Raw genomic sequence first — 56839 nt, forward strand, 5'->3', positions numbered from 1 at the left:
GGTCAGAACGCGCCGCGCCCCGGCGGCGGCCCCGGCGGCCAGCGGCCCGCGGCTGCTCAGGGCGGTCCGCGGCCCGGCGGTCCGCGGCCGAGCCCGGCTTCCATGCCGCCCCGTCCGACTCCCGGCGCCATGCCTCAGCGGTCGGCGCGTCCCGGTCCCGCGGCCGGCGGTCGTCCCGGCCGTCCCGGTGCAGGTGGCGGCGGTCGTCCCGGTGGCGGTGGCGGTGGCGGTTACCGCGGTGGCGGCGGCGCACCCGCCGGCACCGGTGCACCCGCCGGAGGTGGCGGTTTCCGCGGTCGTCCCGGCGGTGGTGGCCGTCCGGGTGGTCCCGGTGGTCGCGGTGGCGCGGCCGGTGCTTTCGGTCGTCCCGGTGGCGCGCCCCGGCGTGGTCGTAAGTCGAAGCGGCAGAAGCGCCAGGAATACGATTCGATGCAGGCTCCGTCGGTCGGCGGCGTGCGGCTGCCTCGCGGTAACGGTGAGGTCATCCGCCTCGCCCGCGGCGCGTCGCTGTCCGATTTCGCGGAGAAGATCGACGCCAATCCGGCCGCTTTGGTCCAGGCACTGTTCAACCTCGGTGAAATGGTCACCGCGACCCAGTCGGTGAACGACGAGACCCTGGAGCTGCTCGGCGGCGAGATGAACTACGTCGTGCACGTGGTCAGCCCCGAGGACGAGGACCGCGAGCTGCTGGAATCCTTCGATCTCACCTACGGCGAGGACGAAGGCGGCGAGGAGGACCTCGAACAGCGGCCGCCGGTGGTCACCGTTATGGGCCACGTCGATCACGGTAAGACCCGACTGCTGGATACCATCCGTAAGGCCAACGTTCGTGAGGGCGAGGCCGGCGGTATCACCCAGCACATCGGCGCCTACCAGGTGATGACTCACCTCGGCGAGGACGACCGGCTCATCACCTTCATCGATACCCCGGGTCACGAGGCGTTCACCGCCATGCGTGCCCGCGGTGCGAAGGCCACCGATATCGCGATCCTGGTGGTCGCCGCAGACGACGGTGTGATGCCGCAGACGGTGGAAGCGATCAACCACGCGCAGGCGGCGGATGTGCCGATCGTGGTGGCGGTCAACAAGATCGACAAGGAAGGCGCGAACCCGGAGAAGATCCGGCAGCAGCTGACCGAGTACAACCTGGTGGCCGAGGAATACGGCGGCGAGACCATGTTCGTCGATATCTCCGCGCGGGAGAACATCAATATCGACGCACTGCTCGAAGCCGTGCTGCTCACCGCGGACGCCGCCCTCGACCTGCGGGCCAATCCGGAGCAGGACGCCCAGGGTGTCGCCATCGAAGCGCATCTGGACCGCGGTCGCGGGCCGGTCGCCACGGTGCTCATCCAGCGCGGCACGCTGCGGGTCGGCGATTCGATCGTGGCGGGCGACGCCTACGGTCGCGTCCGGCGCATGGTCGACGAACACGGCGCCGATGTCGAGGCGGCACTGCCGTCGCGTCCGGTCCAGGTCGTCGGCTTCACTTCGGTGCCCGGCGCGGGTGACAACCTGCTCGTCGTCGATGAGGACCGGATCGCCCGGCAGATCGCCGACCGGCGCAATGCGCGTAAGCGCAACGCACTGGCCGCGCGCAGCCGTAAGCGGATCAGCCTCGAAGATCTGGATGCCGCGCTGAAGGAAACCAGCGAGCTCAACCTGATCCTCAAGGGCGACAACTCCGGTACCGTCGAAGCGCTGGAAGAGGCGCTGCTCGGGATCGAGATCGACGACGAGGTGCGCCTGCGGGTCATCGACCGCGGTGTCGGTGGTGTCACCGAAACCAACGTCAACCTGGCGTCGGCGTCGAACGCGATCATCATCGGGTTCAATGTCCGGGCCGAGGGCAAGGCCACCGAACTGGCCAACCGCGAAGGCGTGGACATCCGGTACTACTCGGTGATCTACCAGGCCATCGACGAGATCGAGAGCGCGCTCAAGGGCATGCTCAAGCCGATCTACGAAGAGGTCGAACTGGGCCGGGCGGAGATCCGGGCGATCTTCCGGTCGTCCAAGATCGGTCTCATCGCCGGTTGCATGGTCACCTCGGGCGTCGTCAAGCGCAACGCCAAGGCACGTCTGCTCCGCGACAACATGGTGGTCGCCGAATCCACGACGATCAGCTCTTTGCGCCGCGAGAAGGACGACGCCATGGAGGTCCGCGAAGGCTTCGAATGCGGTATGACGCTGACGTACTCCGATATCAAGGAGGGCGACGTCATCGAGGCCTACGAGTTGCGCGAGAAGCCGCGCGACTGACTGTGATACGGGTCCGGATGGTCGTCCGGGCCCGGTCATCGATATCGGCACGACAGAGCCCCGGGACTCGCCGCGCACCGGCGGGCCCCGGTGCCGCGTCGTAGCCATAACTGGGAGGTTGCGTGTACCTCGGTGCACTCGAATTCGACATCCTGCTGGGTGATGTGCACTCTCTGAAGGAGAAGCGTTCGGTAGTGCGGCCGATCCTGGCCGAACTCCAGCGTTTCGGGGTCAGCACCGCAGAGGCCGGGGAGCACGACCGCTACCGGCGGACATTGCTCGCCGTGGCGATGGTGTCACCCGGGATGGACCATTTGACGGCCGTGCTCGACAAATGCGAACGCCATGTCGCGGCCCGTCCGGAGATAGAGTTGCTGGCAGTACGCCGCCGCGTCTTCGGACCCGAGGACTGAAAGGGAAAGGAGCGGCCATGGTGGATCAAGCCAGGGCACGCCGGCTCGCCAAACGGATCTCCGCGATCGTGGCCACCGCGATCGAATACGAGATCAAGGATCCGCGGCTGCGTTTCATCACTGTCACCGATGCCAAGGTCACCGGCGATCTGCGTGAGGCGACCATCTACTACACCGTCATGGGTGAAACCGTCGACGCCGAACCCGACTACACCGCAGCCGCGGCCGGGCTGGAGAAGGCCAAGGGGGTGCTGCGGTCGAAAGTGGGCGCAGGAACCGGGGTGAAGTTCACCCCGACCTTGACGTTCGTTCTCGACACGGTGCCCGATGCGGCCAAGCAGATGGAGGATCTGCTGGCCCGGGCGCGGGCCAGCGACGACGCGGTCGCCCGGGTGGCGGCCGAGGCGAAGCCCGCCGGTGACGCCGATCCGTACAAAACACCACGCGACGACGACTGAGCTGCGGCCGCTATGACCACAACCGGTGCCGCGGTGGATTACGCGGCGGCCGTTCGGGTTCTCGATACCGCACGTTCGGTCACCGTCGTCTGCCATATCCAGCCCGATGCCGACACCCTCGGTAGCGGGCTGGCTCTGGCCCAGGTCCTGGACCGGCGGGGGGTACCGGTGCGGGTGTCGTTCGCCGAACCCGCCGAACTGCCGTACGCGTTGCGCACGCTGCCGGGGGGGCGGCTTCTGGTTCCGCCGGCCGAGGTACCGGCCCAGGTGGATGTGCTGGTGACCGTCGACTGCGGTGCCGTGGGGCGGTTGGGTGCGCTGGCCGATCGGCTGCCGGGCGCCCGGACCACGCTGGTGATCGATCATCACCGGTCGAATACCCGATTCGGAGCGGTCAACCTGATCGACCCCGACGCGGTATCCACCGCCAGCGTGCTCACCGCGTTACTGGATCGGTGGCAGGAACCGATCGACGCCGATATCGCCCACTGCCTGTTCGCGGGGCTGGCCACCGACAGCGGATCGTTCCGCTGGGTGACACCCGGCACCCACACTTTGGCCGAACGGTTGCTGGCCACTGGGATCGACGGTGGCGCGATCACCAGAACCCTGATGGACACCCATCCGTTCGCGTGGTTGCAGATGCTGTCGACTGTGCTCGCCTCCGCTCGGCTCGAGCCCGCGGCCCACGGTGGGATCGGTTTGGTCGCCGCGTTCGTGCAGGCCACGGATCTCGCAGCAGTCCGCCAGGAGGAGGCCGAAAGCGTCGTCGATATCGTGCGCGCGACTGCCGAGGCCGGTATCGCCGCGGTATTCAAGGAAGCCCGGCCTGTGGACGAGCGGCGGCGGTGGACAGTATCGCTGCGTTCGAAGGACAGCGGTCCCGGAACCGATGACGGCGCCGACGTCGCGGCGATCGCCACCGAACTCGGCGGTGGCGGGCACCGCTACGCGGCCGGATACACGACCTACGGGCAACCGGAGGAGATCCTCGCCCAGCTGCGGACCGTCCTTTCCTGAGGGGTTCGGCCGGCCCCGAGGATGCTTCGCCGCCCGGCAGCCCTTCCGAGCCCGGAGTGGTACACGCGGGCAGCGGTACAACGGCGGATCTATGAAACAGTGCAGTGGCCTCACGTAACGGAGCGGTGCCGATCATCGTGGGAGCAGGGGCGGCGGATGACTCGAGGCCCCTGCCCGGCCGGTCGAAGGAAACAGGGGCCTGAGGACTTGCCGGTGGCGGTGTGGTTCGGCAACAGGCGAAGCGGTCAGCGGGATGTGTGTCGGAGAGTTCCACTAGCGTGCACGACGGTTGTTCGCGCGCGGCCGGGCCGCGGGTATCCCGCGAGGTAGTGAGCATGACAGGGAGTGAGATGCAGACGGAGGTGACCGCTTCGTCCGCGGAGGTATCCGCCGGGCCCCGGCGGATACTGGGGTTGGCGTTGCCGACGCTCGGGGTTCTGGTCGCCGAACCGATCTATCTGCTGTTCGATCTCGCGGTGGTGGGCCGGCTCGGCGCGCTGGCGCTGGCCGGGCTTGCGGTCGGCGGCCTGGTTCTCACTCAGGTGAGCTCCCAGCTGACCTTCCTCGCCTACGGTACGACCGCGCGTTCAGCGCGCCGGCACGGTGCCGGTGACGAACCCGGTGCGGTCGCGGAGGGGGTGCAGGCCAGCTGGCTGGCGGGCGGGATCGGAGTGCTGATCCTGCTGGTGGTCCAGATTGCGGCGGTACCCGTTGCGGAGGTGATCGCCGGCGATACCGAGATCGCGGCGGAGGCGCTGGCCTGGATGCGGATCGCGTTGTTCGGGGTGCCGCTCATCCTGCTGTCCATGGCCGGGAACGGATGGATGCGCGGGGTCCAGCAGACCCGCCGGCCGCTCACCTACGTGGTGGCGGGGCTCGCGCTGTCCGCGGCGCTGTGCCCCCTGCTGGTGCACGGCCTCGCCGGGCTGCCGCGGCTGGGCCTGCCCGGTTCGGCAGTGGCCAACGTGATCGGTCAGCTGGTCACGGCGGTGCTGTTCGTCAGCGCACTCGTCCGGGCGCGGGTGCCGCTGGCGCCACGGTTGTCGGTGATGAAGGCCCAGCTGGTTATGGGACGTGATCTCATCGCACGCAGCCTGGCGTTCCAGGCGTGTTTCGTTTCCGCCGCGGCGGTGGCGTCGCGATTCGGGGCGCCCTCGGTAGCGGCGCATCAGCTGGTGCTGCAGCTGTGGAATTTCCTCGCGCTCACTCTCGATTCACTGGCCATCGCGGCGCAGACTCTTATCGGTTCGGCGCTCGGGGCGCGCAACGCGGTGGGTGCGCGGTCGGTGGCGCGCCGGGTGACCGCATGGTCGACGGTGTTCGCGCTGGGCTTGGCCGCGGTGTTCGCCGCGGGCGCGGCCTGGATCCCGCCGCTGTTCACCGCCGATGCCGCGGTCTTGGACCGGACGAGCGTGGTCTGGTGGTTCTTCGTGGTGATGATCCCGGTGGCCGGTGTGGTGTTCGCACTGGACGGGGTACTGCTCGGCGCCGGCGATGCGGCCTACCTGCGGACTACCACGCTGGGCGCGGCCCTGCTCGGGTTCTTGCCGGCGATCTGGCTCTCGCTGGCATTCGACTGGGGTATCGGCGGAATCTGGTGCGGACTGATCGCGTTCATGTTGTTGAGGCTGGTCGCGGTGAGTACGCGGTGGTTGTCGGGCCGCTGGGTCCGGGTCGGGGCCGAAATCCCGGCATGAGCGAGTCGGGCCCGGAGGCGGTAGCGGAGCGTTACCGCGCACCGACCTCGTCCATGCCCAGGAGCACAGTGTGATCGCCGCCCCGCGATCGGTAGGTGCACCGGCCTCCGCCGGTGGTATGCGAAGGTAGGTGTGGTGATACCCAAGTTGATGGCGGTGAGCGATATCCATGTCGGTCACCAGGGCAACAAACCGGTCGTCGAGGAGATCCGCCCCGATTCGCCCGAAGATTGGCTGATCGTCGCCGGTGACGTCGCCGAACGCAGCGACGATATCCGCTGGGCCCTGAAATTGCTGCGCGAACGCTTCGCGAAGGTGATCTGGGTACCGGGTAACCACGAACTGTGGACGACCGCCAAAGATCCGGTGCAGATGCACGGAGCCGCCCGCTACGACTATCTGGTCGCCATGTGCCGGGATCTGGATGTGCTCACTCCCGAGGATCCGTTCCCGGTGTGGACCGGTGCCGGTGCCGAGGCATACGGCGGCGCGGTGACGCTGGCTCCGCTGTTCCTGCTCTACGACTACAGCTTCCGGCCCGAAGGCGCGCGCACCAAGGCCGAGGGGCTGGCCATCGCCCGGGAACGCAATGTGGTGGCCACCGACGAATTCCTGCTCACCCCGGACCCGTATCTCACCCGAGACGCCTGGTGCGACGCCAGGGTCCGCGCAACCCGCCGGAAACTGGACATCCTGCCCGACGCCACACCGCTGGTGCTGATCAACCATTTCCCGCTGGTCCGCGAACCCACCGATATGCTCTGGTATCCCGAATTCGCCCTATGGTGCGGAACCGAGCAGACCGCAGACTGGCATACCCACTACAACGTCGTCTGCGCCGTCTACGGCCACCTGCACATTCCGCGGACCACCTACTACGACGGTGTCCGGTTCGAAGAGGTCTCGCTCGGCTATCCACGGGAATGGCAGAAGCGCGGGAAACCCGAGAAACTGCTCCGCCAGATCCTGCCCGACCCCCAGTACGGGCCCGGCGACCTGAACGAATGGGGCGGGCACTTCGAGGTGACACCGGAGATGGCCGCCGCGGCCGCCGAGATGCGGGACAAGGCCCAGCGCCGCCGCGGGCTCGCCTGAACCGGCGGCCGGTGACACCCAGTAGGCTCACCGACGATGATCGAGACAATCCTGCCCGCCGATATCGCCTCCGCCGAGTTGCTGGACTACCCGGAGGACCTGAAAGCGCACCCCGCCGAGGAACCGCTGATCGCGAAATCGGTGGAGAAGCGGCGCCGCGACTTCATCGGCGCCCGGCACTGCGCCCGCCAGGCACTCGAGCAGCTGGGGGAGCCGCCGGTGGCGATCGGCAAGGGCGAACGCGGAGCGCCGGTATGGCCGCGCGGGATCGTCGGCAGCCTCACTCACTGTGACGGTTTCCGGGGCGCGGCGCTGGCCCACAAGCTGCGGTACCGCTCGATCGGGATCGATGCCGAACCACACGAAACCCTGCCCGAGGGCGTGCTGGATTCGGTGAGCCTGCCCGCGGAACGGGAGTGGTTGCGGATCACCGACTCCGGGCTGCACCTGGACCGGCTGCTGTTCTGCGCGAAGGAGGCCACGTACAAGGCGTGGTTTCCCCTCACCACTCGCTGGCTGGGTTTCGAGGACGCGCACATCACCTTCGCGGTCGAGGAGCAGAGCGCCGGGAGCGGGGCAGGCACGTTCCGGTCGGAACTGCTGGTACCCGGGCAGACCGGTGACGGCGGCGTCCCCCTCACCTCGTTCGCCGGCCGCTGGCTGATCACCGGTGGATTCATTCTGACCGCGATCGCGCACAGCTGATGGCCGATATCCTGGGCGGTCTGCTGATCGTCGACAAACCCGCCGGCCCGACCAGTCACGATATCGTGGCCCGGGCCCGGAAACTGCTGCACACCAAGAAGGTCGGGCATGCCGGCACGCTCGACCCGATGGCAACCGGGGTGCTGGTACTGGGCGTGGAGCGCGCCACGAAACTACTCGGACTGCTCACCCTCACCACCAAGGCCTACACCGCGACGATCCGGCTGGGCTGCGCCACGACCACAGATGATGCCGAGGGTGAAGCGCTCACCACCGCGGCGGCCGGGCATATCACCGATGCCGATATCGCCGGTGAGGTCGCCGTGCTCACCGGTGATATCCAGCAGGTTCCGGCGACGGTGAGCGCCATCAAGGTCGGTGGCGAACGCGCCTACGCCCGGCACCGCGCCGGTGAAGAGGTGACGCTCGCCGCCCGGCCGGTCACGGTCTCTCGCTTCGACGTACTGGCCCGCCGCGATATCGCCGAGCCCGATGTGGTGGATCTCGATGTGGTCGTCGAATGCTCGTCGGGCACCTATATCCGTGCACTGGCCCGCGATCTGGGTGCCGCGCTGGGAGTGGGTGGTCACCTGACTGCGCTACGCCGCACCCGGGTCGGCCCGTTCACGCTCGAACATGCCCGTACCCTCGAGCAGCTGGCCGATGATCCAGTTCCGAGCCTCGATATCGACGCCGCGGTGCGGCTGTCGTTCCCGCACCGCGTGATCGACGCCGATGAGGCCGAGAAACTGCGGGACGGCCGCTGGCTCGACCCGGTCGGTAACACCGGTGTTCATGCCGCCCTCACCGAGGACGGACGGGCCATCGCGCTGCTCCAGGAGAAGGGTAAGCGTGCCGCATCCGTACTGGTAGTGCGCCCGAGAGGTCTGGTCGACTGAACAACTCGCCGTCTTCGGTACCGCCCATGGTGCAACGGCTGTTCGCTCGCCGCGATATGCCGGCACCGAAGCTCTGACACCGGCCGATGAACTCGCACGCCGGGGCGCAGGGCCGCCTGTGCGCGTCGCGGGCAGTATCCGATTGCTCGGCCTGCCGAACTTTCCCGGCGGATCCGGGCACCCGAGGAGAAGACCCGGGAGTCCTGCCGCGGGAGTGCCGGGTTGCGGCCGCGGCGGTGTTTCACGGCGGCGGCCTGTCGATGACCTCGGCCGATGTGCCGGTGTCCTCCCGACTCCTCCGATACAGCTCGGGTGCCGCCATCGTGCCATGGGCTCGCCGAGGACTGCTCGGCAAGGCGCCGGACGCACCTCCTGTGGGCGCACGGTGCGCACATGCAGGTTCAGCCGAGGATGGGTTCTTCGGCGTATTGACTGCGCAGGCGCTGGACCGCGTCGTCCATATGGTGGCGGAGCAGACGGTGGGCGCGCGCCGGTGATGCGGCGCCGATCGCCTCGCGTAGTGCCACATGCTCGTCCGCCTGTTCCCGGAGATCGGGGTAGGTGGTTTGCAGTTTGCCCAGGCACATGCGGGTTTCGATCAGGAGGGTGCGGGCGGCGCGCACGAGTCGGGTACTGTCCGCCGCCATGACCAGGGCCTCGTGGAATTGCTGGTCGGCGTCGGAGACCCCGGCTGCATCACCCGCCGCGGCCCGTTCGATCATCGCGTGCACACTCGCTGCGAGCGCCTCGTAGGCGACCTCGCGGCGGTCGTCGAGGATCAGCGCCAGCGCACCTCCTTCTATCGCAGTGCGCGACCGGTAGATATCGACGACATCGGCGAGGGTGAGTTCGATGACGAAAATGCCGCGGTTGCGGATACTGTGCAGCAGACCTTCCGAGACCAGCCGCTGCATCGCTTCCCGGACCGGGCCGCGGGAGACCCCGAACTGTGTCGCGAGATCGGCTTCACCCAGCTGCGCTCCCGGTTCCAATGCGCCGCGCATGATCGCGTCCCGGAGCCGGTCGGCGATCATTTCCGCGGTGGAGCGCTGATTGACGGGTTCGAAATCAATTACCGACATATGCGGGCCTTTCCGCGAACAGCGCGCCCAGTGACGGGACGGTCCGGGTCGCGCCGGTGAGTCGCAGCCCCTCCCAGATGGTGACCTGGTTGGCGGTGAGTACCGGTTTCCCCAGCGCCGCCTCCAGGCGGGGCAGCACCTCGAGGGTATGCATGGCGGTATCGGGGATCAGCAGAGCATGCGCGTCCGGATGATCGTTGGCCCGTGCCAGCGCCAGTACCTGCTCGGGGCCGAGGGTGCCTACTTCGGCGGCGGTTTCGATACCCGCGCTCGCGAACGCGGCGACGCCGATCCCGGCATCGGCCAGGAAATCGGCGAACAGCCCGGCCACATCCGCGGGGTAACTCGCCGCGACTGCCACCCGTCGGACGCCCAGCGCCCGCGCGGCTGCCACGAACGCAAAACTGGTGCTGGAAGCCGGGACGCCTGCGGCCGCGGACAGCTCCCGGACCTGTTGGCGGGCGCCGTCCGGGCCATAGACGAAGCTGCCCGACGTGCATGCCCAGACAACAGCGTCCGGCCGGTGCGCGGCGAGCCGGGCGGCGCCGTCGCGGAGTTTGTCCGGGCTGCCCAGATCCAGCAGTTCGGGCACGGCGTGCAGATCGGTGCCGTAGATATGGGCCACCGGCAGCCGCGCGTCCAGCAGTGCCTCCGCACGTGGGTAGTCGTCCTCGGCGGCATGGTCGGGGTAGATGAATCCGATGGTCGGTGCCGGCATGGGCCCTCCGTTTCGAGCTGGGTTCTGTTCGGGGACATCATCTTTCAGAACACTTCCAGCAGCCAACGGCCCGGACCCATCATCGGCAGTTTCATTCGCCCGAGACAGGCCCACATGGTGAGCTGGTTGGCCGTGAGAATCGGTTTGCCCAGAACCTTTTCCAGCGGTTCGATGATGTCGTAGGTGGGCAGGTTCGTGCAGCTGACGAAAATTGCCTCGGCGCGCGGATCGTCGGCGCCGAGGATTCGTTCGGCAATGGTGCGGTAGTTGACCTTCCAGATTCCGCCGCCCAGGCCGAGATGGTCGGAGCGGACCACCTCGCACCCCGCTTCGCCGAGGAAGTCACGCAGTTTGCCGGTGAGGACCTCGTCGTAGGGGGTCATGATCGACAGGCTCGTGATGCCGAGATGGCCGATCGCTTCGAGGAGCGCGCCGGAGGTCGTGACCGCGTTCGCGGCGCCGGCCCGGCAGATCGTTTCCCGCAGTGAGCGCTCGTATTCGATGCCTTTGATGAAACTACCGGAGGTACACAGATACGCCACGACTTCGGGTTCCACGTGCAGGACGTTGCGGGTCGCGGCGGTCAGGTGGGTCGCGTCGGAGACCAGTTCGGCCATGGCCAGCGATACCGGGACCGGTTCGTAGGGAGTGCGGGCCAGGTGCAGGCTCACCTCCAGCGGTGCCCAGCGCCAGAGCTCACGCTCCAGGGCGAGGTCGAACGGTGCGATGACACCGATGCCCCGTTGCGCGACCGGGCCCTCCATATCGGGAAAATCGAACTCCACTGCGGCCCCTCTCGCACTCAGCCGGGAAGACCTCCGAGAACGATCGGATTGTTGACAATCATACGATGTGACCATACTGTGTCAATATGAAATCGGGCCCCATCGTCACGATTGTGCACAGTGACCAGCAGCCCGATCCGGCGCTGATGGCGCCGGTCAGTGCGCGGGCCACGGTGCGCTACACGGATTCGGCCGGGCTGGCCGCCGCGCTGCCCGGTACCGATGTGCTGTTCGTCTACGACTTCCAGACCCGCGCGCTGCCCGATGCCTGGCCCGCGGCGGACCGGCTGAGCTGGCTGCATATCGGCGCCACGGGGGTCGATGCGGTGATGTTCGACGAACTGCGCGACAGCGATGTGGTCGTCACCAACACTCGCGGAGTCTTCGATACCGCGATCGCCGAATACGTGCTCGGCCAGATCCTCGATTTCGCCAAAGACCTGTCCGGGTCGAAGCGGCTGCAGCGGCAGGAGATCTGGCAGCATCGCGAATCCGAGCGGATCGCCGGATCCACCGCGCTCGTCGTCGGCACCGGATCGATCGGCCGCGCCGTCGCCGGGCTGCTGCGGGCCGTCGGGATGCGAGTCCGGGCGGTCGGTCGCCGCGCCCGCACCGGCGACGACGATTTCGGCACCGTCACGACCGATCTGATCGCCGAGCTCCCCACGGCAGACTATGTCGTCGCCATCGCCCCGCTGACCGGCGACACCCGGCATATGTTCGACGCCCGGGCCTTCGGTGCCATGAAACCGCATGCCCGCTTCGTCAATGTCGGGCGTGGTGAACTGGTGGTCACCGACGATCTGGTCACCGCGTTGGAGACCGGCGCGATCGGCGGGGCCGCACTGGATGTGGTGGACCCGGAACCGCTGCCACCCGGACACCCACTGTGGCAGTTGCCCAATGCGCATATCACCCCGCACAATTCCGGTGATTTCGCCGGCTGGCGCACGGAGATCGTCACCGCGTTCACCGAGAATTTCGAGCACTGGCTGGCCGGTCGGCCGCTGGATAATGTCGTCGACAAGACGCTGGGGTATGTGCCCGGCTGAAGGAGGGTCGCAGATGAACCAGCCCGAGGTGCCCCAACCGACCGATCCCGTCGAAATGACCGCGGTCGAACTGGTGTCCGCCTATGCTGCCGGAACATTGTCCCCGCTGGAGGCGACCGAGGCCGTTCTCGCCGCTATCACCGCACGGGATACCGATATCAACGCCTACTGCCTCGTCGATCCCGACCGCGCACTGGTGCAGGCCAAGGATTCCGAGGCGCGCTGGCAGTCCGGGCACGTTCGCGGGCTGCTCGACGGCGTACCGATCTCCATCAAGGACATCTTCCTCACCGAGGACTGGCCCACCCGCCGCGGCTCGTTGAGCATCGGACCGGAAGGTCCCTGGGAGGTGGACAGCCCTGTCGCCGCGCGGGTGCGCGAGGACGGGATGGTCATAGTGGGTAAAACCACCACACCCGAGATCGCCTGGAAAGGGGTGACCGACAGCCCACTGACCGGTATCACCCGCAACCCGGTCGACCCCTCCCGAACCGCCGGCGGCTCGTCCGGCGGCAGCGCCGCGGCGGTCGCGGCCGGGATGGGCCCGGTCTCGGTGGGCACCGACGGCGGCGGCAGCGTCCGGATTCCCGCCGCGTTCTGCGGCATCGTGGGTTTCAAGCCCACGCACGGCCGCATCCCGCTGTACCCGGCCAGCCCGTTCGGCCCGCTCGCGCATGCCGGTCCGTTGACCCGCACAGTCGAGGACGCGGCGCTGCTGCTGGATATTCTCGCGCTACCGGATCCGCGCGACCCCACCGCGCTGGCCCCCACCCTCACCACGTTCCGCGGCCAGATCCAGCGTGACGTTCGGGGCGTAACCGCCGCCTACTCGCCGACTCTGGGCTATGTGCGACCCGATCCGGAGGTCGAGGCGATCGTCTCCGGGGCGGTTACCGCGCTGGAAGCCGCGGGGCTCCGCGTTTCGGCCGCGGATCCCGGTTTCTCCGATCCACGCCGAGCCTTCGACGTGATGTGGGCGGCCGGAGCCGCGGCCATGCTGGCCAACTTCCCGCCGGGCGCGCGCGAGAACGCCGATCCCGGCCTGCGCCGGGTCTGGGAGGACGGCGAAACCCTCTCTGCGACAGAGTATCTCGATGCCCGCGCGGTCGCCGCCCAGGTGGCGATCACCATGGGCACCTTCCATACCGTCTACGACCTGCTCATCACGCCCACGGTGCCGATCACCGCGTTCGCGGCCGGTCACGATGTCCCACCGGGCAGCGGGATGTCGGACTGGCCGGATTGGACGCCCTACAGCTATCCGTTCAACCTCACCCAGCAGCCCGCACTGAGTATCCCGGCCGGGCGGACGAGCGACGGGTTACCGGTGGGCCTGCAGATCGTCGGTCCCCGGCATTCCGACGATCTCGTCCTGGCGGTCGGCCGGTTCGCGGAGTCGGTGCTGGCCGCGCGCTGAACGCGCGGCATCGGGCCGATTCGGTCAACCGGCGGCCGGTCGGGAGGATTGCCGAACAGCATGTCGGGTGGGGCCCGGCCGGACCGTCGTCTCTGGCCGGGCGCATCGTTTGCGCGCCGCGCGGTGAGCGGGGCCCGGACTCTCCGAGACAAACACGCCGGCTGTAGTCAAGCTCGGGCGAAGGCGAGGGTTTCGCCGGCTACGCCGTGTAACCAGAGCGTGTTGCAGGCGGCGGCCAGCTCGTCCAGGCCGCTTTCGATGGTGGCGAAGACATTGCCGGGGATCCAGCCGAGATCACCGTTGATGAGCAGGTTGTTGCGCCCGTAGAACAGTGCTAGATCGGTGGCGCCCTGGTCGTGATGGGCGGCCGAGCCCGGCTCGTAGCCGTAGGCCGGGTTGCCGATCTCCCAGGGTTCGAAATCGAAGAGGCAGACGTCACCGGGAATGGGTGTGACAGTGGGGTTCTCGCGGTGCGGGGCGCCCGGGATGCGGGGTACCAGGGTATAGACCTCGTTGCGGGCGTATTTGGCGTGGAAGGCATCGCCTTCCTGCGGGAGGGCGTCCCACACCGCGGCGCAGGTGCGCGGAGCCTGTTCGTCGAGCAGCCGGGCACGGCAGGTGATACCGGCTTTGGTGAGGGTGATCGTCAGGTAGCGCGCCATGTATTCGTCCTGATGGTCGTGCGGGAGACCGGCCGCGGGGACCGGGCTCCCTTTCGCGGGGTGGGGTCAGCGCCCGAGTTCGCCGAGTACCTCGGACCAGACGTCGAGGGCATCGGTGATCTGGGTTTCGGCGACGATGAGCGGCGGGATCATCCGCACCACATTCATATGCGCACCGCAGGTCAGCAGCAGCAGGCCCTTTGCGGCCGCTGATTGCTGGGCGGCGGTGGCCGTTTCCCGGTCCGGCGTGCCGTCGGCGGTGGTGAACTCCGCGCCGACCAGCAGCCCCAGCCCGCGGATGTCGCCGATGGCTTTGGATTCGGCCGCCCGCACCCCGTCCAGCAGTTGTTCGCCGCGGACCCGCGCGTTCTCGACCAGGTTCTCCGATTCGATCACCTCGAGGGTGGCGAGTGCCGCGGCGCAGGCCACGGCGTTACCGCCGTAGGTGCCGCCTTGCGAACCGGGCCAGGCGGCGCTCATCAGTTCGCCCGAGGCGGCGATTCCGGAGATGGGGAAGCCACTGGCCAACCCCTTGGCCATGGTGATGATATCGGGCCGGACACCGAAATGCTGGTGGCCGAAGAACTTTCCGGTCCGGCCGAAACCGGTCTGGATCTCGTCGAAGATCAGGAGGATTCCGTGCCGGTCGGCGCGTTCGCGCAGGCCCTCGAAGAACACCCGGTTCCCGGGAATGTACCCGCCCTCGCCGAGGACCGGTTCCACGACGAATGCCGCGGTTTCGGCCGGGGAGGTGAGGGTGGCGAACACATAGTCGAGTTCGCGCAGGGCGAAGGAAGTGGCTTCCTCCTCGCTCCAGCCGTAGCGGTAGGCGGTGGGGAAGGGAGCGACGTGCACACCGGACATCAGCGGGCTGAAACCGGCGGAGAACCGGGTGCCGGAGGTGGTCATGGTCGCGGCGGCCACGGTGCGGCCGTGGAATCCGCCGTGGAACACGATCACATTGGGCCGTCCGGTGGCCTGGCGGGCCAGCCGCAGTGCCGCTTCGACCGCTTCACTGCCCGAATTGGCGTAGAACACCGAATCCAACTCCGGGGGAAGCACCGTGCCGAGGCGTTCGGTGAGCTCCAGTAGCGGCCGGTGCATGACCGTCGTGTACTGGCCGTGGATCAGCTTCGCGACCTGGGCCTGGGCGGCCGCCACCACCCGTGGATGGCAGTGGCCGGTACTGGTGACCCCGATACCGGCCGTGAAATCGAGGTATCGGCGGCCGTCGGTGTCGTACAGGTAGCAGCCCTCGCCGTGGTCGACAGTGACCGGAGTGGCCTGCTTCAGGATCGGGGACAGTTCGGCCATGGTGGCGCCTCCCGGGACGGTCGGTGCGGCAGTCCGGACCGACGGGTATGCGAGATCGTGAACTCGATTGTCGGATTGTTGACAATATGAATATCACGGCGGGGGCACCCCGGGCAATGCCCCGGGGTCGCCGGCGCCCGCGGGGCGTGTCGGAACTATCCCGCGGTCAGTCCCGCAGCCAGATCGCTTCCGCGGCGATACTCCCGAGATCCGTGAGGTTTTCGTCCCGTCCGATACGTACCGCGATGGTCCCGGCGAAATCCCGCCGTTCCACCACCACGATCACGGTATCCAGCGCGATCCCGACCGAATCGAAATAGCGCAGCATATCCGGGTCGGAATCGGAGATACGGGCCACTCGCCCGGCTTCGCCCGCCTCGAAATCGATCAACCGGCGGGCCGGTGGCGTCGGCACCGCGCCGTCCACCGACGGAATCGGATCGCCGTGCGGATCCCGGTCCGGGAACCCGAGCTTCGCGTCGATGCGGGCCATCAGCAGATCCGACACCGCATGCTCGAGGATCTCCGCCTCGTCGTGGACCTCGTCCCAGCCGTAACCGAGCTCGCTCACCAGGAACGTCTCGATCAGCCGGTGCCGGCGCACCATCGCGATCGCGGCCCGGCGGCCCTCCGCTGTCAGCGTGATCGCGCCGTACCGGGCATGCTCGACCAGACCCTGATCCGACAGTTTGCGCACCGCCTCCGAAACGGTCGAGGCCGAGACACCGATCCGCTCCGCGAGCAGTTTGGTGCTCACCCGTTCCTGCGACCACTCCTGAGCCGTCCAGATGACTTTCAGATAATCCTGTGCCACCGACGACAAGCCCGGAGCGGCCGATTCCCCGGCGTCGGCGAGTTCCCGTCGGGTGGCGATATCTCGTTTTCCGGGCACAACCACGAGCTTAAGCATTCGCGGTGCGATACACATATCCCGCCACCTCCGCGAGACCCCGTGTTCGCGCCCGCGTAGCCGACGCCCGGCAGGCGTCCCCACCCGAATACGGTGCGGCCGCGTGTTTGCGTAGGCTTGGCGTCTGTGCAGAGGTGGCGAAGTCTCGACGACGTACCCGCGGACTGGGGGCGGTGCGTGCTCACGATCGGCGTGTTCGACGGTGTTCATCGCGGTCACGCGCAGTTGATCAGCCGGGCGGTGAAGTCGGCTGCCGCGCGCGGTGTCCCGGCGGTATTGATGACCTTCGATCCGCATCCGATGGAGGTGATCCGGCCCGGTTCCCATCCCGCGCAACTCACCACGCTCACCCGGCGCGCCGAACTCGCCGAGGAACTCGGTGTCGATGTCTTCTGCGTGATGCCGTTCACCCACGACTTCATGAAACTCACCCCCGCCGAATACGTGCACGATCTGCTCGTGGAGCGGCTGCATGTCTCGGAGGTCGTGGTCGGCGACAATTTCACCTTCGGCAAGAAGGCCGCGGGCACCGTCGCCACCATGCGTGAACTCGGCGACCGCTTCGGTTTCGCGGTCGACGGGGTGACCCTGCTGGGTGAGCACGCCGTCACTTTCTCCTCCACCTATATCCGCGCCTGTGTGGACGCCGGGGATATGGCCGCCGCCGCCGATGCGCTGGGCCGGCCGCACCGGGTCGAGGGGGTAGTGGTGCGCGGTGACGGACGCGGCAAGAGCCTGGGATTTCCCACCGCGAATGTCGCGCCGCCCATGCACGCCGCGATCCCTGCCGACGGTGTCTACGCGGGCTGGTTCACTGTGCTCGGCCCGGGGCCCGACATCGGCACGGTGACCCCGGGGCAGCCCGCAATGGCGGCGGTCTCGGTAGGTACCAATCCCACTTTTTCCGGTCGCGCCCGCACTGTCGAGGCCTATGTGCTCGACCGCGAAGCCGACCTCTACGGACAGCATGTGGCCGTGGACTTCGTGGATCATCTGCGCGGGATGCGTAAGTTCGAGTCGGTCGACGAACTCGTCGCCGCGATGGGCCGCGATGTCGACACCGCCCGCAAAATCCTCGGCGCCGGCAACTGACCACAGTGCAGGAGCCGCCACCCGCCCGGCCGGGGCCGGAACAGCTCCGGTAAGGTCGCTCGTTGGGTTTGCTGCGGTCCGCGGCGGCACCTACCCCGGATGCAACGACCGGAGAGCTGTTCACCCACAGGGGTGAATGATTCCCGGGCAGCCCGGGCACCTTACGCGCGGAACTGAGAAACAGGAGTGGATGCCTCATGGCGTTGACCACCGAGAAGAAGAAGGCGATTCTCGCCGAGTACGGTCTGCACGAAACGGACACCGGTTCCCCCGAGGCGCAGATCGCCATGCTGTCCAAGCGGATCTCCGAGATCACCGAGCACCTCAAGGTGCACAAGCACGACCACCACACCCGGCACGGCCTGATGGCGCTGATCGGCCGCCGCAAGCGGCTGTCGAAGTACCTGGCCGCCAAGGACATCAACCGGTACCGCAGCCTGATCGAACGCCTGGGCCTGCGGCGCTGATATTCCGTGAACACGCCCGGTTCCCTGAGCCGGGCGTCACGTCTGCCGTCGAGGCGCATACAATCGCCTCGTCGGCATTTTCGTGTGCGGGGGACCTCCCGCGTACGAAGACGACAGAACCAGCCGTCACACCCGCGCTCGTGGCGTCGGTCTTCGGTAGTGGCTTTTCGGCCCGGGGTCGATACGCCGGAGAGCTTCGATCGTTGACCGCCTCCGCGTTGCCGAATCCAAGGGGATCCGGCCGGGTGTACGCGCCGCAGTCCGCTGTACGGCGGCCGCTGACCTCGATGGTCACCGCGGTTACGCCGTCGCGCCGCGTCCAAACCTGGTACGGCTGACACAGCCGGATCGCGCCACCGGGCGCTGTATCCGGCGAGACGAGAGGTTGAGAACAGAGATATGCCAGAAACCACCGAACGCTCGACGAGCTCGGCCATCGAGGTCGAACCGGGTGTTTTCGAATCCGTCGCGCTGATCGACAACGGCGTCTTCGGCACCCGCACCATCCGTTTCGAAACCGGCCGCCTGGCCAAGCAGGCCGCCGGTTCGGTCGTCGCCTACCTGGACGACGAGACCATGCTGCTGTCGGCGACCACCGCCGGTAAGCACCCCAAGGACCAGTTCGATTTCTTCCCGCTGACAGTCGATGTCGAAGAGCGGATGTACGCGGCCGGCCGGATCCCCGGATCGTTCTTCCGCCGCGAAGGTCGCCCCTCCACCGACGCGATCCTCACCTGCCGCCTCATCGACCGGCCGCTGCGCCCCTCCTTCGTGGACGGCCTGCGCAACGAGATCCAGGTCGTGGTGACGGTGCTGAGCCTGGATCCGAAGGACCTCTACGACGTGGTCGCCATCAACGCGGCCTCGGCGTCCACCCAGATCGCGGGCCTGCCGTTCTCCGGCCCGGTCGGCGGCGTGCGGGTCGCGCTGATCAACGATGCCGCGGCCGGCACCCCGGCCGGTGGCCAGTGGGTCGCGTTCCCGACCAACGAACAGCTGGAGAAGGCTGTTTTCGATATGGTCGTGGCCGGGCGGGTCACCGAGACCGGTGATGTCGCGATCATGATGGTCGAGGCGGAAGCCACCGACAACGTGATCGAACTGGTCGAGGGCGGGGCGCAGGCGCCGACCGAAACCGTGGTCGCCGAGGGCCTGGAGGCCGCCAAACCGTTCATCGCCCGCCTCTGCCGGGCCCAGCAGGATATGGCCGAGCTGGCGGCCAAGCCCACCGAGGATTTCCCGCTGTTCCCGCCGTACGCCGACGATGCGTACGCCGCCGTCGAGGACGCCGCCAAGGCACGGCTGTCGGACGCGCTGAGCATCGCCGGTAAGCAGGAGCGCGAGGAGAAGATCGACGAGATCAAGCTCGAGGTGCTCGCCGGGCTGGGCGAAGCGTTCGAGGGCCGCGAGAAGGAACTCGGCGCCGCCTTCCGCTCGGTGACCAAGAAGCTGGTCCGCCAGCGCATCCTCACCGACGGTTTCCGCATCGACGGCCGCGGCCTGGCCGATATCCGGGAACTGTCCGCGGAGGTCGCCGTGGTGCCGCGGGCGCACGGTTCGGCGCTGTTCGAGCGCGGTGAAACCCAGATCATGGGTGTCACCACCCTCGATATGGTCAAGATGGCGCAGCAGGTCGATTCGCTCGGCCCGGAAACCTCCAAGCGCTATATGCACCACTACAACTTCCCGCCGTACTCCACCGGTGAAACCGGTCGCGTGGGCTCGCCCAAGCGGCGCGAGATCGGCCACGGCGCGCTGGCCGAGCGGGCGCTGATGCCGGTGCTGCCGAGCCAGGACGAGTTCCCGTACGCCATCCGCCAGGTATCGGAGGCACTGAGCTCCAACGGCTCCACCTCGATGGGTTCGGTGTGTGCGTCGACCCTGTCGCTGCTCAACGCCGGTGTGCCGCTGAAGGCGCCGGTCGCGGGTATCGCCATGGGCCTGGTGTCCGACACCGTTACCAACGATGCCGGTGCGCAGGAGGTCCGCTATGTGGCGCTGACCGATATCCTCGGCGCCGAGGACGCCTTCGGCGATATGGACTTCAAGGTCGCCGGAACCCGTGACTTCGTCACTGCCCTGCAGCTGGACACCAAGCTCGACGGCATCCCCTCGCAGGTGCTGGCCGGTGCGCTGGGTCAGGCGCACGATGCCCGCACCACTATCCTGGACGTGATGGCCGAGGCCATCGCCAGCCCGGACGAGATGAGCCCCTACGCGCCGCGCGTCACCGCGATCAAGATCCCGGTCGACAAGATCGGCGAGGTGATCGGCCCCAAGGGCAAGATGATCAACCAGATCACCGACGACACGGGCGCCAATATCTCCATCGAGGACGACGGCACCGTATTCGTCGGCGCCACCGACGGTCCGTCCGCGCAGGCGGCAATCGACGCCATCAACGCGATCGCGAATCCGCAGCTGCCCAAGGTCGGCGAGCGGTTCCTCGGCACGGTCGTCAAGACCACCGCCTTCGGCGCGTTCGTCTCGCTGCTGCCCGGCCGCGACGGCCTGGTGCACATCTCCAAACTCGGCAACGGTAAGCGCGTGGCCAAGGTGGAGGACGTGGTCAACGTCGGCGACAAACTGCGCGTGGAGATCGCCGATATCGACAACCGCGGCAAGATCTCGCTCGTCCCCGTCGACGAGAACGCCGACGAGGCGCCTGCCGAGGTGCCCGCCGATGCGGATACCGCGGCGACCGAGTAGTACTGGTCGTGTGACGGAGCAGAAAACAGCGGCCCCCCTGCGCCCGAGTGGGCAGGGGGGTTCGTCATCGACGTGGCGGATCGGCGAAACCGTCGAAATCGACAACGGAGTGCGGCGTACCGTCCTGCCGGGTGGTTTGCGGGTGGTGACCGAGCACGTCCCCGGGGTCCGCTCGGCATCCGTGGGGGTCTGGGTGGGTGTCGGCTCGCGCGACGAGGGCCCCACCGTTGCCGGTGCCGCACATTTCCTGGAACACCTGCTGTTCAAGGCCACCCCGACCCGTTCGGCCCTCGATATCGCCGAGGCCATGGACGCGGTCGGTGGTGAGCTCAACGCGTTCACCGCCAAGGAGCAGACCTGCTACTACGCCCATGTCGTGGACGAGGATCTGCCGCTGGCGGTGGATCTGGTCAGCGATGTGGTGCTCAACGGGCTGTGCCGGGCCGTGGACGTGGATGTGGAACGACAGGTCGTGCTGGAGGAAATCGCCATGCGCGACGACGATCCGGAGGATCTGGTCGGCGACGCGTTCCTCACCGCGCTGTTCGGTGATCACCCGATCGGACGGCCGGTCATCGGATCCATCGAATCGATCGAGGGAATGCGGGCGAGCCAGCTGCGGTCATTCCACCAACGCCGGTACACGCCGGACCGGATGGTGGTGGCGGTGGCCGGCAATATCGACCACGAGCACACGGTGGAACTGGTGCACCGGGCGGTCGCCGGCCGGCTGGAGCCGGCGGCGGCTCCAGCGCCGCGGCGCGAGGGACATTTCCGGACTCGTTCGGCACCGGGGCTGAGCTGGAGTCACCGCGACAGCGAACAGGCGCACCTGGTATTCGGTGTCCGGGCCTACGGCCGGCACGAGGGACCGCGGCGGTGGCCGCTGTCGGTGCTGAACACCGTGATCGGCGGCGGTCTGAGTTCCCGCCTGTTCCAGCGGATCCGTGAGGAACGCGGCCTCGCGTACTCGGTGTACTCCAGCGTGGACACCTTCGCCGATACCGGTGCTTTCTCGGTGTACCTCGGCTGCCAGCCGGAGAACCTGAACGAGGTGGCGGCCTTGGCGCGCGGTGTACTCGAGGAGGTCGCGGTGGACGGCATCACCGATGCCGAATGCGCGCGGGCGAAGGGTTCGCTGCGCGGTGGGCTGGTACTCGGCCTGGAGGATTCGGCGTCGCGGATGAACCGGATCGGGCGCAGCGAACTGAGCTACGGCAATCACCGCACCGTCTCGGAGACCCTGGCCCGCATCGATGCCGTGACAACCGAGGAAGTCGGCGATATCGCCCGATCGCTACTCGCCCGGCCGTTCGCCGCCGCGGTGGCCGGGCCGTACCGGCGCAAGCGCGATCTGCCCACTGCCGTTACGCGGCTGGTCGGCTGAAGTATCGGCCGATCTCGATGCCGGGCGGAGTAGCGCGTCGGCTGAGCGGAATCGTGTCCTGCGGCGGCGAGTTGTCTATCGCGCCGCCTGCCGCGACTACCGCGGCATGGAAGCCGGCCGGCCGCGCTCCGGCTTCACTTCTACGTGGAACGCCGATGCGCCAGGTTCGTGCACTCCCGGATATGGTGTCGCGCCGGCGGTTGACAGGTGGGCCGACGACGCGGGTAAGGCCGATGGCTCGGGATCAACGGTGACACGGCCCCGCTGGAGTGGGGTGGGCAGCGGCGCGGTTGGCCGCGTCGATAATCGACGCCAGGAGGCCGGGTAGTGCCTCATCGACGGCTTCGCGCCGCAGGCGCTGGCAGGTATGACCCGCTATGACGAGTCGTTCGGTGACACCGGCCTCGCGCAGGATCTTGAAATGGTGGGTGGCGGTCGACTTGTTGATCAGGTCGTAGAGGGATGCGCAGCGCTGTGCGGTGCCCGCGTTACTCAGTCTGCGGACCATCTCCAGGCGGACCGGATCCTGGAGCGCGCCGAGTACGGCGGGCAGCGGGGCCACGGGGGTTGCCGCGGTGCTGGTGTCGGTCAATGACCCGCCTCGGTGAGTTTGATGATCGTCGTACTGTACGTTACCGTCGATCAAGTTCGATAATGTTCAAACTTACCTGATCGGGGTTTCGATGGCGGCGACAATCGCGGCGCCGGCAGTGGAGCGAGCGGTGCAACCCTGGGCCTATGCGCTGGTGCTGGGGGCCACCGGTGTCGCGCTCGGCGTATCCGGTGTGCCCGCCCCGCTGTACAGCATCTACGAGCAGGAATGGCATCTCTCACCATTGGTCACCACCATCGTGTTCGCGGCGTATGCGGTCGCCGCGCTGGCGGCGGTGCTGGTGTCCGGGCGTATCTCCGATGTAGTCGGGCGCAAACCGGTGCTGCTCGGTGCTTTCGTGACCATGCTCGCGGGCCTCGTGGTTTTCGTTCTCGCCGACACCGTGGCGATGCTTGTGCTTGCCCGGGCACTGCACGGATTGGCGGTCGGCGCGACGGTCGTGGCCGGAGCCGCGGCACTGCTCGACCTGCGACCACACCGCGGAGCCCGGTCCGGCCAGCTCAGCGGCGTGGCCTTCAATGTCGGCATGGCGGTGGCGATCATGGGGTCGGCACTGCTCGCGCAATACGCGCCCAATCCATTGCGCACGCCGTACGTTGTCATCAGCGTGATCTGCTTGGCCGTGGCCGCGGGTGTCCTCGCCCTGCGTGAGCCGCACGCCACCCGGGTCGCGGGCCGGATCCGGATCGCGCGCCCGGCGGTACCGCAGGAGATCCGCGCCGATTTCTGGTTCTCGGCACTGGGCGTGATGGCGGCGTGGTCGGTGCTCGGTGTTCTGCTGTCGCTGTATCCCTCGCTGGCCGCGGAACGGACCGGTATCCACAACCTGGTCTTCGGCGGGACCGTGGTCGCCTCGACGGCCCTGGCGGCCGCGCTGGTGCAGCTGATCGCAACGCGGGTGCCCGCCCGTCGGGCCGCGATCATCGGCGATATCGGAATGGCGATCACCCTGCTGCTGACCATTCCGGCCCTGGGCACCCATCAGTGGACGGCGGTGGTCGGCATCGGGCTGGTGCTCGGCGCCACCTTCGGGCTCGGCTTCGGTGGCTCGCTGCGCCACTTGTCCCACGTTGTGCCGGAGCACAAGCGCGGCGAAACCATGTCCGCGTATTACCTGCTGGCCTATACGGCCATGGCGCTGCCGACGGTGCTGGCGGGCTGGGCTGCCACCGCCTGGGGGCTGGACAGGGTGTTCCCGTGGTTCATCGGTGCGGTGGCTGCGGCCTGCCTCTTCGCGGCGGCGCTCGGAATGCGGCGCGGACGGCCCGCACCGGTCGCGGCCTGAACCGGGTCCGGGTGGCCCACGACCACCCGGACCGGTCGCCTTACTCCGGCCAACCTCCGTACGGGACGGTGATCAGCTCCATGTAGTGCCCGCTGGGATCCAGGAAGTACACCCCGCGTCCGCCGTCGTTGTGGTTGATCTCGCCGGGCGCGTGCTGATGCGGATCGGCCCAGTGTTCGAGGCCGTAGCCCTGGATCTTGGCGTAGGCGGCGTCGAATTCAGGTTCCGAGATCAGGAATGCGTAGTGCTGGCCCTGGATCTCGGTGATATGCGGCGGAACGTTCGCGAAATCGAACGTCGGCCCGTTTGCAGTGGGCAGGGCAATGAACGGACCCCATTCGGGGCCCAATTCCAGCCCCAGGATATCGGCCCAGAATTCGGCCGATACGCGGTTGTCACGGCAACCGACAATCGTGTGGTCGAACTGAACTGGCAAAGGAAATTCTCCTCGGATCGTGACGATCCCGACCCCGGGCTCGGTACAAGGCGGCCAACGGGAGCACCGTCACGGCGAATCAGAATAGTCCGACTCGGATCCTGAGCAAACCCTTGCCGCGGCCTACCGTGTTCTCATGAGAATTCGTGGGGCAGTCCTGGAACGTATCGGCGCACCCGGGCCGTACGCCGAGTCGGCACCGATCACCGTCGGCGAGCTCGAGCTTGCCCACCCGGGACCAGGTGAATTGCTGGTACGGATCGAAGCGGCCGGCATCTGCCATTCGGACCTCTCCGTCGTCGACGGCAATCGGGTCCGGCCGGTGCCCATGCTGCTCGGCCACGAGGCCGCGGGAAGGATCGAGGCCGTGGGTCCGGACGCCGGGCTGCCCATCGGACAGCGAGTGGTGATGACATTCCTGCCCCGCTGTGGCGAATGCGCCGGCTGCGCCTCGAACGGCCGGACCCCGTGCGTTCCCGGCAGCGCCGCCAACAATGCCGGCGAACTCCTGTCCGGTGGCCGCCGCCTGCACCGTGACGGCACCGAAGTCCACCACCACCTCGGTGTCTCCGGATTCGCCGACTATGCGGTTGTAGACCGCCGGTCGGTGGTCCCGGTCGACGACGACGTTCCGCCGGATATCGCAGCCGTCCTGGGCTGCGCCGTTCTCACCGGTGGCGGGGCACTGCTGAACTCGGCGAAACCGGCCCCCGCCGACCGCATCATGGTGGTCGGGCTCGGTGGTGTCGGGATGGCGGCGGTACTGGTGGCGGTTTCGCTCGGGGTCCGCGAGGTGATCGCCGTCGATACGGTCGTGGAGAAACTCGAATTGGCCCGCGATCTGGGGGCCACCAGTGCTCATACGCCGGCCGCGGTCGCCGACGGGGAGATCCGGGCCGAAGTGGTGGTGGAGGCGGTGGGTTCGGCCCGAGCCTTCGAGAGCGCGGTCGCCGCGACGGCGCCGGGCGGTACCACGGTGACGGTGGGCCTCCCGTCGCCCGAAGCCCGAGCGACTATCTCCCCGCTGGGATTGGTGGCGCAGGGGCGCTCGATCGTCGGCAGCTACCTGGGGTCGGCGGTGCCTTCCCGCGATATCCCCGAATATGTCCGGATGTGGCGGGCGGGCCGGTTGCCGGTGGAGAAACTGATCTCCGCCCGGATCGGGCTCCACGAGATCAACCGGGCGATGGACGAGCTGGCTGCCGGGCATGGGCTGCGTCAAGTGATCATCTTCTGACGCTGCGCGGTGCGGGACCGGTGCCTGGCGACGTTCACGCGGTTGGCGCACCGGTCGGAGCAGAAGCGCCGCCGGCCGTTTCGCGAGGTGTCGACGAAGACCTGGGGGCATTCCGGCCGCGCGCACCGGCCGATCCGGTTCGGCGCCGCGCAGAACAGTTCGGCCAGCCCGGCGGCGGTGTATGCCTTCACCCGTTCGTCGATCGGGGCGCTCTCGGCGGCATAGTGCAGATGTGGTGTGCGGCCGTCGTGGGTCGAGATATAGGGGCGGCTCGTGGTCTCGGCCAGCAGCGAGTTGAGCAACTCGACACCGGGCGCGCGGAAGACCTCCTCGAGTCTCCGGGTCCAGCGCCGCAGGGCATCGGCCTGTCGCGGGCCGACCGCGCCGATCGGCCGGTATCCGGCCTCGGCCAGCAGCAGTGCGAGGTCCTGGCCCGGGTCTGCGTTGACCAGCCTGACGGCGAGTTCGGCAGCCGCACCGCCGTAAGGGTTGAAATGCATAGAACCATTACATCAGGCTGGGCGGTATGACGATCATCTGCTCCGCTTGCGGCTGGCTCGCGCCCACACTGCTGTCCGAACACGGCGCGGTGCGCTATTGGCGTTGCGTCTGCGGGCAATGGCTGGTGAGCGAGGCGGATGCGGTCACGGCCACACCCGGGAACAGTGATTTCGCTGCGGTGCCGACGAGCTGACGCGTGCACCATTGCGAGGTCTCACTGGACTTCGGCGCCGTGGCCGGTGATCGGCGTGGCGCCGGCTGCCGGGCACTCGCAGCTGTTGCCGGTCGCGCGCCCTTCGGTTCGCGCCGGAGCTCTCGGAGTGCGTCGCGCAGCGAGAATTGCCGAGGGGGCCCGTGTCGCGACTGGGAGCGCGCCATAGACTCGGTGGGTCGACTATCAGGTAGGAGTGGTGAGGTGACGGCACCGATTCGGGTGGGTGTTCTGGGGGCGCAGGGCAAGGTCGGTCAGGCCATCTGTGCCGCCGTCGAAGCGGCCGGCGATCTCGAACTGGTCGCCGCCGTGGACAAGGACGACCCATTGACGCGGTTCACCGAGACCGGCGCTCAGGTGGTGGTCGATTTCACCCATCCCGGCGTGGTGATGGGCAATCTGCGCTTCCTGGTGGACAACGGAATCCACGCGGTCGTCGGCACCACCGGATTCGACAGTGCCCGGCTCGACGAGGTACGCGGCTGGTTGTCCGGCCGGCCCGACGTAGGTGTACTGATCGCCCCGAACTTCGCGATCGGCGCGGTGCTGTCGATGCGGTTCGCCGAACAGGCGGCGCGGTTCTTCGAATCGGTCGAGGTGATCGAACTGCATCACCCGAACAAGGCCGATGCCCCGTCCGGTACCGCCTACCGGACCGCGGCGATCATCGCCGAAGCCCGTGAACAAGCCGGTTCCGCACCCGTCCCGGACGCCACGACCACCGAACTCGACGGTGCGCGGGGCGCCGAGGTCGACGGGGTGCGGGTGCATTCGGTGCGGTTGGCCGGGCTCGTAGCCCACCAGGAGGTGCTTTTCGGCACGCAGGGAGAGACGCTGACCATCCGGCACGATTCCATCGACCGCTCGTCGTTCGCGCCGGGCGTATTGCTGGGGGTCCGGCAGATCGGCGGCCGGCCCGGCCTCACCGTCGGGCTCGACCCGTTCCTCGACCTGTGAGCGAGACCGGCGGCGCAACCGGCGATCCCGCCCCGGACCGCGCTGTATTGAAGATCGTCGCCACGGTGGCCTTCCTGGTCGTGGCGCTGATCTTCTACTTCCTGTGGCTGGGCCGAATCGCCGTGGAACTGCTGACCTCCGGCGATATCGCCGCCATCGGCCTGGGAATCGGGGTCCTCATCCTGCCGCTGCTCGGCGTGTGGATGGTCGTTTCCACCATCCGGTCCGCGCTGGATCATCAGCGGCTGGCCCGCCGCGTCCACGAGGAGGGGCTGGAACTGGATGTCGACGATCTCCCGCGCCGTCCCTCCGGCCGGATCGAACGGGCGGCCGCCGACGAGTTGTTCCTCACGGTGAAACAGGAATGGGAGGCCGACCCCGACAACTGGCGGGTCTCCTACCGGTTGGCCCGCGCCTACGACTACGCCGGGGACCGGGCCCGGGCGCGCAACACCATGCGCCGAGCGGTGGAACTGGAACGGCACGAACGAGACTCGGGTACCCGATAGCAGCGGGACGTACCACCGCCTCGCCCGCGGGGCATGTACGCGCCGGGAGTGGCCACCCGGCTAGGCTCGCCGGTGTGCCGACGTTGCTGATCATCCATCACACACCGTCGCCGTTCATGCAGGCGATGTTCGAGGCCGCGGTGTCGGGGGCGACCGATCCGGAAATCGAGGGCGTGGAGGTGGTGCGCCGGGCGGCGCTGGCCGTATCGCCGGCGGATGTGCTGGCGGCGGACGGGTACCTGCTCGGCACCCCGGCCAACCTCGGGTACATGAGCGGCGCTCTCAAGCACGCCTTCGATGTCATCTACTACCCCTGCCTCGATTCGACGCGGGGCCGGCCGTTCGGCCTCTACCTGCACGGCAACGAGGGCACCGAGGGAGCCGAGCGCGGTGTGACCGCCATCACGACAGGTCTGGGATGGGCGAAGGCCGCCGACTATGTGGTGGTGTCGGGCAAACCGGGCAAGGACGACCTCGAAACATGCTGGGAACTCGGCGCGACCGTGGCGGCACAGCTGATGGAATAGGGCGATGCGGCCGCGGAACGCCGGCGGTTCCCCTGAAATCGGGGGCTGACCTCGGCGCGCGCACAACGCCATACTGCACTGGACGGGGGTGTGCCTGATGGGAGTTGTGTAGTGACGGACAGCGTCGGAGACCGGAGCGGGCCACGCCGGATCGGTCTGGTCGAGGACCACGAATCGGTGGCGATCGGCCTGGTGGCGATGCTCGAACCCGAGCCTGATCTCGAATTGGTGGTGACCGCGGGCACTGTCGCCGGGTTGCTGGCCGAACCTGCCTGCCGGATAGAGGGAGTACCGGCGTTGGATCTGGTGGTGCTGGATCTGCGGCTCGCCGATGATTCCACGCCCGAGGACAATGTTGCGACATTGCGTGAGCACGGCGTCGAGGTGCTGGTTTTCACCGGTGCCGACAATCCGTATCTGGTGCGCTCGGCCGCTCGTGCCGGTGTCCTGGGCGTGGTCCGGAAATCGGAGGATGTGGCGACCGTGGTCGGCGCGGTGCGCCGTGCCGCGTCCGGGGAGCAGGTGGTGACCACCGATTGGGCCGCCGCCATCGACGGCGATCCGCAGTTGTCCAGTGTCGGGTTGAGTCCGCGCCAGGAAGAAGTGCTGACGTTGTACGCGTCAGGAGAGAAAGCGTCGCGGGTTGCGCGCCTGGCCGGGCTCTCCGAACAGACCGTGAACGACTACCTGGGCCGGATCCGGCAGAAATATGCCGACGCGGGCCGGCCCGCGCCCACCAAGACCGACCTCTACAAGCGGGCGGTCGAGGACGGCTGGTTGCCGGTTCCCGAGCATCGCCGGTCATGAGCGCGACCTCCTCCGTCGAGGCGCCGCGACGCCCGGCGTTGTGGCCGCAGCGGTTGCGGGACCTGTGGTCGGTATCGGTATCGCTGGTCCGGTCGCGTAATGCCGGTCCCGAACTGGGCGCGGATCGGGTGGTTCGGCGGTTCGGTCTGGTAATCGGGCTGGTCGGGACGATCGCCGCCGTACTCGAGCTGCCCGAGATCATCGTTCAGCATCGGTCGGTTCCGTTGATCTGGACCATGATCACCTACACGGTCGCATTCGGCATGCTGCCGGTACTTGCAGTGGTCTCGCTGATCGCGGGGGCGCGGCTGGTTCGGGCGGTGGCCGGGGCCGCCGCGCTGGGTTATCTCGCCGGGATGGCGCTGGTGATGCCCTACTACTACGAGATTGCGGAAGCGCCGGGACTGATCTGGGCGCATCGGCTGGTCATGATCGGTGTGCTGGCGGCGGCAGTGGCCTGGCGGCCGTGGGCGGCGGTTGTCTATCTCGTGGTCACCGCGGCGACGCCGGGCGTCGCGCTGTATGTGATGTTCGACGACACCACGGTGCTGTCCGTGGTGGAGAACTTCACGCGCAATGCCGGTTTGTGCCTGCTGTTCCTGTGGTGTGTCGTGCATGCGCGAGCGGCCGGTGCGCGGGTGGACCGGGAATCACTGATCGCCGGTGATCGTGCGGCGGCGGTAGCGGGGACGGCGGCCCGGGAGCGGGAACGGGCACGTTTCGCGGTATTGATCCACGATGCGGTGCTGTCCACGCTGCTCGATGCCTCCCGCTCCGGTTCCGGCGGCACGTCTGTGGTGGTGCGGGAGCAGGCGCGCCGCACCCTCGACCAACTCGACGCCACCCGGTTTTCCGGTGCCGATACCGGACTGTTGGACGCGAGCTCGGCCGTCGGCTTCCTGCGTGCCGCGGTGCACGAGGTCAATGTGGGCGTCGAGTTCACCGTGCATCGCGGTGGTAATGAGAACGAGCTGCGAATGCCGTTGTCCGCGGCCGGCCCGCTGGCCGGGGCACTGGCCGAGGCGGTTCGCAACAGTCTGCGGCATGCCGGCGTTCCCGGTCGCCGGGTACGCCGCGAGGTGACCGCGACCGTCGGCGCCGGCGGGCTACTGGTGGTGTTCCAGGACGACGGTGCAGGTTTCGACCGGTCGTCGGTGCCCGCCGATCGGCTGGGCATCTCGGCGAGCATTCTGGGCCGGATGCGGCAGCTGCCCGGCGGCGCCGGCTTTGTCGAATCGGCGCCGGGGCAGGGAACATTGGTCACCCTGATGTGGGGTAACGCAGGAAGTGTCGATGATGTCGGAGAAACGTAGCGCGCACGCCCGGCCGCACACCGGGGTTCACGGCGGGGAGGCTGCCGATGAGCGAAAAGTGAATTTCGAACTCCGCTCCCTGCTCGGAATGCGCGGCCGGTCCGGCTGGGTGTTCCGGGTAGGTCTCGCCGGAACCATCACGTTGTACATGACCCCGGCGTTGAACGATGTCCCGGTCGCGCAGTTCGTCGTCGCGATCGTCGCGATGCTGGGTGCGGGCGCGATTCTGGTCCTGCTGCCCGGCGACCCGCTGCCGTGGCCCGCCACCGCCGCGGTGATTGTGGCCGGGCCGGTGGCGGTGCTGGCGACGCATCTCAATTTCGCCGAGGGCGCTGTGCGCCAGCCGTGGGCGGCCTTCGCCGCGTCCTATGTGCTGGCGGTACTGGCGGTGCGCGGCCGGATCGTCGCGGCCTGGGGAGGCGCGGTGGTGGTGGCGGCGGCGGTCGGCTTCGTGGATATCGTGCTGGATATTTCGGTCGGGTCCCTCTTCATATCGATCCTTGCGCTGGCCTGTCTGGCCGGGGCCACGGTGTGTGCGCTGATCCTGCGGCCCACGCAGCGTTCGCTGCGTCTCCTGCACGATGACGTCGCCATGCGGGCGGCAGCCGAAGCAACCATGGCGGCCGAGCATTCCGAACGGGTCCGCCAGCTGAGCCGGTTGGACGAGCTGGCCAGGCCGATGCTGGAGCGTATCGCCCGCGGTGTGGAACTGACACCGGCGGATCGGGAGGTATGCCGCCTGCTGGAGGCCGAACTACGGGACGGTCTGCGGGCGCCGCAACTGGCCACCGATCAGCTCAACGCCGCCGCACGCGGTGCGCGGGCGCGCGGGGTGGAGGTGCTCCTGCTCGACGACGGCGGGTTCGCCGGTGTGACGGCCGCGCTGCGCGCGCGGGTGCTCGATCTCGCTGTGCGTGAGCTGGATGCCGCCAATGGGGGGTCGGTCACCATCCGGGTACTCCCGGCCGGGCGGCGAAATCTGACGACCATCCTGGCGAGCGCACCCGGCGGCGACCGGCGTACCGAGATCGCCAGTACCGGCGAGATCCTGGTCTCGACCTGATCAGGGTGTGGTGTCGTCGCGTTTACCGGCGCTGTAGCCGCCGCGCATCTGATCGCGCAGCGCACCCGACACCACCCCGGCCATCCAGGAGTTCAGCGATTGCCCGCTCTGCGCGGCGGCATCTTCGGCCCGGGATTTCACCTGTTCGACCAGCCGCAGGGTCACACGGCTGATATCGCCGGTCATTTCCTCGAAGCTGGGGTTGTCACCCGCCGGGGCGCGACCCACCTCGACTGTGGCTTCGTCGTCGTGCAGCGAGACACGGACCGTGCGGTCACCCAGCTCGGTCGAGACGGTATCGGCGAGTTCGGTGAGCGCCGCGAGCAGGGCCAGCCGGGCCGAGTTCTCCACCGCTTTGGCGAGCGCCTCGGCCGTGGCCTGCGTTTTTTCGTCGCCGAGAGCGGCTGCGGCGATCAGGTCGTCGCGAATTCGTGCGGTGTATCGGGTCAGATCCATGACATCAGTGTGACGCCATTGCTGATGTCATACAACCCCATGTCAGGCGTCATGGAGATGCTGGAGTGATGTCATTGCCTGCCCCGGCGGCCCAGAACACAGACGAGGGTGTCGAGGGCTACCCCGTGACCGGGTAGCCTTTCTGACCATGACGAACGGTGAATCGACGCCTCCGGTGTTGAGCGCGTCCGGCACGGTAGGTGTCGCGATGGTGACCCCCTTCAGCGCCGAGGGCAAGCTCGACATAGACACCGGCGTCACCCTTGCGCACCGTCTGGTCGAGCGGGGTGCCGACCTGCTCGCGATCTCCGGCACCACCGGCGAATCGCCGACCACCACCGAATCGGAGAAGGCGGATCTGCTGCGGGCGGTGGTGGACGCGGTCGGTAACCGGGCCACCGTCATCGCCGGCGCCGGAACCTACGACACCGCGCATTCGATCGAACTCGCCCGCAATGCCCAGCGCGCGGGCGCGCACGGCCTGCTGGTCGTGACCCCCTACTATTCGCGGCCGACCCAGGAGGGTCTGTTCGCACACTTCACCGCCGTCGCCGATGCCACCGATCTCCCGGTGACCCTCTACGACATACCGCCCAGATCGGTGGTACCGATCGCCTCGGACACGATTCGCCGGCTCGCCGAACATCCGCGGATCGTCGCGGTCAAAGATGCCAAGGGCGATCTGAATGCCGGCGCCGCGCTCATCGCCGAAACCGATCTCGCCTTCTACTCGGGCGACGATATGTTGAATCTGCCGTGGCTGGCGATGGGAGCGGTCGGCTTCATCAGTGTGATCGGCCATCTGGTTCCGGAACGGCTGCGGGAGATGGTGGACGCGTTCGCCGCCGGTGATGTGATGCGCGCCCGGGATATCAACACGAGCTTGCTCTGGCTCAATGCCGCGATGGCGCGGCTCGGCGGGGTGGCGATGACGAAAGGTGGACTCCGATTGCTTGGCGTGGACGTCGGCGAACCTCGGCTACCGCAGATCATGCCGAGCCCCGAACAGCTCGCGGATCTGGCCGCAGACCTGCGCGCCGCCGGGGTGCTCGAATGACCGACCCCGCCGCCCGCCGTCCCCGGCGTACCGCCCGCCGCGGTGCCGGTCCTGCCGCGCCCTCGCCGGCCCCGCAGCCCGAGCCCGTCCGTGCTTCGGAGCCGGCGGAACCTGCGGCACCACCGGTCGCCCCCGAACCCGGGACTCCGGCCGCACAGGGAGCCGAGATCCCGGCGCAGGAACCGGAAACCCCGGCGGTGCGATCGGAAACAGCACCGCAGACCAACTCCGCGCGGGATAAGCCGCGCCGGGCCAAAGGGCGCCAATCCGGGCGCGGCCGTGGTGATTCCGCCCGCTCCGTCCCCGCGGTGCCCCCGGAAACCGCCGCGCAGGACCGCCTCCCGCTGCCGCCGAAACTGCCACGTCAGGGGCTGCGAGTGTTCGCGCTCGGCGGCATCGGCGAAATCGGCCGCAATATGACCGTTTTCGAGTACGGCGGCAAACTCCTCATCGTCGACTGCGGGGTGTTGTTCCCCGAGGACCAGCAGCCGGGCGTGGACCTCATCCTGCCCGATTTCCGGCCTATCGAGGACCGGATGGATGATGTGGCCGCGGTGGTGCTCACCCACGGGCACGAGGACCATATCGGTGCCGTGCCGTTCTTGCTCCGGCTGCGCCCCGATATCCCGGTGGTGGGATCGAAGTTCACGCTGGCCCTGGTCGCCGCGAAATGCCGGGAACACCGGTTGCATCCGCGGCTCGTCGAGGTCACCGAGGGGGAGCGCACCGAGCACGGGCCGTTCGATTGCGAGTACTTCGCGGTCAACCATTCCATCCCGGATGCGCTCGCGGTGGCGATCCGGACGCCCGCCGGGACGATTCTGCACACAGGCGACATCAAACTCGACCAGCTTCCGCTCGACGGCCGGCTCACCGATCTCGCCGGTTTCTCCCGCCTCGGCGACGAGGGGGTGGATCTGTTCCTGGTCGACTCCACCAACGCCGAAGTCCCCGGGTTCGTCACACCCGAACGGGAGATCGGCGGCGTCCTGGACACTGTGATCGGCAAGGCACCCAGCCGGGTCATCGTGGCGTCCTTCGCCAGCCACGTGCACCGAATCCAGCAGGTTGTCGATGTGGCCCAGAAGTACGGCCGCCGCGTCTGCTTCGTCGGCCGGTCGATGGTGCGCAATATGCAGATCGCGCAGGACCTCGGCTACCTCACCGTGCCGGACGGGCTGGTAGTCGATCTCGCCCAGGCCGCCACCCTGCCGCCCGCCAAACTGGTCCTCATCTCCACCGGCTCCCAGGGCGAACCGCTCTCGGCGCTGTCGCGGATGGCGCGCGGCGACCACCGCCAGATCCATATCCGCGCCGACGATCTGGTGGTGCTGGCATCATCGCTCATCCCGGGTAACGAGAACTCGGTCTTCACCGTGGTCAACGGGCTGGCCCGGCTCGGCGCGACGGTGATCACCCAGCAGAACGCGAAAGTGCATGTCTCCGGACATGCTTCGGCCGGGGAACTGCTGTACCTGTACAACGCGGTACGCCCGACCAACGCCATGCCGGTGCACGGAGAATGGCGGCATCTGCGCGCCAACGCCGCGCTCGCGGTCGCCACGGGAGTCCCCGAGGACCGGGTTGTGCTCGCCGAGGACGGTGTGGTGGTGGACCTGGTGGACGGGATCGCCTCCATCGTCGGCCGGGTGCCGGTGGGACATGTCTATGTCGACGGTCTGTCGGTGGGCGATGTCGGCGAATCGACCCTGTCGGATCGGCTGGTCCTCGGCGAGGGTGGTTTCATCGCCATCACCGTCGCCGTCGACGCGACCACCGGTAAAGCGGTGAGCACTCCCGAGGTGAGCGGCCGTGGTTTCTCCGACGATCCCAGCGCGCTGGCCGAAGCCGCCGAACTGGTGGAAGCCGAACTACTGCGCCTGGCCGGTGAAGGTATCACCGACACCCATCGCATTGCGCAGAGTGTGCGCCGAGTCGTAGGGCGCTGGGTCGCCGATACCTACCGTCGCCGTCCGATGATCGTGCCGACCGTACTCGGCGTCTGATACCCGGGCTCGCCGGCGCGGAGAATCGCCGGCGGGCACAGCGCGGAAAACCGCCGGAGGGCGATGCCCTCCGGCGGTTCTCATATATCCGGTACCGGTCGTGTGGATCAGGCTTCGGGCTGGCAGGCCGCCGAATCGAGTTCCGCGTTCTTCACAACAGTGCACGCGAAATCGTGGGCGATCTTCCACTGATCACCTTCGGCCACGAAAGCGACCGAGCCGTTCTCCACCGGGCTGCCGGCGATGGTGATGTCGGCGGTAGCAGTGAGCTTGCCCTCTGCCGGTTCGCCGACCTCGGTGATCTTTACAGTCACTTCATTCTTCTTGGCCGCCTCGACCAGCTTGTCGACCAGCTGCGGATCCTGTTCGGCATCCTCGATGAAGGCCAGCTTCTCTTCTTCGCTCACCGCACCGTCGAGCGCTCGTGTGAGCTTGTCGTTGAGTTCTTCGACCGTGGGCTTGGGCAGGTTCGGAGGCGCGGTGGTCGTCGGCGCCTTGCCTTCTTCCCGACCGTCCTGGGATTTACCCGATTCGAACTCGGCGGGAGCTTCGGTACTGGTGGCAGCCGCGTCGGTCGAGGATTCCTCGGTGGACGAGCATGCGGTGAAGGTGAGTGCGGCGGCGGCCATTGTTACGGCGGCCACGATCCGGAATGGACGGATTTTCACAGTTCTGTTTCCCCTACGCAGGTAATCGGCGAATTCGGCGCCGGCCGGAAAAAGTGGTCGGTACGAACTCACAGGCCGTAGCCCGAAGTGCAGTTCCAGTGCTCGATGTAGGCGTTACCCGGGTTGTTGGCCAGCGCTTCGGACCGCGCAGCGGCCCGAGACGAACCGGATCCGTAGCTCAGCCAGTTGTCCGACACCGCGAGTGCACCGCAGCCGTTGCGCCAGGAGATCTTGGCCACGCAATCGGCGGCACCGCACCGGTCCTCGGCGGCCGCTTCTGCTTCGGAGTAGCTGTCGTAGTCGTAGGACCATCCGTAGTCACCGGTGGAAAGGGAGACCGCGATGGCGCCGTAGTTACTGCTGTACTGCGCGTGCGCGGGTGCCACGGAAGCGGCGAACATCGAACCGACGGTCGCCACCAGAACGGCGGCAACGGTGAGAATCTTCTTCAAAGGTGTTCCCATTCTGTGTGTATCGGTCCACGACCCTATGGACCGAATGACAAAGTACAGAGCATCTCTGCTGCGTAGCAACCGGTTCGGTTCTCATCCCCTCCCCGATGGCTGGGTCTCGGCTAGATTCATCGTGTGAACTTCGCTCAGCGTGAACGCCGTGCAATGGTCGAAACGATGGACGAGACCGGGCCGGACGCGCCAACTTTATGCGGAGACTGGACGGTGCGCGACCTCGCGGCGCATCTGGTCGTCCGGGAACGCCGTCCGGACGCCGCACCGGGGATCATGTTGCGGCCCTTCGCCGGTTATCTGCAGCGGCGGCAGGACGAGGCCGCCCGGCGTCCGTTCCCGGAATTGCTGGAAAAGGTCCGCAACGGCCCGCCGTGGTGGTCACCGTTGCGCCCGGTGGACGCGATCGCCAATCTCAGTGAAATGTTCGTCCACCATGAGGATGTCCGGCGGGCGCGGCCGGGGTGGGAGCCACGGGAGCTGTCCGATCAGGATCAGCAGCGGCTGTGGTCGGTGCTGCGGCGGATGGGCAAGATGGCCTACCGCAAATCCCCGGTGCCGGTGGAACTGTCGACCCCGTCGGGGGACCGGGCCCGGGTAGTGGACAAGCCCGGCCCCGTGGTGATCCTGTCCGGTGCACCCGCCGAGTTGCTGCTGCACGCATTCGGGCGCGAGCAGGTACGGATCGAATCAGAAGGGGAGCCGGAGGCCGTCCGCCAGGTGCTCGAACTGGATCGTTCGATCTGACCCCTACCCGTGCCGACAGGCCCGTTCCGGGGACTTCCGGGCAGTGGAAAACAGCCGCACGCAGGCCTGCGTCCACCGATGGGCGGCGAGAATCACCACCGTTGGGGACCCCGGTACCAGTGTTGCGGATGGTCCGGATGGGGTTGTTGCGGCTAGCCTGAGCCCATGGCAGGTAAGTCCCGCGGCACAACCACACCGGGTGCGCGGGCGGGATCGGCTCGGGGGCGGACCACCGCGGCCCGTTCTCGTTCGGGCACGCGTCGATCGGACGGCGCCGCACGGGCCCAGGGCCCGAAGCGAAAAACCGCACAGCAGGGTGGCGCGCGCAAAGCGCCCGCCACCCGCGCCCGGCGCACCACACGCCGTCCCGCCCCACCGCGGCGTTCGGACACCGCACCGCTGGCCGTATTCACCCGACTGGTGAGCGGCGGATGGACCATGGCGGCCCGCGGCGTCGGCGCCACCACACGCGCGATCAGCCGTGCGGGGGAGATCGAACACGGACATCGCCGTGACGGGGTCGCATTGGGGCTGATCGCTCTCAGTGCCGTGATCGCGGCGGCGGTCTGGCTGTCGGCCGGCGGTCCGATCGGGCGTGGGGTGGAGGGTCTCATCCGTGCGATCACCGGCTCGGCGTCTTCGGTGCTGCCGTTCGTGGCCGCCGGTATCGCCGTGGTGCTCATGCGTACCGAATCGCGACCGGAGATCCGCCCGCGCCTGGTATTGGGTGGATTGCTGATCGGCTTGCCGTTCCTCGGGCTGTGGCATATCGCCGACGGCGGTCCGGCTGATGCCGCGGGGCGCGCCGACGCCGCCGGTTTCGTCGGTTTCGTCTTCGGCGGTCCACTCACCGACGGGCTCACGGCCTGGCTTTCGGTGCCGATTCTGCTGCTGGCCATGGTGTTCGGTGTGCTGCTGGTAACCGGTACGACGGTCCGTGAGGCACCGCAGAGGTTGCGGGAATTCTTCGGGGCCCCCGAGTACGACGACGATTATCGCGACGGATACGACCCGATCGACGAGTACGAGGCGGCCGAACCGGCCGGCCGGTCCCGCCGCCGTGGCCGCGCACCGGCCGAGGACTACCCGGCCGATGAGTTCACGGGGCCGCCGGTCGGCCCCGAAGGCGCCGCCGAACCACCGCTGCGGGACGCCAAACCGATCGCCGCTCCAGGGGAGGATAAACCGGCCGGACGCAAAAAACGCAAGCCCGCTGCCGCGGCACCGGTCGATCAGACTCCGCCGCCGGATCCGGAGCCGGAATTCGTCGCCGACCGGGTCGCCGAGGGCGATTACACCCTGCCGCCGACGAATCTGCTGGTCGACGGAGATCCACCGCGCCGTCGTAGCGCCGCCAACGAATCCATGATCGAGGCGATCACCGAGGTCCTGGTCCAGTTCAAGATCGATGCGGCGGTTACCGGATTTGTCCGCGGACCGACGGTCACCCGGTACGAAGTCGAACTCGGTCCGGGCGTGAAGGTCGAGAAGATTACGGCGCTGACCCGCAATATCGCGTATGCCGTGGCCACCGAGAACGTGCGCCTGCTCGCCCCGATTCCGGGGAAGTCCGCCGTCGGTATCGAGGTGCCCAATGCTGATCGGGAACTGGTTCGGCTGGCCGACGTACTGAAGGCACCGTCCACTCGTAACGATCACCATCCGCTGGTGATCGGCCTGGGCAAAAACATCGAGGGTGAGTTCCTGGCGGCAAATCTGGCAAAGATGCCGCATCTGCTGGTGGCCGGCTCCACTGGTTCCGGTAAGTCCAGTTTCGTCAACTCGATGCTTGTATCGCTGCTGCAGCGGGCCACTCCGGACGAGGTCCGGATGATCCTGATCGATCCTAAGATGGTGGAGCTGACCCCGTACGAGGGCATCCCGCACCTGATCACCCCCATCATCACCCAGCCGAAGAAGGCCGCCGCGGCGCTGGCCTGGCTGGTGGAGGAGATGGAGCAGCGCTATCAGGACATGCAGGCCAGCAAGGTCCGCCATATCGACGATTTCAACCGGAAGGTGAAATCCGGCGCCATCACCACGCCGCTGGGCAGCGAACGCGTCTACCGGCCCTATCCGTACATCCTGGCCATCGTCGACGAACTCGCCGATCTCATGATGACGGCGCCGCGCGATGTCGAGGACGCCATCGTGCGCATCACCCAGAAGGCCCGCGCCGCGGGGATCCATCTCGTCTTGGCCACCCAGCGACCGTCGGTCGACGTGGTGACCGGTCTGATCAAGACCAATGTGCCCTCACGACTGGCCTTCGCGACCTCTTCGCTCACCGATTCGCGGGTCATTCTCGACCAGCCCGGTGCCGAGAAGCTCATCGGTATGGGTGACGGGCTGTTCCTGCCGATGGGTGCCGGGAAACCGACCCGTCTGCAGGGTGCTTTCATCAGCGATGAGGAGATCCAGGGGATCGTCGAGTTCACCAAGAACCAGGCCGAGCCGGAGTACACCGAGGGGGTCACCGCCGCCAAGGCGGGGGAGAAGAAGGATGTCGATCCCGATATCGGTGACGACCTCGACGTTCTGCTGCAGGCAGTGGAGCTGGTGGTGACCTCTCAGTTCGGTTCCACCTCGATGCTGCAGCGCAAATTACGGGTCGGGTTCGCCAAGGCCGGGCGATTGATGGATCTGATGGAAACCCGCGGTGTGGTGGGACCGAGCGAGGGGTCCAAGGCACGTGATGTGCTGGTGAAACCGGACGAGCTCGATGGTTTGCTCTGGTCGATCCGCGGCGGTGGGGACGAAGCCCCGGAACCGGACGAACAATGACGGAACCGGGCCGTGCCCTCGGGGCACGGCCGCGACCGGTGTGCGAGGATAACCGGCAATCACCCCGCAACACGCCTTAATCGGGCATATCGGGCATTATTATCGTCATGACTCGTACCGCTGAACGGATCACCGTATGCAGGTAACCGCTCTCGTGTGGGGGATCACCATCGTGGTGATCCTCGGCCTGTTCGTTTTCGACTTCTTCGCCCATGTGCGTACCCCGCACGAGCCGACGTTCCGTGAATCCGGCTTCTGGTCGGCGGTGTACATCGGTCTGGCGCTCGCCTTCGGCGGCGTCGTGGCCTGGAAATGGGGCGGCACCTATGCCGGCGAGTACTACGCCGGTTTCGTCACCGAGAAGGCCCTCTCGGTGGACAACCTGTTCATCTTCTTGATCATCATGTCCACCTTCGCCGTACCACGGATGTATCAGCAGAAGGTGCTGCTGATCGGCATCGTGGTCGCTTTGGTGATGCGTGGCGGGTTCATCGCCGTAGGCGCCGCCGCGATCAGCACGTTCAGCTGGGTCTTCTACCTCTTCGGCCTGTTCCTGGTCTACACCGCGATCAAGATGGTGCGGGAAAGCGGGCACGAGGTCGAGGGGGAACAGAAACGCGACAGTCGCGTCGTCGCACTGACCAAACGGCTGGTACCCACCACCGAGGACTACGACGGCGACAAGCTGATCACCCGGATCGACGGCCGCCGGGTGGTCACCCCGATGCTGCTGGCGTTATTGGCCATCGGTTTCGCCGATCTGCTCTTCGCGCTCGATTCCATTCCGGCGATCTACGGTCTCACCGAAGAGCCTTACATCGTCTTCACCGCGAACGCGTTCGCACTGATGGGTCTGCGCCAGCTGTATTTCCTGATCGGCGGCCTGCTGGACCGGCTCGTGTACCTGTCTTACGGACTGTCTGCGATCCTGGCCTTCATCGGCGTAAAACTGGTCCTGCACGCCCTGCACGAGAACACCCTGCCGTTCATCAACGGTGGCGAGCATGTGAGCGTCCCGGAGATCTCCACCGGGCTTTCGCTGTCGGTGATCCTCGGGATCCTGGTGGTCGCGACTGTGGCCAGCCTGCTGCGTACGCGAGGCAAGGCGCGCCCGCAGCCGGCGGAGCCGAAGGAGTAGTTCATATCGCGTACCGGCCGCACCGGCCGGTACGCGATATCGCCGGTCGCGGTGTTCGTCAGCCGGCGAACGCGCCGAGGACGGGCTGCCATTCGGTCGCCCGTACCTCGTCGATCAAGCTCTCCTGCGCGAACGGGTCGGCCGTCAGCAGCCGGCCGAGCGCCTGCGAATCCACGGCGCGGAACAACAGCAGTGCGCCCGAACCGTCCGGATAGGGCCCACTGCTGAGCAGCGTTTCGTCCGCGAGGTGATCGGCGAGCCAGGCCCGGTGGCGGGGACGTTGCTTATCGCGCTCGGCAGCTGTGGCATCGGAGTAGGTGTAGTGGACAGCGAAGATCGGCACGGGATGACTCTAATGCGCGCCCCGCAGGCCGGCGTGCCGGAACCGCGACGGTCCCGAGCCCACGTCAGAGCGAGCGCAGCATCCGAGTGTTGCCCAGCGTGTTCGGTTTCACATAACTGAGATCCAGGAACTCCGCGACGCCCGTGTCGTAGGACCGGCACATCTCCGCGTAGACCTCCGCCGTTACCGGCGTACCGTCGATCTCGGCGAAACCGTGCCGGGCGAAGAACTCCACCTCGAAAGTGAGCACGAACAAGCGGCTCAACTCGAGTTCGCGGGCCACCTCGACGAGCTGATCCACGATGAGTTTGCCCACACCGTGCCCCTTCACATCAGGCGCCACCGCCACCGTGCGCACCTCACCGAGATCCGCCCACAGCACATGCAGCGCCCCGCAGCCCACCACACGGTCACCGAGATCGACGACCCAGAACTCCTGTACGGATTCGTACAGGTTGACGAGGTTTTTCTCCAGCAGGATCCGGCCCGCGTACACATCGACGAGCGATTTGATCGCCGGGACATCGGAGGTGCGGGCGCGACGCACTCGCACGGAGGCGGTCTGCGTACCGGGCGCAGCGCCGGTCGCGCTGCCCAGGGGTCCCCGTGAGGTCATGGGGTGCACAGTAGTCGGAGGCCGTACCGATAGTCTGAGTGTGTGCCGCAGACCCCGCCCGCTCGCTCGACCCCGCGCCGGTATCCCGGCGTACCGGTGCGGCGACCGGCCGGCGTGGCAGTACGCAGACGATCGCGGGCGGCTGTACCGGGAGCACGTGGCGCAGCGGCGCAGCGGCGCCGGGGCGAGTACGCACAGGGACGGCTATGAGCGTGCACCCCGAAGAGATGGACCGGCGGCTTGCTACCCCCGCGCTGCCGCGTGGGGAGCGCGCTGCGGCGCCCGCCGAATCCGCGGTCCCGTTGCTGAACATCGCCAATATCCTGACTATGGCGCGTATCGCGCTGGTCCCGTTGTTCGTACTGGCCCTGTTCGCCGACGGTGGGCACCACACGGGGTGGCGGATCACCGCGACCCTGCTGTTCGCGCTCGCGGCGATCACCGACCGCTTCGACGGCCAACTGGCCCGCAAATACGGTCTCGTCACCGATTTCGGGAAATTGGCCGACCCCATCGCCGACAAAGCCCTCATCGGCTCCGCGTTGATCGGACTGTCCATCCTCGGCGACCTGGCGTGGTGGATGACCGTTGTGATCTGTGCCCGCGAGATCGGGATCACGCTGCTGCGGCTCGCGGTGGTCCGGCGCGGCGTCATCCCGGCAGGCCGCGGCGGCAAACTCAAAACCTTGGTCCAATCGCTGGCGATCGGTGTCCTGCTGTTACCGCTGGCCGGCGGGTTCGCGACTGCGGGAATGGTGCTGATGTGGATCGCGTTGTTGCTCACGGTGGTGACAGGACTGGACTACGTCGGCCAGGCTGTGCGGCTGTGGCTGGCCGGACCGCACCGCAGCCGCCGATGACCACGGCCGATCCGCTCGCCGGGGAGACCGCGGCAGCGGAACTCGTCACCGCGCTGCGGGACAGCGGCCACACGGTCGCTACCGCGGAATCGCTCACCGCGGGCCTCGTCGCCGCCACGATCGCCGGGGTGCCCGGGGCCAGCGCCGTGCTGCGGGGCGGACTGGTGGTTTACGCCACCGATCTCAAACATCACCTGGCCGGGGTCGACGAGCAGGTGCTGGCCGGTGAAGGCCCGGTTGCGGCGAGCACCGCCGAACAGCTCGCGGTCGGCGCCCGGACCAGATGCGTTGCCGACTGGGGTCTGGCCCTGACCGGGGTCGCCGGACCCGACCCGCAGAACGGAATCGAGGTCGGCACCGTCTATCTCGGTCTGGCCGGACCCGGCCATACCGAGGTGATGCGGTTGAAACTGACCGGCGACCGGTGGAATATCAGGTTCACAGCGACTCGCGCCGCGGTACAGGAACTGCTGCGGTGCGTGCGGGGCCACTCACCGACCCGGTGAGCGGATCCGCGTCCGGCCCCGGGAACCTCCGGGACCGGTTCCGACGTTGTGCCAGGAGAGAACCGCGTGCGTGCCGTGGGCTGCGGCATCAGAGGCGATGAGCCGACCGGGAGAAGGAGAACTCGATGACGCTGCTGCGAGAAGCGATCGGGGACAGTCTGCGGCGTGCGCGCCTCGCCCAGAGCCGGACCCTACGCGAAGTATCCACCTCGGCGCGGGTGAGCCTCGGCTACCTGTCCGAGGTGGAACGGGGTCGGAAAGAGGCTTCCAGCGAACTGCTGGCGGCGATCTGTGAAGCCCTCGACGTACCGCTGGCCCGGGTCCTGTGGGATGTGAGCACCACCATCGCCGGTGAAAAGCTCCCCGTGGCCGCTGCCGGGCACGGTGCCGCGGAACCGGCCACCGTCGAGCCGGCTGCCGAACCGGCCGCGCCCGAACCCGCCCCGGCCGGTGCTGCCGCGTCGATGTCGGCCGGATCCGCCCGGCCGCAGGTCGACGGCGATACCCGGATCGTCATCCCGGCACCCAATAACGGTCCGCTGGTACTGGTCGAAGCGGCCTGAATCGGTCATAGCCCCGGTATATCCGATCGTGACAATGCGCGTAACGCACCGGAGCAGATAGATTCGTAGGAGGCGTCCGCAGGCCGCCCGCGGCGTGGCGCGGCTTTTCGGTAGCCGGTACCGGGCGCCGCATGGTGGAGGATAGGTACCGATGGGTGCGTGACGGTCGCGCACTGGCGAGTCGCCCAGGCGGCACAGCAGATGGAGGCGGGATCAACCGATGGCTAATCCGTTCACGAAGGCCTGGAAGTATCTGATGGCCCTCTTCGACTCCAAGATCGAGGAGCACGCGGATCCGAAGGTCCAGATTCAGCAGGCTATCGAAGAAGCGCAACGCCAGCACCAGGCCCTGTCCCAGCAGGCCGCCTCGGTGATCGGGAACCAGCGGCAGCTCGAGATGAAGCTGAACCGCCAGCTCGACGAGGTGGAGAAGCTCAACGCCAACGCCCGGCAGGCGGTTACTCTGGCCGATCAGGCCAATGCCGCCGGGGATGCCGAGAAGGCGATCCAGTACACCAATGCGGCCGAGGCGTTCGCCGCGCAGCTGGTCACCGCGGAACAATCGGTCGAAGACCTGAAGGTGCTCCACGATCAGTCCCTGCAAGCCGCCGCGCAGGCCAAGAAGGCGGTCGAGCAGAACGCGATGCTGCTGCAGCAGAAGGTCGCCGAGCGCACCAAACTGCTCAGCCAGCTCGAACAGGCGAAAATGCAGGAGCAGGTCAGCGCCTCCCTGCAGCAAATGGACAGCACCCTGTCCGCCCCCGGCAGCGTTCCCAGCCTCGACGCGGTGCGCGACAAGATCGAACGCCGGTACGCCAATGCTCTCGGGTCCGCCGAACTCGCCCAGAACAGCGTGCAGGGCCGGATGGTCGAGGTCCAGCAGGCCAGCATCCAGATGGCCGGCCACAGCCGCCTGGAACAGATCCGGGCGTCCATGCGTGGTGACGCGTTGCCCGCCGGCGGCGCCAACGCCGCGATCGACCCGGGACAATCCACCGCCGAGCCGGCCCAGCCCCAACCGCAGATGAACAAAGGCCAGGCCGCTCAGCAGTAGCGGGACGAAAGTTCGGCGAGGACAGCATATGAAGTCTGATCGAACCCGGTACCCCGCCGGGGCCCCGGTGTTCGACCCTGCCCGTCCGGACCTCCCGCAGCAGGCCGCCTCCGTAGCCGCGTCCCTCCGGACGGCCGGAGAGAATGCTCTCGTCGCCGTCCGGCGCTGGGCGGACCCTCGTGAACGCGAACTCCGCCGCCGGCGGCGCGCTCGGCGCCGCAGTATCGGCCTGAGCACCGCATCCGGTCTGACCACCGCCGGAACGGTCGGCCTGGTCATTCTGTCGGCCCCTGCCTGGGCCGTGCTCGTTTTGGGTGGCGGCGCTATCGCCCTGGTCACCGGCGCGGCGCTGAGTACCCGGCGCTACCTGCAGCTGCGCCGCGCGCCGCTGCCGCTCGCGGGTTACGTCCCGCGCACACTTCCCTCCGCCCGTTCCGCGGCCCGTCCCGCGGTATCGCGGCTGGCTCGTGCGGAACGGGTTCTGCACGATGTGGCCGGCCAGATCGCACGCACCCGCCGCCTACCGGCCGACGAACTGGACGATCTGGTGGCCACCGCTGCCTCCGGCGCCGCCGCCCTGACCGCGCTCGCCACCGATATCGCCACCATGGAAGGGGCTGTAGGCACCCTCAGCGGTCGCGCGGCCGCCCTCACCGATACGACAGATATCCGGCGCCTGAACCAGACCGTGCAATCGATCGTCGCCCGGCTCGATACCGGCGTCACCGAATACGAGCACGTCGTGGCCGCAGCCACCCGAATTCTGGCCGTGGACGAAACAGGCGTACTGCGCTTCGAATTCGACGGTATCGTCGCCGACCTCCGCCAGGCCGCCGACCGGATGGACGGCTGGGCCCAGGCTCTTACCGAGCTCGCCGACCGAGCCCCCGATCCGCTGCTACCGCCCGCCGCGCCGAGTATGGCCGCGCCCGTCGCGGAGCCCGTACGGCATACCGGCCGCCGCTGAAATTCCACTCAGGGACAACCCTGATCTTCCCCCTATATTGCCTCTCACCTGGTGATTTCCCGTTCCTGCGGTGTCATGCTCGACGTAGAGACAATCACTGGGAGGCAAAAATGTTGTGGAAGATCATCGGCGTGGTTGCCGTCGTCTGGATCGCGCTGGCAGTGATCGGCGCGCTGATCAAGGGGCTGTTCCCGATTCTGGTGATCAGCGCCGTGGTGTTCGGGCTGTATCTGCTCTACAAGGCGATCTCGGGGTCGGACGACAACACCGTCACCAAGGTCTGAACGGACGCAGAAGCCCCGTAGCCGGCAGATTTGCGCCGCGCACGAGACGCGGATCGACCAGGATGGGACTATGACGACTGTTCCCCCGCTTCCCGAAGACTGGCAGCGCGCACTGGTGATCGTCGCGCATCCCGACGATATCGAGTACGGGGTCGCCGCGGCTGTTGCCCGCTGGACCGGCCAGGGCAAGGATATCCGATATCTGCTGGCCACTTCCGGGGAGGCCGGGATCGCGGGCCTGCCGCCCGCGGAGTCCGGTCCGCTCCGGGAAGCCGAGGAGCGCGCCTCCGCGGCCGTGGTCGGAGTGCGGGAGGTCGAATTCCTCGGCCACCCCGACGGCCGCCTCGAAGCGAACCTGGAACTACGCCGCGACCTGGCGGCCGCGATCCGGCGGCATCGTCCGGAACTCGTGGTTCTCGGGCATTTCGGTCCGACCTGGGCGCCGGGGTTCGTCAACAGTGCCGACCACCGGGCGGTGGGACGCGCCGGCCTCGACGCGGTATCGGACGCGGGCAACGAATGGATATTCCCCGAAATAGCCGACCTCGCGCCATGGAACGCGCGGTGGGCGGCTGTCGCAGTTCCCAGCGGAGTCACCCACGCAGTGGACGTCACCGCCACTGTTGATGCGGCCGAAGCATCCCTGGCGGAACACCGGCGCTATCTGGAAGTCCTGAACCCGGAGCAGTCCGTGGCCGAGCAGGCCCGGGCTGTGGTGACGATGACAACAGGGTCTATCTCGGGTTTCCCGGCCACTCGCGCGGTCGGTTTCGAACTGTTCACTTTCTGAGCCATGCCGGCCGAACGACGTTGCGGGACCTCGAACCCCGCGCACGCCGGCGTAACGGGCCATGGCAGGCTGGGCGGATGCGAGTAGCTGTTGTCGCCGGTCCTGATCCGGGCCATGCGTTTCCCGCTATCGCGATATGCCTGCGTTTCCTGGAAGCAGGCGACGAACCCGTGCTCTTCACCGGTCCGCGGTGGTTCGACGCCGCCCGGGAGGCCGGGATCGGAGTGCGCCGGCTGAAGGGGCTGGCGCCGCGCCCCGCCGACGACGATGCCGACGCCGGCGCGCGGATTCATCAACGAGCGGCCTACATCTCCACCGAGATCCTGCCCGAGCTCAGCGCTATGCTGCCCGAACTGGTCGTATCGGATGTGCTGACGGCCGGTGGCGGGATGGCGGCCGAACGGCTGCGGGTCCCGTGGGTGGAGCTTTCCCCGCATCCTCTCTACCTCCCGTCGAAGGGGCTGCCACCGATCGGCAGCGGTCTCGCCCCGGGGACGGGGTTACGTGGTCGCGCCCGCGACACGGTACTGCGGAAGTTCACGGCACGCGCCGTGCGCACCGGTACGCGACAACGTGAACTGGCACGGGCCGGAGTGGGGCTACCGGCCGCCGACCCCGGCCCGGCCGCCCGGTTGATCGCCACCCTGCCCGCACTCGAAGTGCCGCGCCCGGATTGGCCGGCGAAGACGCATCTCGTCGGGCCACTGTTCTGGGAGCCCACCGATCGGATCCTCGATCCGCCGCCCGGTGACGAGCCGCTGGTGATGGTCGCTCCGTCCACCGCACACACCGGTGTGGACGGAATGGTCGATACCGTCCTGACGGCGCTCGACGGGGCGGGGGTGCGGGCGGTGATCTCGATGCTGGACGAGCCGCGGGCCGATCTACCGTCCTGGGCGCGAGCCGGGTTGGGGCGGCAGGACGAACTGCTGTCCCGAGCGTCGGTGGTGATCGGCGGCGGCGGTCACGGGCTGCTGGCCAAGGCCTTGTCCGCCGGGGTTCCCGTGGTTACGGTTCCGGGCGGTGGAGACCAGTGGGAATTGGCGAACCGTGCGGTGCGGCAGGGGAGTTCGTTGCTGATCCGGCCCCTGGCTGCGGACTCGGTGCGCGAGGCGGTCCGCCGGATCCTGGACGATCCCGGTTTCGCGGCCGCGGCGCGCACGGCCGCTGCGGGAGCCGGTGACGTCGCGGATCCGGTGGATATCTGTCGCCGGGTGGCGGGCGGCGTCCGGGCGGGTTGATCCGCGGGCCGCTCAGGGTGTGCGGACGGGTATCTTCGGGCACGTGCGGTTGACGGAATTCCAAGAACTCTTGCACACCGAATTCGGCGAGACCCGGGGTGACACCTTGCTCAACGATCACGTCATCCTCGCGCTGGACGGCCGGACCGGTTCGGCGGCCATCGAAGCCGGTGTGGATCCTCGTGAGGTGTGGCGCGCGCTGTGCGCCGAATTCGACGTTCCACGTTCCCAGTGGTGACGCCGTGAATCGGGGCCGTTTCCGGTTCCCAAGGAGCTGCGGGCCTGGTCGGAGAATCGGATTGCCGTGCGATTCCAGTACGAATGGCACGACGATTCCGGGCAGTGGTGGCGCAGCTATGGGAACGAACAGTGGGAATTCGCCCCGGGGCACGCCGTGAGGCCAGTATCGATGATGTGCCGATCGCGGCCGGGGAGCGCCGGATCCACGGCCCCCGGCCGGAAGGGGATACAACGCCGCTGCCGCAGTGGTGACGGGTGGGCGGCGACGCGCGGATCCGGAGCTTGACTCGAACACCTGTTCGTCTAGGCTGAGCTCCGGAACTTGTCGGTGCCGCCCTCTACCGTGGGCACCAACCACACCACCTACCTACCAACCAACCGGTGAAAAGGGGAGTCACGATGGCGCCACAGGCCTACGACCGAGACAAGGCACTGGAGCTCGCGCTCGCGCAGGTCGAGAAGAGCTTCGGCAAAGGCGCGGTGATGCGTCTCGGGGAGGAGGCCCGCCAGCCCGTCTCGGTTATCCCGACCGGGTCCATCGCACTGGATGTCGCGCTGGGTATCGGGGGACTGCCACGTGGCCGGGTCGTGGAGGTCTACGGTCCGGAAGCCTCCGGTAAGACCACCGTCGCGCTGCACGCCGTCGCCAACGCACAGGCTCTCGGTGGGGTCGCCGCCTTCATCGATGCCGAGCACGCCCTCGATCCCGATTACGCCGCCAAACTCGGCGTCGATACCGATGCTCTGCTGGTATCCCAGCCCGATACCGGTGAACAGGCCCTGGAAATCGCCGATATGCTGGTCCGCTCCGGCGCCATCGATATCATCGTCATCGACTCGGTCGCCGCGCTGGTGCCGCGCGCCGAAATCGAGGGTGAAATGGGCGACAGCCATGTCGGCCTGCAGGCCCGTCTGATGAGCCAGGCCCTGCGCAAGATGACCAGCGCCCTGAACAATTCCGGCACCACAGCGATTTTCATCAATCAGCTGCGCGAGAAAATCGGTGTCATGTTCGGTTCTCCCGAGACCACGACCGGTGGCAAGGCGTTGAAGTTCTACGCGTCGGTTCGCCTGGATGTCCGGCGTATCGAAACGCTGAAGGACGGTAGCGATGCGGTGGGCAACCGGACCCGGGTGAAGGTCGTGAAGAACAAGGTGAGCCCGCCGTTCAAGCAAGCCGAATTCGACATCCTGTACGGTCACGGGATTTCGAAGGAGGGGTCGCTGATCGATATGGGGGTGGAGCACGGGTTCATCCGTAAATCCGGCTCCTGGTACACCTACGAGGGCGATCAGCTCGGGCAGGGTAAAGAGAACGCTCGCAAGTTCCTGCTGGACAATATCGATATTCGTGACGAGGTCGAGAAGAAGATCAAGGAAAAGCTGGGCATCGGGGCGGATGTGACCGCTCCGGAGGAGACCCCGGCCGATTTCTGATCCGATGAATCAGCGCGCGGTATCGGAGGGCCCGGACCTGACCGATCCGGTGGCGGAGGTCCGTCGCCGATTGGACGAGATCCTCGCGGCCGGTGGTGCCCGGCCTGCCGGTACCGGCCTGGGGGATCGGGCGGACGAATCCGATCCGCAGCGGATGCGTCCGCCCGGTCCCGGCGCAGCCGGACCGCAACAGGGAATCGGCGGTGCCGATGGCATCAGCTTGCCGGGCGGATCGCTGGAACAGGTGAAAGAAGCAAGCCTCCGGCTGCTCGCGGTCCGCGCACGTAGCCGAACCGAACTCGCGCAGCGGCTGTCTGCCAAGGGTTTCGCCTCCGAGGCGATCGAGCAGTCCCTCGACCGGCTGGCCGAGGTAGGACTGATCGACGATGCCGAATTCGCGCGGCAGTGGGTGCGGCAGCGGCACAGTTTCTCGGGAAAGGGCCGGCAAGCGCTGGCCCAGGAATTACGCCGCAAGGGTGTGGCACCCGAGGAAGCGGCGGCCGCGCTCGACGACATCACCGCCGACGACGAACACGATCGGGCCACCGAGCTGGTGCGCCGCAAACTGCGCACGCTGCCCGCAGGGCTGGATCGGGAGAAGGCCATCCGGCGGCTGGTCGGGATGCTCGCCCGCCGCGGTTACGGCCATTCCGTGGCGTACACGGTGGTCAAAGCCGAATGGGACGCGGCCCGAGGGGGTTCCGATCTCGACGAACCCGATGCGCCGCTCGGCTGACCGCCGCAGAACCCACCGCAGAGCCGCAGAAGAATCCGGCGGAGATCCGGGTCGCGGCCGGGCGGGAACTTCCGGGAGCCAGGATTCGGCGGTGCCTGTTCTGGCGATACATCCTGGTCTACGACGCCCCCGCCGGGTATGAAGTTGCCTCCGAATCCTGAGGTTCGGTCCGTGCTCCTACGGTGACGCCGAGGTGCTTCGCTCCGATTCGGAATAGCACGGGCAGGTTCGCGCTGCTACCTGCTGCGCCGAACAGACTCCCCGTGGCACTGCGCCGCGGCGGCGGCGGTGTGGGCCTCGTTGCCGACAGCGCCGAGAACCCTGTCGGTTACGGCAATAGTGAACGGCGCAGCGGCATATCCCAGGGACTCGGTGATACAGCCCGGACGTAGAAGTCGACATCAGCACAATGGCCGATCACGGCCGCCGAGGCGCGAATCGCAGGGGCGGCGAGATCGATATGGCCGAAGGGGTGCCGATGATGTGTGGCTCGCAGTCGCACGACATCGTTCCCGGTTCCCGGTTCAGTAGTCGTGCGCTGTCTGCGCGGAGCCTCGCGGGGAGGATCCGCATACCGGGCAGGGGGGGAACGCATGTTCGCGCTCACCCGCCGCCCGGTATCGACACGGTTATTTGGTGATATCCACTCCGGGAGCGGCATCGGTGATGACGGTGTCGGCGGCGACCACTGCGCCGCCCCGCTTGCGGCGGCCGGAACGTAGTCGTTTCTCCAGCCGGGTGGCGATGGTGGAGAGCAGGACGTTCAGCAGGATCATGATGATCGCGACAACGATCAGCGCGGGGATGGTGTTCGATTCCGCGGCGCCGAGTTGCTGTGCGCTGCGGACGACTTCCTCGTAGGTGATCACATAACCCAGCGCGGAATCCTTCAATGCCACCACCATCTGCGATACCAGTGCCGGCAGCATGGCGGTGATCGCCTGCGGTAGCAGGATCAGGCGCATCAGCTGGCCCTTGCGCAACCCCAGCGCGACACCGGCCTCGGTCTGCCCTTTGGGGAGGGACAGAATTCCCGCGCGCACGATCTCGGCGATCACCGACCCGTTGTAGATGGTCAGCGCGGTCACCACGGCGCCCAGCGCCAGGTACTCGGAATCGAAGAGGTCGTACTCGGAGTACAGGGCGAAAAGGAAGATCATCAGGATCAGCACCGGGATGGCGCGGGCGATCTCGACGACGGTGCCCGCAGTCCAGCGCAGCCACCGATGATCGGAGAGACGGGCGATCCCGAAGATCATGCCGAGTACCAGGGCGAACACGATCGACAGCGCCGCGGCGACCACGGTGCCCTTCAGGCCCGGCAGGATGTAGGTGGTCCATACCGCGCCGTCGAGGAACGGCTCCCATTTGTCGGCCGTGAACTGGCCTTGATCCGCGAAACCGCGGTAGACGTACCAGCCTGCGACGAGCACCGCCGCCAGTACGACGAGCGAGTAGAGGATATTGCGGACTCGGGCGACGGGGCCCGGGGCGTCGTAGAGAACAGATGCCTTGGCACTCATCGGGCCACCTCGAATCGTTTGGCCAGATGCCCGAACAGCAGGCCGGCCGGCAGCGTCAGGATCACGAAACCGAGGGTGAAAATGAGACCGATGGTGATCAGCGCAGCCTCGGTTTCGATCATGTTCTTCATCAGGAACGAGGCCTCGGCCACGCTGATCGCCGAGGCGACAGTCGTGTTCTTGGTGAGGGCGATGAACACGCTGCCCAGCGGTGCGATCACCGCCCGGAAAGCCTGCGGCAGCACGATGATCCGCAGGTTCTGCACAAAGCCGAGACCCAGCGAGCGCCCGGCCTCCGACTGGCCCAGCGGCACCGTATTGATCCCGGCGCGCAGCGATTCGCAGACGAAAGCGGCCGTGTACACACTCAAGCCGATGACGGCCCAACGGAAGTTGTTGTCGGCCAGCGAGGTCGGACCTTCGGAGGCCAGATTCATCCCGAGCGTGGAATACAGGCCCAGCGAACAGAACACCAGGATGAGGGTGAGCGGGGTATTGCGGAAAATGGTCACATACGTGGTGCCGACCCAGCGGGCCACTGGGACCGGGGAGACCCGCATACCGGCTATGAGGGTGCCCAGTACCAGCGAACCGACCGCGGACAGGACGGTCAGTTTTATGGTCATCCAGAATGCTTCGAGCAGCTGGGTGTCGTATTCCGAGATCAAATCGAACACGGTGGTTGCGCGCCTCCGATCGGCGGGAAGGGCCGGGATCGGCGGGCCGCGCCGTTACCGGTGCGGCCCGCCGATGTGGTGAATCAGTACCGGTCCACCTGCGGTGCCTCCGGGGTTTCGTAGCTGGCGGCCTTGCCGACCGATTCCTGGAACGCGGCGTCCCAGGCGCCCGAGCTGATCATTTCCTCGATCGCGTCGTTGATCTTGTCGCGGGATTCCTGATCGCCCTTCTGCACACCGATCCCGTAGTTCTCGGTGGTGAACTTCTCGCCCACGACCTTGTACTTGCCGGGCGCCTGCGAGGCGTAGCCGGCCAGGATGATGTCGTCGGTGGTCATTGCCGCCACCGCGCCACTGTTCAGGCCCTCCAGACACAGCGAGTAAGTGTCATAGGTCTGCAGCTGGGTGTCGGGGAACTTCTTCTGGATGTTCTGTGCCGGGGTGGAACCGGTCACCGAGCACACTGTCTTTCCGGCGATGGTCTCCGGGCCGGTGATCTCGTTGTTGTCGGCGCGCACCAGCAGGCTCTGCCCGGCCACGTAGTACGGGCCGGCGAAATCTACCTTCTCCTTACGGGCGTCGGTGATCGAATACGAGGCGACCACGAAATCGACCTGACCGTTCTCGATCAGCGTCTCGCGCTGCGCGGACGGCGCTTCCTTGAAGGTGATTGCGTCCGGCTGGACACCGAGTTTGGAGGCCACGTATTTGGCCACTTCGACATCGAAGCCGCTGTAGGTGCCGTCGGTGTTGCGCAACCCCAGACCGGGCTGGTCGTATTTGATGCCGATGGTGAGCTTGCCCTCCTGGGCGTTCTCCAGGGCGGTCTTATCGCTGCCGCCACCGCAGGCAGCGGTGGTGGCGGCAGTTACGGCCACGGCGACCGCTCCGACCGCGAGGCGGAATGCTCGGTTGATCCTCATCGGGTTTTCCTTCCCTCATCTTCTCGATGGTGCTGTGCTGCCGCGCCGATCGCACCGGCTGTCACGCTGGACGCGGAGCCGGGCCGGCTGCTGTCAGTGGCTGAGTATCTTGCCCAGGAAGTCCTTGGCGCGATCGGACTCGGGCGCACTGAAGAAGGTCTCCGGGTCGGTGTCCTCCACGACCTGGCCGTCGGCCATGAACAGCACACGGTCGCCGGCGCGGCGGGCGAATCCCATCTCGTGGGTGACGACCAGCATGGTCATCCCCTCTTTCGCAAGCGAAACCATCACATCGAGTACTTCGTTGACCATTTCGGGGTCGAGGGCCGAGGTAGGTTCGTCGAACAGCATCACCTTCGGGCTCATCGCCAAGGCACGGGCGATCGCGACCCGTTGCTGCTGGCCCCCGGACAGCTGTGCCGGATACTTGTCCGCCTGGTCGGCGATACCGACGCGTTTCAGCAGTTCCATCGCCCGCGCGCGAGCCTCGTCCTTCTTGGTCTTACGCACCTTCATCGGCGCGAGCATGACGTTCTCGACGATCGTCTTGTGCGCGAACAAGTTGAAGGACTGGAAGACCATGCCGACATCCGCGCGCAGCGCGGCCAGGCCCCGGCCTTCCGCGGGCAGCGGCACACCGTCGACCCGGATCTCACCGGTGTCGATCGGTTCCAGCCGGTTGATTGTGCGGCACAGCGTCGATTTTCCGGAACCCGAGGGGCCGAGCACGATCACCACTTGCCCACGGGGCACCTCGAGGTTGATATCGCGCAGAACATGCAGGGCGCCGAAATGCTTGTCGACAGCGCGTAGAGAGATCATCGGCGGCGTGGCGGTATCGCCCGCCGCACCTGGCGCGTCGGCGTCGGTGGCGTCGGTCATGCAGATGACCTTAAGCCGAATTTCCGGATTTGCGCGCCTTTCGGCGACACACCCGGACGCCACACCGGTCTGACATTCGGTCTTAACCCGGCGGCAATCCGCCGTAATCCATTCGCTCGTCGGCGATTTGCCGCCCGGGAAGCCGGCCGGCCGCAGTGCCCGATCAGTATGCCCGATCAGAGCGCGCGGTATGGACCCAGGGGGATCGCCCGCGGTACCGGGCTCGGGACGACTGCCGGGCACCCGGCCGTTCGGCGCCCGGATACCTCGACCCTGCGACGCCGGAGGCGATGCCGAAACCACACCCCGTACCCTGGACGGGTGGATTCGATCGGACAGATAACGCTTCCTACCAGGGTCGAGCCGGCCGGGACGCGTAGTTACGAAGTCCGCACCTTCGGTTGCCAGATGAACGTGCACGATTCCGAACGCTTGTCCGGCCTGCTCGAGGATGCGGGATACGCCAGAGCTGCGCCCGGTGCGCCGGCCGATCTCGTCGTGTTCAATACCTGCGCGGTGCGGGAGAACGCCGATAACAAGCTGTACGGCACGCTCGGTCATCTCGCGCCGGTCAAGGCGTCGCGGCCGGGTATGCAGATCGCCGTCGGCGGCTGTCTGGCCCAGAAGGATCGCGACACGGTGCTGCGCAAGGCGCCCTGGGTCGATGTGGTGTTCGGCACGCACAATCTCGGTTCGTTGCCTGTGCTGCTCGAGCGTGCCCGGCACAACGATGCCGCCGAGGTGGAGATCCTGGAATCGCTGGAGGCCTTTCCATCGACGCTGCCGGCGCGGCGGGAATCGGCGTACGCGGGGTGGGTCTCGATATCTGTCGGTTGTAACAACACCTGCACGTTCTGCATCGTGCCGTCGCTGCGCGGCAAGGAGGTCGACCGGCGCCCGGGCGATGTGCTGGCCGAAGTGCAGGCACTGGTGGACCAGGGCGTTCTCGAAGTGACGTTGCTGGGGCAGAACGTCAATTCCTACGGAGCGTCCTTCGCCGACCCGGATCAGCCTCGCGACCGTGGCGCGTTCGCGAAACTGCTGCGGGCGTGCGGGGGTATCGACGGGCTGGAGCGAGTGCGTTTCACCTCGCCGCATCCGGCCGAGTTCACCGACGATGTGATCGAGGCCATGGCTGCGACGCCGAACGTGTGCCCGCAACTGCATATGCCGCTGCAATCGGGTTCGGACCGGGTGCTGAAGTCGATGCGGCGCTCGTACCGGCAGGCCCGCTTCCTCGGCATCATCGACAAGGTGCGTGCGGCGATGCCGAATGCCGCGATCACCACCGACATCATCGTCGGCTTCCCCGGCGAGACCGAGGACGATTTCCGGCAAACTCTCGAGGTGGTGCAGAAGGCTCGGTTCACCAGCGCTTTCACCTTCCAGTATTCGCCCCGCCCGGGAACTCCGGCGGCGGAGATGGCCGATCAGGTCCCCAAACATGTGGTGCAGGAGCGCTACGAGCGGCTCATCGCGCTGCAGGACCAGGTCTGTCTGGAAGCCAATCACGAGCTGGTCGGGACCGAGGTGGAGTTGCTGGTCGCCGACGGTGCCGGGAAGAAGAATGCCGCCACCGCCCGGATGAGCGGTCGTGCTCGCGACGGCCGGCTGGTGCATTTCCGGCCCGAGAATGCGGCCGAGCCGATCCGGCCGGGCGATGTGGTCACTGTGGCGGTGACAGGCGCGGCACCGCATTTTCTCGTCGCCGACAACGGGGTCATCACGCATCGGCGGACCCGTGCCGGTGATGCCCACGAGGCCGGAACCACACCCAAGACCGCACCCATCGGGGTGGGTCTCGGGCTGCCGCGGCTGGGTGCGCCCGAGGCGGAGCCGGTCGGCTCGGGATGCTCCACCGGGTGCGGGGTATGACTCTGCCGGGTGACGAGGACCGGGAACGGGCGGACGAGTCCGGCGCTGCCGGCCCGGTGCAGCCGCCGGCCGGAGACCCGGTGGCGCGAGACGACGAATCAGCCGACGGAAACGAGGATTCAGTGAACCCGGCCGAGACGACCGAGAAGTTCGAGGAGTACCGCGACGACCTGGACGCGGTAGAACGCCGCATCGCCGGGGAGATCGACCCCGGGGTACGCGCCATGGTGGTGGCGGGTGCGGTGTTCGTCCTGCTGGTATCGCTGGTGCTGCCGCACGCCGGCGCGGCGCGCGGTTTCGATGTGCTGCTCGGTTCGGAAGTGGCGAGTATCGAGCACATCGGGTTGCCGTCACGGATTTTCGTCTGGTTCGTGCTGGTGTTCGGTATCGGGTTCTCGC

Annotated in this window: 59 protein-coding genes and 1 pseudogene (1 of these 60 cut by a window edge); 42 read left to right on the plus strand and 18 right to left on the minus strand. The window is 67.5% G+C overall.

The window, feature by feature from the left end:
* From infB to truB, 8 genes are all read left to right on the plus strand, one after another.
* A partial coding sequence (gene infB, locus NS6_RS32395; RefSeq protein ID WP_084471666.1) for a translation initiation factor IF-2 occupies positions 1–2262 on the plus strand: 2262 nt, incomplete at its 5' end.
* Between the two features lie 122 nt (positions 2263–2384).
* Positions 2385–2675, plus strand: coding sequence for a DUF503 domain-containing protein (locus NS6_RS32400; RefSeq protein ID WP_068049996.1), 291 nt, complete (start codon positions 2385–2387; stop codon positions 2673–2675).
* Between the two features lie 17 nt (positions 2676–2692).
* Complete coding sequence (gene rbfA / locus NS6_RS32405; RefSeq protein WP_068049998.1) at positions 2693–3133, plus strand: 30S ribosome-binding factor RbfA; 441 nt, start codon at positions 2693–2695, stop codon at positions 3131–3133.
* A 12-nt stretch (positions 3134–3145) separates the two neighbouring features.
* Entirely contained in the window at positions 3146–4153 is a 1008-nt protein-coding gene (locus NS6_RS32410; RefSeq protein WP_068049999.1) for a DHH family phosphoesterase, read from the plus strand.
* 335 nt (positions 4154–4488) lie between these two features.
* Positions 4489–5850, plus strand: coding sequence for an MATE family efflux transporter (locus NS6_RS32415; RefSeq protein WP_068050093.1), 1362 nt, complete (start codon positions 4489–4491; stop codon positions 5848–5850).
* Positions 5851–5985: 135 nt separating this feature from the next.
* A complete protein-coding gene (locus tag NS6_RS32420) occupies positions 5986–6945 on the plus strand; it encodes a metallophosphoesterase family protein (RefSeq protein WP_157113067.1) in 960 nt (319 codons plus the stop codon).
* Positions 6946–6981: 36 nt separating this feature from the next.
* On the plus strand, positions 6982–7650 hold the full coding sequence (npt, locus tag NS6_RS32425) for a 4'-phosphopantetheinyl transferase Npt (RefSeq protein WP_068050001.1): 669 nt from the start codon (positions 6982–6984) through the stop codon (positions 7648–7650).
* Positions 7650–8549, plus strand: coding sequence for a tRNA pseudouridine(55) synthase TruB (gene truB / locus NS6_RS32430; protein ID WP_068050003.1), 900 nt, complete (start codon positions 7650–7652; stop codon positions 8547–8549). Before npt ends, truB begins: the two co-directional genes overlap by 1 nt.
* 401 nt (positions 8550–8950) lie before the next feature.
* Here truB and NS6_RS32435 read toward each other — a convergent pair whose 3' ends face one another.
* From NS6_RS32435 to NS6_RS32445, 3 genes are read right to left on the minus strand one after another with little or no spacing between them, the layout of a single operon-like run.
* Positions 8951–9631 carry a GntR family transcriptional regulator gene (locus NS6_RS32435; RefSeq protein ID WP_068050005.1) on the minus strand — a complete coding sequence of 227 codons (681 nt, stop codon included), beginning with the start codon at positions 9629–9631 and terminating at the stop codon, positions 8951–8953.
* Entirely contained in the window at positions 9618–10349 is a 732-nt protein-coding gene (locus NS6_RS32440) for a maleate cis-trans isomerase family protein (RefSeq protein WP_068050007.1), read from the minus strand. Before NS6_RS32440 ends, NS6_RS32435 begins: the two co-directional genes overlap by 14 nt.
* Positions 10350–10393: 44 nt before the next feature.
* Positions 10394–11113 (minus strand): maleate cis-trans isomerase family protein, encoded by a 720-nt coding sequence (locus NS6_RS32445; RefSeq protein WP_210747586.1) that lies wholly within the window; start codon positions 11111–11113, stop codon positions 10394–10396.
* Positions 11114–11220: 107 nt separating this feature from the next.
* On the opposite strand from NS6_RS32445, the gene NS6_RS32450 reads away from it, so the two are divergent.
* Both NS6_RS32450 and NS6_RS32455 read left to right on the plus strand, forming a co-directional pair.
* Positions 11221–12186 (plus strand): D-2-hydroxyacid dehydrogenase, encoded by a 966-nt coding sequence (locus NS6_RS32450; protein WP_068050010.1) that lies wholly within the window; start codon positions 11221–11223, stop codon positions 12184–12186.
* Positions 12187–12214: 28 nt separating this feature from the next.
* Positions 12215–13603, plus strand: a complete 1389-nt coding sequence (locus NS6_RS32455; protein ID WP_218024292.1) for an amidase — start codon at positions 12215–12217, stop codon at positions 13601–13603.
* A gap of 167 nt (positions 13604–13770) precedes the next feature.
* Here NS6_RS32455 and NS6_RS32460 read toward each other — a convergent pair whose 3' ends face one another.
* The 3 genes from NS6_RS32460 to NS6_RS32470 all read right to left on the minus strand — a co-directional run bounded on the left by NS6_RS32460 (position 13771) and on the right by NS6_RS32470 (position 16489).
* A complete protein-coding gene (locus tag NS6_RS32460; RefSeq protein ID WP_068050012.1) occupies positions 13771–14265 on the minus strand; it encodes a DUF3830 family protein in 495 nt (164 codons plus the stop codon).
* Between the two features lie 66 nt (positions 14266–14331).
* Positions 14332–15579, minus strand: a complete 1248-nt coding sequence (locus NS6_RS32465) for an aspartate aminotransferase family protein (protein WP_068050014.1) — start codon at positions 15577–15579, stop codon at positions 14332–14334.
* 166 nt (positions 15580–15745) lie between these two features.
* Positions 15746–16489 carry a metal-dependent transcriptional regulator gene (locus NS6_RS32470; RefSeq protein WP_084471656.1) on the minus strand — a complete coding sequence of 248 codons (744 nt, stop codon included), beginning with the start codon at positions 16487–16489 and terminating at the stop codon, positions 15746–15748.
* A 126-nt stretch (positions 16490–16615) separates the two neighbouring features.
* Here NS6_RS32470 and NS6_RS32475 point away from each other — a divergent pair, with 126 nt between their 5' ends.
* From NS6_RS32475 to NS6_RS32490, 4 genes are all read left to right on the plus strand, one after another.
* Positions 16616–17581, plus strand: a complete 966-nt coding sequence (locus NS6_RS32475) for a bifunctional riboflavin kinase/FAD synthetase (protein ID WP_084471658.1) — start codon at positions 16616–16618, stop codon at positions 17579–17581.
* Positions 17582–17778: 197 nt separating this feature from the next.
* A complete protein-coding gene (rpsO, locus tag NS6_RS32480; RefSeq protein WP_068050018.1) occupies positions 17779–18048 on the plus strand; it encodes a 30S ribosomal protein S15 in 270 nt (89 codons plus the stop codon).
* A gap of 399 nt (positions 18049–18447) precedes the next feature.
* Complete coding sequence (locus tag NS6_RS32485; RefSeq protein ID WP_068050020.1) at positions 18448–20757, plus strand: polyribonucleotide nucleotidyltransferase; 2310 nt, start codon at positions 18448–18450, stop codon at positions 20755–20757.
* A complete protein-coding gene (locus tag NS6_RS32490) occupies positions 20732–22144 on the plus strand; it encodes a M16 family metallopeptidase (RefSeq protein ID WP_210747574.1) in 1413 nt (470 codons plus the stop codon). The genes NS6_RS32485 and NS6_RS32490 overlap by 26 nt, the downstream gene beginning before the upstream one ends.
* A gap of 244 nt (positions 22145–22388) precedes the next feature.
* Here NS6_RS32490 and NS6_RS32495 read toward each other — a convergent pair whose 3' ends face one another.
* Positions 22389–22736 carry an ArsR/SmtB family transcription factor gene (locus tag NS6_RS32495; protein ID WP_068050102.1) on the minus strand — a complete coding sequence of 116 codons (348 nt, stop codon included), beginning with the start codon at positions 22734–22736 and terminating at the stop codon, positions 22389–22391.
* Between the two features lie 91 nt (positions 22737–22827).
* Between NS6_RS32495 and NS6_RS32500 the strand changes: the two genes are divergently transcribed.
* Positions 22828–24042, plus strand: a complete 1215-nt coding sequence (locus NS6_RS32500; protein WP_068050022.1) for an MFS transporter — start codon at positions 22828–22830, stop codon at positions 24040–24042.
* Between the two features lie 40 nt (positions 24043–24082).
* Here NS6_RS32500 and NS6_RS32505 read toward each other — a convergent pair whose 3' ends face one another.
* On the minus strand, positions 24083–24478 hold the full coding sequence (locus NS6_RS32505) for a VOC family protein (protein WP_068050024.1): 396 nt from the start codon (positions 24476–24478) through the stop codon (positions 24083–24085).
* Between the two features lie 136 nt (positions 24479–24614).
* Here NS6_RS32505 and NS6_RS32510 point away from each other — a divergent pair, with 136 nt between their 5' ends.
* Positions 24615–25715: an alcohol dehydrogenase catalytic domain-containing protein gene (locus NS6_RS32510; protein WP_068050026.1), complete on the plus strand. Its 1101-nt coding sequence runs from the start codon at positions 24615–24617 to the stop codon at positions 25713–25715.
* Here NS6_RS32510 and NS6_RS32515 read toward each other — a convergent pair.
* A complete protein-coding gene (locus NS6_RS32515; protein ID WP_068050028.1) occupies positions 25697–26215 on the minus strand; it encodes a CGNR zinc finger domain-containing protein in 519 nt (172 codons plus the stop codon). The genes NS6_RS32510 and NS6_RS32515 overlap by 19 nt on opposite strands.
* A 26-nt stretch (positions 26216–26241) precedes the next feature.
* Here NS6_RS32515 and NS6_RS35065 point away from each other — a divergent pair, with 26 nt between their 5' ends.
* The 7 genes from NS6_RS35065 (at position 26242) to NS6_RS32545 (ending at position 31603) form a co-directional block, all read left to right on the plus strand.
* The gene (locus NS6_RS35065) at positions 26242–26409 is read left to right on the plus strand and encodes a hypothetical protein (protein WP_157113068.1); all 168 of its coding nucleotides are present in this window, start codon (positions 26242–26244) and stop codon (positions 26407–26409) included.
* Between the two features lie 222 nt (positions 26410–26631).
* Complete coding sequence (gene dapB / locus NS6_RS32520) at positions 26632–27384, plus strand: 4-hydroxy-tetrahydrodipicolinate reductase (protein ID WP_174552655.1); 753 nt, start codon at positions 26632–26634, stop codon at positions 27382–27384.
* A gap of 47 nt (positions 27385–27431) precedes the next feature.
* On the plus strand, positions 27432–27893 hold the full coding sequence (locus NS6_RS32525; protein ID WP_068050104.1) for a hypothetical protein: 462 nt from the start codon (positions 27432–27434) through the stop codon (positions 27891–27893).
* Positions 27894–27967: 74 nt separating this feature from the next.
* Positions 27968–28420: a flavodoxin family protein gene (locus NS6_RS32530; protein WP_174552657.1), complete on the plus strand. Its 453-nt coding sequence runs from the start codon at positions 27968–27970 to the stop codon at positions 28418–28420.
* Between the two features lie 111 nt (positions 28421–28531).
* Positions 28532–29227 carry a response regulator transcription factor gene (locus NS6_RS32535; RefSeq protein WP_068050031.1) on the plus strand — a complete coding sequence of 232 codons (696 nt, stop codon included), beginning with the start codon at positions 28532–28534 and terminating at the stop codon, positions 29225–29227.
* On the plus strand, positions 29224–30540 hold the full coding sequence (locus NS6_RS32540) for a sensor histidine kinase (protein ID WP_068050033.1): 1317 nt from the start codon (positions 29224–29226) through the stop codon (positions 30538–30540). The genes NS6_RS32535 and NS6_RS32540 overlap by 4 nt, the downstream gene beginning before the upstream one ends.
* Positions 30521–31603 (plus strand): DUF8320 family protein, encoded by a 1083-nt coding sequence (locus NS6_RS32545; protein ID WP_245669595.1) that lies wholly within the window; start codon positions 30521–30523, stop codon positions 31601–31603. The genes NS6_RS32540 and NS6_RS32545 overlap by 20 nt, the downstream gene beginning before the upstream one ends.
* Here the strand turns inward: NS6_RS32545 and NS6_RS32550 are convergent, their stop codons facing one another.
* Positions 31604–32059, minus strand: coding sequence for a hypothetical protein (locus tag NS6_RS32550; protein ID WP_068050035.1), 456 nt, complete (start codon positions 32057–32059; stop codon positions 31604–31606).
* Positions 32060–32207: 148 nt separating this feature from the next.
* Between NS6_RS32550 and dapA the strand changes: the two genes are divergently transcribed.
* Both dapA and NS6_RS32560 read left to right on the plus strand, forming a co-directional pair.
* Positions 32208–33116, plus strand: coding sequence for a 4-hydroxy-tetrahydrodipicolinate synthase (gene dapA / locus NS6_RS32555; RefSeq protein WP_068050037.1), 909 nt, complete (start codon positions 32208–32210; stop codon positions 33114–33116).
* The gene (locus NS6_RS32560) at positions 33113–35122 is read left to right on the plus strand and encodes a ribonuclease J (protein WP_068050039.1); all 2010 of its coding nucleotides are present in this window, start codon (positions 33113–33115) and stop codon (positions 35120–35122) included. Before dapA ends, NS6_RS32560 begins: the two co-directional genes overlap by 4 nt.
* A gap of 107 nt (positions 35123–35229) precedes the next feature.
* Here NS6_RS32560 and NS6_RS32565 read toward each other — a convergent pair whose 3' ends face one another.
* Positions 35230–35790: a WKL family lipoprotein gene (locus tag NS6_RS32565; RefSeq protein ID WP_068050109.1), complete on the minus strand. Its 561-nt coding sequence runs from the start codon at positions 35788–35790 to the stop codon at positions 35230–35232.
* A gap of 68 nt (positions 35791–35858) precedes the next feature.
* Positions 35859–36254 (minus strand): DUF4189 domain-containing protein, encoded by a 396-nt coding sequence (locus NS6_RS32570; RefSeq protein ID WP_068050040.1) that lies wholly within the window; start codon positions 36252–36254, stop codon positions 35859–35861.
* 123 nt (positions 36255–36377) lie between these two features.
* On the opposite strand from NS6_RS32570, the gene NS6_RS32575 reads away from it, so the two are divergent.
* The 3 genes from NS6_RS32575 (at position 36378) to NS6_RS32585 (ending at position 40923) form a co-directional block, all read left to right on the plus strand.
* Positions 36378–37001, plus strand: coding sequence for a TIGR03085 family metal-binding protein (locus tag NS6_RS32575; protein WP_068050042.1), 624 nt, complete (start codon positions 36378–36380; stop codon positions 36999–37001).
* A gap of 165 nt (positions 37002–37166) precedes the next feature.
* A complete protein-coding gene (locus NS6_RS32580; RefSeq protein ID WP_068050044.1) occupies positions 37167–39785 on the plus strand; it encodes a DNA translocase FtsK in 2619 nt (872 codons plus the stop codon).
* A 136-nt stretch (positions 39786–39921) separates the two neighbouring features.
* The gene (locus NS6_RS32585) at positions 39922–40923 is read left to right on the plus strand and encodes a TerC family protein (protein ID WP_068050045.1); all 1002 of its coding nucleotides are present in this window, start codon (positions 39922–39924) and stop codon (positions 40921–40923) included.
* A 58-nt stretch (positions 40924–40981) separates the two neighbouring features.
* Here NS6_RS32585 and NS6_RS32590 read toward each other — a convergent pair whose 3' ends face one another.
* Together NS6_RS32590 and NS6_RS32595 are read right to left on the minus strand one after the other, a co-directional pair.
* A complete protein-coding gene (locus NS6_RS32590) occupies positions 40982–41266 on the minus strand; it encodes a YciI family protein (protein ID WP_068050047.1) in 285 nt (94 codons plus the stop codon).
* 64 nt (positions 41267–41330) lie between these two features.
* Complete coding sequence (locus NS6_RS32595) at positions 41331–41882, minus strand: amino-acid N-acetyltransferase (protein WP_068050049.1); 552 nt, start codon at positions 41880–41882, stop codon at positions 41331–41333.
* A 206-nt stretch (positions 41883–42088) separates the two neighbouring features.
* On the opposite strand from NS6_RS32595, the gene pgsA reads away from it, so the two are divergent.
* From pgsA to recX, 12 genes and pseudogenes are all read left to right on the plus strand, one after another.
* Complete coding sequence (gene pgsA, locus NS6_RS32600; protein WP_068050051.1) at positions 42089–42742, plus strand: CDP-diacylglycerol--glycerol-3-phosphate 3-phosphatidyltransferase; 654 nt, start codon at positions 42089–42091, stop codon at positions 42740–42742.
* Positions 42739–43248, plus strand: coding sequence for a CinA family protein (locus NS6_RS32605; protein ID WP_068050111.1), 510 nt, complete (start codon positions 42739–42741; stop codon positions 43246–43248). Before pgsA ends, NS6_RS32605 begins: the two co-directional genes overlap by 4 nt.
* A gap of 125 nt (positions 43249–43373) precedes the next feature.
* The gene (locus tag NS6_RS32610) at positions 43374–43811 is read left to right on the plus strand and encodes a helix-turn-helix domain-containing protein (RefSeq protein WP_068050053.1); all 438 of its coding nucleotides are present in this window, start codon (positions 43374–43376) and stop codon (positions 43809–43811) included.
* A 220-nt stretch (positions 43812–44031) separates the two neighbouring features.
* On the plus strand, positions 44032–44865 hold the full coding sequence (gene pspA / locus NS6_RS32615) for a phage shock protein PspA (RefSeq protein ID WP_068050055.1): 834 nt from the start codon (positions 44032–44034) through the stop codon (positions 44863–44865).
* A 28-nt stretch (positions 44866–44893) separates the two neighbouring features.
* A complete protein-coding gene (pspM, locus tag NS6_RS32620; RefSeq protein ID WP_174552658.1) occupies positions 44894–45832 on the plus strand; it encodes a phage shock envelope stress response protein PspM in 939 nt (312 codons plus the stop codon).
* A gap of 110 nt (positions 45833–45942) precedes the next feature.
* The gene (locus NS6_RS35330) at positions 45943–46116 is read left to right on the plus strand and encodes a hypothetical protein (RefSeq protein ID WP_168443547.1); all 174 of its coding nucleotides are present in this window, start codon (positions 45943–45945) and stop codon (positions 46114–46116) included.
* 70 nt (positions 46117–46186) lie between these two features.
* On the plus strand, positions 46187–46906 hold the full coding sequence (locus tag NS6_RS32625) for a PIG-L deacetylase family protein (RefSeq protein WP_068050058.1): 720 nt from the start codon (positions 46187–46189) through the stop codon (positions 46904–46906).
* A 77-nt stretch (positions 46907–46983) separates the two neighbouring features.
* On the plus strand, positions 46984–48147 hold the full coding sequence (locus tag NS6_RS32630) for a glycosyltransferase (RefSeq protein WP_068050060.1): 1164 nt from the start codon (positions 46984–46986) through the stop codon (positions 48145–48147).
* Between the two features lie 43 nt (positions 48148–48190).
* Positions 48191–48385: a DUF3046 domain-containing protein gene (locus NS6_RS32635; RefSeq protein ID WP_068050113.1), complete on the plus strand. Its 195-nt coding sequence runs from the start codon at positions 48191–48193 to the stop codon at positions 48383–48385.
* A 3-nt stretch (positions 48386–48388) separates the two neighbouring features.
* A pseudogene (locus tag NS6_RS34445) lies at positions 48389–48639 on the plus strand (DUF1348 family protein); the annotation flags it as partial.
* Between the two features lie 147 nt (positions 48640–48786).
* A complete protein-coding gene (gene recA / locus NS6_RS32640; protein WP_068050062.1) occupies positions 48787–49824 on the plus strand; it encodes a recombinase RecA in 1038 nt (345 codons plus the stop codon).
* A 154-nt stretch (positions 49825–49978) separates the two neighbouring features.
* A complete protein-coding gene (gene recX, locus NS6_RS32645) occupies positions 49979–50560 on the plus strand; it encodes a recombination regulator RecX (RefSeq protein WP_084471668.1) in 582 nt (193 codons plus the stop codon).
* A gap of 629 nt (positions 50561–51189) precedes the next feature.
* On the opposite strand, the gene NS6_RS32650 is transcribed toward recX, so the two are convergent.
* From NS6_RS32650 to NS6_RS32665, 4 genes are all read right to left on the minus strand, one after another.
* Positions 51190–52083 (minus strand): amino acid ABC transporter permease, encoded by an 894-nt coding sequence (locus tag NS6_RS32650; protein WP_068050065.1) that lies wholly within the window; start codon positions 52081–52083, stop codon positions 51190–51192.
* Positions 52080–52760 carry an amino acid ABC transporter permease gene (locus NS6_RS32655; protein WP_084471661.1) on the minus strand — a complete coding sequence of 227 codons (681 nt, stop codon included), beginning with the start codon at positions 52758–52760 and terminating at the stop codon, positions 52080–52082. The genes NS6_RS32650 and NS6_RS32655 overlap by 4 nt, the downstream gene beginning before the upstream one ends.
* An 83-nt stretch (positions 52761–52843) precedes the next feature.
* Positions 52844–53683 (minus strand): glutamate ABC transporter substrate-binding protein, encoded by an 840-nt coding sequence (locus NS6_RS32660; protein ID WP_068050066.1) that lies wholly within the window; start codon positions 53681–53683, stop codon positions 52844–52846.
* A 93-nt stretch (positions 53684–53776) separates the two neighbouring features.
* A complete protein-coding gene (locus NS6_RS32665; protein ID WP_174552660.1) occupies positions 53777–54505 on the minus strand; it encodes an amino acid ABC transporter ATP-binding protein in 729 nt (242 codons plus the stop codon).
* Positions 54506–54886: 381 nt separating this feature from the next.
* On the opposite strand from NS6_RS32665, the gene miaB reads away from it, so the two are divergent.
* Positions 54887–56440, plus strand: coding sequence for a tRNA (N6-isopentenyl adenosine(37)-C2)-methylthiotransferase MiaB (gene miaB / locus NS6_RS32670; RefSeq protein ID WP_068050070.1), 1554 nt, complete (start codon positions 54887–54889; stop codon positions 56438–56440).
* Positions 56437–56839 carry the 5' portion of an Rv2732c family membrane protein gene (locus NS6_RS32675; protein WP_210747573.1) on the plus strand. Its footprint extends 305 nt past the window's final position, so only the first 403 of its 708 coding nucleotides appear in the window; the start codon lies at positions 56437–56439; its stop codon lies off the right edge, out of view. The genes miaB and NS6_RS32675 overlap by 4 nt, the downstream gene beginning before the upstream one ends.

Origin of the sequence: Nocardia speluncae NBRC 108251, from assembly GCF_001613245.1 — a bacterium.
GTDB lineage: Bacteria > Actinomycetota > Actinomycetes > Mycobacteriales > Mycobacteriaceae > Nocardia > Nocardia speluncae.

Coding starts and splice junctions, on each gene's coding strand:
- NS6_RS32660 (WP_068050066.1), bottom strand. CDS start 53,683: ATGAGGATCAACCGAGCATTCCGCCTCGCGGTCGGAGCGGTCGCCGTG.
- NS6_RS32560 (WP_068050039.1), top strand. CDS start 33,113: ATGACCGACCCCGCCGCCCGCCGTCCCCGGCGTACCGCCCGCCGCGGT.
- NS6_RS32665 (WP_174552660.1), bottom strand. CDS start 54,505: ATGATCTCTCTACGCGCTGTCGACAAGCATTTCGGCGCCCTGCATGTT.
- NS6_RS32550 (WP_068050035.1), bottom strand. CDS start 32,059: ATGGATCTGACCCGATACACCGCACGAATTCGCGACGACCTGATCGCC.
- NS6_RS32540 (WP_068050033.1), top strand. CDS start 29,224: ATGAGCGCGACCTCCTCCGTCGAGGCGCCGCGACGCCCGGCGTTGTGG.
- NS6_RS32450 (WP_068050010.1), top strand. CDS start 11,221: ATGAAATCGGGCCCCATCGTCACGATTGTGCACAGTGACCAGCAGCCC.
- NS6_RS32650 (WP_068050065.1), bottom strand. CDS start 52,083: ATGAGTGCCAAGGCATCTGTTCTCTACGACGCCCCGGGCCCCGTCGCC.
- NS6_RS32460 (WP_068050012.1), bottom strand. CDS start 14,265: ATGGCGCGCTACCTGACGATCACCCTCACCAAAGCCGGTATCACCTGC.
- rpsO (WP_068050018.1), top strand. CDS start 17,779: ATGGCGTTGACCACCGAGAAGAAGAAGGCGATTCTCGCCGAGTACGGT.
- pspM (WP_174552658.1), top strand. CDS start 44,894: ATGAAGTCTGATCGAACCCGGTACCCCGCCGGGGCCCCGGTGTTCGAC.
- NS6_RS32595 (WP_068050049.1), bottom strand. CDS start 41,882: ATGACCTCACGGGGACCCCTGGGCAGCGCGACCGGCGCTGCGCCCGGT.
- NS6_RS32580 (WP_068050044.1), top strand. CDS start 37,167: ATGGCAGGTAAGTCCCGCGGCACAACCACACCGGGTGCGCGGGCGGGA.
- recA (WP_068050062.1), top strand. CDS start 48,787: ATGGCGCCACAGGCCTACGACCGAGACAAGGCACTGGAGCTCGCGCTC.
- NS6_RS32440 (WP_068050007.1), bottom strand. CDS start 10,349: ATGCCGGCACCGACCATCGGATTCATCTACCCCGACCATGCCGCCGAG.
- NS6_RS32610 (WP_068050053.1), top strand. CDS start 43,374: ATGACGCTGCTGCGAGAAGCGATCGGGGACAGTCTGCGGCGTGCGCGC.
- recX (WP_084471668.1), top strand. CDS start 49,979: ATGCGTCCGCCCGGTCCCGGCGCAGCCGGACCGCAACAGGGAATCGGC.
- NS6_RS32605 (WP_068050111.1), top strand. CDS start 42,739: ATGACCACGGCCGATCCGCTCGCCGGGGAGACCGCGGCAGCGGAACTC.
- NS6_RS32585 (WP_068050045.1), top strand. CDS start 39,922: ATGCAGGTAACCGCTCTCGTGTGGGGGATCACCATCGTGGTGATCCTC.
- NS6_RS32435 (WP_068050005.1), bottom strand. CDS start 9,631: ATGTCGGTAATTGATTTCGAACCCGTCAATCAGCGCTCCACCGCGGAA.
- NS6_RS35330 (WP_168443547.1), top strand. CDS start 45,943: ATGTTGTGGAAGATCATCGGCGTGGTTGCCGTCGTCTGGATCGCGCTG.
- NS6_RS32545 (WP_245669595.1), top strand. CDS start 30,521: ATGATGTCGGAGAAACGTAGCGCGCACGCCCGGCCGCACACCGGGGTT.
- truB (WP_068050003.1), top strand. CDS start 7,650: ATGGCCGATATCCTGGGCGGTCTGCTGATCGTCGACAAACCCGCCGGC.
- NS6_RS32485 (WP_068050020.1), top strand. CDS start 18,448: ATGCCAGAAACCACCGAACGCTCGACGAGCTCGGCCATCGAGGTCGAA.
- NS6_RS32625 (WP_068050058.1), top strand. CDS start 46,187: ATGACGACTGTTCCCCCGCTTCCCGAAGACTGGCAGCGCGCACTGGTG.
- NS6_RS32500 (WP_068050022.1), top strand. CDS start 22,828: ATGGCGGCGACAATCGCGGCGCCGGCAGTGGAGCGAGCGGTGCAACCC.
- pspA (WP_068050055.1), top strand. CDS start 44,032: ATGGCTAATCCGTTCACGAAGGCCTGGAAGTATCTGATGGCCCTCTTC.
- NS6_RS32465 (WP_068050014.1), bottom strand. CDS start 15,579: ATGGCCGAACTGTCCCCGATCCTGAAGCAGGCCACTCCGGTCACTGTC.
- NS6_RS32445 (WP_210747586.1), bottom strand. CDS start 11,113: ATGGAGGGCCCGGTCGCGCAACGGGGCATCGGTGTCATCGCACCGTTC.
- NS6_RS32515 (WP_068050028.1), bottom strand. CDS start 26,215: ATGCATTTCAACCCTTACGGCGGTGCGGCTGCCGAACTCGCCGTCAGG.
- NS6_RS32470 (WP_084471656.1), bottom strand. CDS start 16,489: ATGCTTAAGCTCGTGGTTGTGCCCGGAAAACGAGATATCGCCACCCGA.
- NS6_RS32570 (WP_068050040.1), bottom strand. CDS start 36,254: ATGGGAACACCTTTGAAGAAGATTCTCACCGTTGCCGCCGTTCTGGTG.
- NS6_RS32490 (WP_210747574.1), top strand. CDS start 20,732: ATGCGGATACCGCGGCGACCGAGTAGTACTGGTCGTGTGACGGAGCAG.
- NS6_RS32510 (WP_068050026.1), top strand. CDS start 24,615: ATGAGAATTCGTGGGGCAGTCCTGGAACGTATCGGCGCACCCGGGCCG.
- npt (WP_068050001.1), top strand. CDS start 6,982: ATGATCGAGACAATCCTGCCCGCCGATATCGCCTCCGCCGAGTTGCTG.
- NS6_RS32415 (WP_068050093.1), top strand. CDS start 4,489: ATGACAGGGAGTGAGATGCAGACGGAGGTGACCGCTTCGTCCGCGGAG.
- NS6_RS35065 (WP_157113068.1), top strand. CDS start 26,242: ATGACGATCATCTGCTCCGCTTGCGGCTGGCTCGCGCCCACACTGCTG.
- NS6_RS32630 (WP_068050060.1), top strand. CDS start 46,984: ATGCGAGTAGCTGTTGTCGCCGGTCCTGATCCGGGCCATGCGTTTCCC.
- dapA (WP_068050037.1), top strand. CDS start 32,208: ATGACGAACGGTGAATCGACGCCTCCGGTGTTGAGCGCGTCCGGCACG.
- NS6_RS32410 (WP_068049999.1), top strand. CDS start 3,146: ATGACCACAACCGGTGCCGCGGTGGATTACGCGGCGGCCGTTCGGGTT.
- rbfA (WP_068049998.1), top strand. CDS start 2,693: ATGGTGGATCAAGCCAGGGCACGCCGGCTCGCCAAACGGATCTCCGCG.
- pgsA (WP_068050051.1), top strand. CDS start 42,089: ATGAGCGTGCACCCCGAAGAGATGGACCGGCGGCTTGCTACCCCCGCG.